The 56623-nt window shown below is 73.6% G+C and carries 51 protein-coding genes and 1 riboswitch (1 of these 52 only partly in view); of the genes, 14 read left to right on the top strand and 37 right to left on the bottom strand.

The window, feature by feature from the left end:
• Positions 1-138: 138 nt before the first annotated feature.
• Entirely contained in the window at positions 139-2274 is a 2136-nt protein-coding gene (locus QSK52_RS29545) for a hypothetical protein (protein WP_285739259.1), read from the bottom strand.
• 446 nt (positions 2275-2720) lie between these two features.
• Positions 2721-2890: riboswitch (cyclic di-AMP (ydaO/yuaA leader) on the top strand.
• Positions 2891-2895: 5 nt separating this feature from the next.
• On the opposite strand from QSK52_RS29545, the gene QSK52_RS29540 reads away from it, so the two are divergent.
• From QSK52_RS29540 to QSK52_RS29530, 3 genes are all read left to right on the top strand, one after another.
• Positions 2896-4188, top strand: coding sequence for a transglycosylase family protein (locus QSK52_RS29540; RefSeq protein ID WP_285739258.1), 1293 nt, complete (start codon positions 2896-2898; stop codon positions 4186-4188).
• 107 nt (positions 4189-4295) lie between these two features.
• The gene (locus QSK52_RS29535; RefSeq protein ID WP_285739257.1) at positions 4296-4496 is read left to right on the top strand and encodes a hypothetical protein; all 201 of its coding nucleotides are present in this window, start codon (positions 4296-4298) and stop codon (positions 4494-4496) included.
• 303 nt (positions 4497-4799) lie between these two features.
• Positions 4800-6704, top strand: a complete 1905-nt coding sequence (locus QSK52_RS29530; RefSeq protein WP_285739256.1) for an AMP-dependent synthetase/ligase — start codon at positions 4800-4802, stop codon at positions 6702-6704.
• Positions 6705-6773: 69 nt separating this feature from the next.
• On the opposite strand, the gene QSK52_RS29525 is transcribed toward QSK52_RS29530, so the two are convergent.
• The 7 genes from QSK52_RS29525 to QSK52_RS29495 form a co-directional block, all read right to left on the bottom strand.
• Entirely contained in the window at positions 6774-7799 is a 1026-nt protein-coding gene (locus QSK52_RS29525) for a LacI family DNA-binding transcriptional regulator (protein ID WP_285739255.1), read from the bottom strand.
• Between the two features lie 25 nt (positions 7800-7824).
• Positions 7825-9543 (bottom strand): glycoside hydrolase family 13 protein, encoded by a 1719-nt coding sequence (locus QSK52_RS29520; protein ID WP_285739254.1) that lies wholly within the window; start codon positions 9541-9543, stop codon positions 7825-7827.
• A gap of 41 nt (positions 9544-9584) precedes the next feature.
• The gene (locus QSK52_RS29515; RefSeq protein ID WP_285739275.1) at positions 9585-10484 is read right to left on the bottom strand and encodes a sugar ABC transporter permease; all 900 of its coding nucleotides are present in this window, start codon (positions 10482-10484) and stop codon (positions 9585-9587) included.
• 50 nt (positions 10485-10534) lie between these two features.
• The gene (locus QSK52_RS29510) at positions 10535-11485 is read right to left on the bottom strand and encodes a carbohydrate ABC transporter permease (protein ID WP_285739253.1); all 951 of its coding nucleotides are present in this window, start codon (positions 11483-11485) and stop codon (positions 10535-10537) included.
• Positions 11486-11615: 130 nt separating this feature from the next.
• Positions 11616-12899 (bottom strand): extracellular solute-binding protein, encoded by a 1284-nt coding sequence (locus QSK52_RS29505; RefSeq protein ID WP_285739252.1) that lies wholly within the window; start codon positions 12897-12899, stop codon positions 11616-11618.
• A gap of 301 nt (positions 12900-13200) precedes the next feature.
• On the bottom strand, positions 13201-14271 hold the full coding sequence (locus QSK52_RS29500; RefSeq protein ID WP_285739251.1) for an aldose epimerase family protein: 1071 nt from the start codon (positions 14269-14271) through the stop codon (positions 13201-13203).
• Positions 14272-14374: 103 nt separating this feature from the next.
• Positions 14375-17314 (bottom strand): ATP-binding protein, encoded by a 2940-nt coding sequence (locus tag QSK52_RS29495; RefSeq protein WP_285739250.1) that lies wholly within the window; start codon positions 17312-17314, stop codon positions 14375-14377.
• Positions 17315-17589: 275 nt separating this feature from the next.
• Here QSK52_RS29495 and QSK52_RS29490 point away from each other — a divergent pair, with 275 nt between their 5' ends.
• Entirely contained in the window at positions 17590-18633 is a 1044-nt protein-coding gene (locus QSK52_RS29490; RefSeq protein ID WP_285739249.1) for a terpene synthase family protein, read from the top strand.
• 52 nt (positions 18634-18685) lie between these two features.
• Here QSK52_RS29490 and QSK52_RS29485 read toward each other — a convergent pair whose 3' ends face one another.
• Genes QSK52_RS29485 through QSK52_RS29475 form a run of 3 tightly spaced genes read right to left on the bottom strand, consistent with a single transcriptional unit; the run spans position 18686 to position 19408 of the window.
• Positions 18686-19072, bottom strand: a complete 387-nt coding sequence (locus tag QSK52_RS29485; protein WP_285739248.1) for a hypothetical protein — start codon at positions 19070-19072, stop codon at positions 18686-18688.
• 7 nt (positions 19073-19079) lie between these two features.
• Positions 19080-19226 carry a hypothetical protein gene (locus QSK52_RS29480; RefSeq protein WP_285739247.1) on the bottom strand — a complete coding sequence of 49 codons (147 nt, stop codon included), beginning with the start codon at positions 19224-19226 and terminating at the stop codon, positions 19080-19082.
• A 2-nt stretch (positions 19227-19228) separates the two neighbouring features.
• Entirely contained in the window at positions 19229-19408 is a 180-nt protein-coding gene (locus QSK52_RS29475; protein WP_285739246.1) for a hypothetical protein, read from the bottom strand.
• 224 nt (positions 19409-19632) lie between these two features.
• Between QSK52_RS29475 and QSK52_RS29470 the strand changes: the two genes are divergently transcribed.
• The gene (locus tag QSK52_RS29470; RefSeq protein ID WP_285739245.1) at positions 19633-19959 is read left to right on the top strand and encodes a nuclear transport factor 2 family protein; all 327 of its coding nucleotides are present in this window, start codon (positions 19633-19635) and stop codon (positions 19957-19959) included.
• A 19-nt stretch (positions 19960-19978) separates the two neighbouring features.
• On the opposite strand, the gene QSK52_RS29465 is transcribed toward QSK52_RS29470, so the two are convergent.
• Both QSK52_RS29465 and QSK52_RS29460 read right to left on the bottom strand, forming a co-directional pair.
• Complete coding sequence (locus QSK52_RS29465) at positions 19979-21202, bottom strand: serine hydrolase domain-containing protein (protein ID WP_285739274.1); 1224 nt, start codon at positions 21200-21202, stop codon at positions 19979-19981.
• A 32-nt stretch (positions 21203-21234) separates the two neighbouring features.
• Entirely contained in the window at positions 21235-21576 is a 342-nt protein-coding gene (locus tag QSK52_RS29460; RefSeq protein ID WP_285739244.1) for a hypothetical protein, read from the bottom strand.
• Between the two features lie 123 nt (positions 21577-21699).
• Here QSK52_RS29460 and QSK52_RS29455 point away from each other — a divergent pair, with 123 nt between their 5' ends.
• The 3 genes from QSK52_RS29455 to QSK52_RS29445 all read left to right on the top strand — a co-directional run bounded on the left by QSK52_RS29455 (position 21700) and on the right by QSK52_RS29445 (position 25327).
• On the top strand, positions 21700-22278 hold the full coding sequence (locus tag QSK52_RS29455; protein ID WP_285739243.1) for an NUDIX hydrolase: 579 nt from the start codon (positions 21700-21702) through the stop codon (positions 22276-22278).
• Positions 22279-22344: 66 nt separating this feature from the next.
• A complete protein-coding gene (locus tag QSK52_RS29450; protein WP_285739242.1) occupies positions 22345-23139 on the top strand; it encodes a TetR/AcrR family transcriptional regulator in 795 nt (264 codons plus the stop codon).
• 148 nt (positions 23140-23287) lie between these two features.
• Entirely contained in the window at positions 23288-25327 is a 2040-nt protein-coding gene (locus QSK52_RS29445; RefSeq protein ID WP_285739241.1) for a hypothetical protein, read from the top strand.
• A 299-nt stretch (positions 25328-25626) separates the two neighbouring features.
• Here the strand turns inward: QSK52_RS29445 and QSK52_RS29440 are convergent, their stop codons facing one another.
• From QSK52_RS29440 to QSK52_RS29405, 8 genes are all read right to left on the bottom strand, one after another.
• Positions 25627-26619, bottom strand: a complete 993-nt coding sequence (locus tag QSK52_RS29440) for an SDR family NAD(P)-dependent oxidoreductase (RefSeq protein ID WP_285739240.1) — start codon at positions 26617-26619, stop codon at positions 25627-25629.
• A gap of 118 nt (positions 26620-26737) precedes the next feature.
• Complete coding sequence (locus tag QSK52_RS29435) at positions 26738-27070, bottom strand: hypothetical protein (protein WP_285739239.1); 333 nt, start codon at positions 27068-27070, stop codon at positions 26738-26740.
• A 262-nt stretch (positions 27071-27332) separates the two neighbouring features.
• Positions 27333-28067, bottom strand: coding sequence for a spermidine synthase (locus QSK52_RS29430; protein WP_285739238.1), 735 nt, complete (start codon positions 28065-28067; stop codon positions 27333-27335).
• A 73-nt stretch (positions 28068-28140) separates the two neighbouring features.
• A complete protein-coding gene (locus QSK52_RS29425) occupies positions 28141-28998 on the bottom strand; it encodes an amino acid ABC transporter permease (RefSeq protein ID WP_285739237.1) in 858 nt (285 codons plus the stop codon).
• Positions 28995-29639, bottom strand: a complete 645-nt coding sequence (locus tag QSK52_RS29420) for an amino acid ABC transporter permease (protein ID WP_285739236.1) — start codon at positions 29637-29639, stop codon at positions 28995-28997. The genes QSK52_RS29425 and QSK52_RS29420 overlap by 4 nt, the downstream gene beginning before the upstream one ends.
• A 14-nt stretch (positions 29640-29653) precedes the next feature.
• Complete coding sequence (locus QSK52_RS29415) at positions 29654-30556, bottom strand: glutamate ABC transporter substrate-binding protein (protein ID WP_285739235.1); 903 nt, start codon at positions 30554-30556, stop codon at positions 29654-29656.
• A 10-nt stretch (positions 30557-30566) separates the two neighbouring features.
• Complete coding sequence (locus QSK52_RS29410) at positions 30567-31295, bottom strand: amino acid ABC transporter ATP-binding protein (RefSeq protein WP_285739273.1); 729 nt, start codon at positions 31293-31295, stop codon at positions 30567-30569.
• Positions 31296-31372: 77 nt separating this feature from the next.
• Complete coding sequence (locus tag QSK52_RS29405) at positions 31373-31621, bottom strand: LapA family protein (protein WP_285739234.1); 249 nt, start codon at positions 31619-31621, stop codon at positions 31373-31375.
• Positions 31622-31815: 194 nt separating this feature from the next.
• On the opposite strand from QSK52_RS29405, the gene QSK52_RS29400 reads away from it, so the two are divergent.
• On the top strand, positions 31816-32442 hold the full coding sequence (locus tag QSK52_RS29400) for a YbhB/YbcL family Raf kinase inhibitor-like protein (protein WP_285739233.1): 627 nt from the start codon (positions 31816-31818) through the stop codon (positions 32440-32442).
• 70 nt (positions 32443-32512) lie between these two features.
• On the opposite strand, the gene QSK52_RS29395 is transcribed toward QSK52_RS29400, so the two are convergent.
• Both QSK52_RS29395 and QSK52_RS29390 read right to left on the bottom strand, forming a co-directional pair.
• Positions 32513-34282, bottom strand: a complete 1770-nt coding sequence (locus tag QSK52_RS29395) for an ABC transporter ATP-binding protein (RefSeq protein WP_285739232.1) — start codon at positions 34280-34282, stop codon at positions 32513-32515.
• Positions 34283-34406: 124 nt separating this feature from the next.
• Entirely contained in the window at positions 34407-36284 is a 1878-nt protein-coding gene (locus tag QSK52_RS29390; RefSeq protein WP_285739231.1) for an ABC transporter transmembrane domain-containing protein, read from the bottom strand.
• Between the two features lie 377 nt (positions 36285-36661).
• On the opposite strand from QSK52_RS29390, the gene QSK52_RS29385 reads away from it, so the two are divergent.
• Positions 36662-37537: an aldo/keto reductase gene (locus QSK52_RS29385; protein WP_285739230.1), complete on the top strand. Its 876-nt coding sequence runs from the start codon at positions 36662-36664 to the stop codon at positions 37535-37537.
• A 192-nt stretch (positions 37538-37729) separates the two neighbouring features.
• On the opposite strand, the gene QSK52_RS29380 is transcribed toward QSK52_RS29385, so the two are convergent.
• Positions 37730-38530 carry a MarR family winged helix-turn-helix transcriptional regulator gene (locus QSK52_RS29380; RefSeq protein ID WP_285739229.1) on the bottom strand — a complete coding sequence of 267 codons (801 nt, stop codon included), beginning with the start codon at positions 38528-38530 and terminating at the stop codon, positions 37730-37732.
• Positions 38531-39037: 507 nt separating this feature from the next.
• Between QSK52_RS29380 and fabG the strand changes: the two genes are divergently transcribed.
• The 4 genes from fabG (at position 39038) to QSK52_RS29355 (ending at position 41923) form a co-directional block, all read left to right on the top strand.
• Positions 39038-39823, top strand: a complete 786-nt coding sequence (gene fabG, locus QSK52_RS29375; RefSeq protein ID WP_285739228.1) for a 3-oxoacyl-ACP reductase FabG — start codon at positions 39038-39040, stop codon at positions 39821-39823.
• Positions 39824-39986: 163 nt separating this feature from the next.
• Positions 39987-40178, top strand: a complete 192-nt coding sequence (locus QSK52_RS29370; RefSeq protein WP_285739227.1) for a hypothetical protein — start codon at positions 39987-39989, stop codon at positions 40176-40178.
• Between the two features lie 454 nt (positions 40179-40632).
• Positions 40633-41553 carry a phosphatase PAP2 family protein gene (locus tag QSK52_RS39720; protein ID WP_435053402.1) on the top strand — a complete coding sequence of 307 codons (921 nt, stop codon included), beginning with the start codon at positions 40633-40635 and terminating at the stop codon, positions 41551-41553.
• Between the two features lie 94 nt (positions 41554-41647).
• Positions 41648-41923 (top strand): DUF6343 family protein, encoded by a 276-nt coding sequence (locus QSK52_RS29355; RefSeq protein ID WP_033221198.1) that lies wholly within the window; start codon positions 41648-41650, stop codon positions 41921-41923.
• 8 nt (positions 41924-41931) lie between these two features.
• Here QSK52_RS29355 and QSK52_RS29350 read toward each other — a convergent pair whose 3' ends face one another.
• From QSK52_RS29350 to QSK52_RS29290, 13 genes are all read right to left on the bottom strand, one after another.
• Entirely contained in the window at positions 41932-43323 is a 1392-nt protein-coding gene (locus QSK52_RS29350; RefSeq protein ID WP_285739225.1) for an aspartate aminotransferase family protein, read from the bottom strand.
• Positions 43324-43345: 22 nt separating this feature from the next.
• Positions 43346-45271 carry a 1-deoxy-D-xylulose-5-phosphate synthase gene (gene dxs / locus QSK52_RS29345; protein WP_285739224.1) on the bottom strand — a complete coding sequence of 642 codons (1926 nt, stop codon included), beginning with the start codon at positions 45269-45271 and terminating at the stop codon, positions 43346-43348.
• Positions 45272-45378: 107 nt separating this feature from the next.
• Positions 45379-46404: an adenosyl-hopene transferase HpnH gene (gene hpnH / locus QSK52_RS29340; RefSeq protein WP_285739223.1), complete on the bottom strand. Its 1026-nt coding sequence runs from the start codon at positions 46402-46404 to the stop codon at positions 45379-45381.
• Positions 46405-46407: 3 nt separating this feature from the next.
• Complete coding sequence (locus QSK52_RS29335) at positions 46408-47076, bottom strand: 1-hydroxy-2-methyl-2-butenyl 4-diphosphate reductase (protein ID WP_285739222.1); 669 nt, start codon at positions 47074-47076, stop codon at positions 46408-46410.
• Entirely contained in the window at positions 47073-49031 is a 1959-nt protein-coding gene (gene shc / locus QSK52_RS29330) for a squalene--hopene cyclase (protein WP_285739221.1), read from the bottom strand. Before shc ends, QSK52_RS29335 begins: the two co-directional genes overlap by 4 nt.
• 7 nt (positions 49032-49038) lie before the next feature.
• A complete protein-coding gene (locus QSK52_RS29325; RefSeq protein WP_435053401.1) occupies positions 49039-50202 on the bottom strand; it encodes a polyprenyl synthetase family protein in 1164 nt (387 codons plus the stop codon).
• Positions 50199-51596, bottom strand: coding sequence for a hydroxysqualene dehydroxylase HpnE (gene hpnE, locus QSK52_RS29320; RefSeq protein WP_285739219.1), 1398 nt, complete (start codon positions 51594-51596; stop codon positions 50199-50201). The genes QSK52_RS29325 and hpnE overlap by 4 nt, the downstream gene beginning before the upstream one ends.
• 94 nt (positions 51597-51690) lie before the next feature.
• A complete protein-coding gene (gene hpnD / locus QSK52_RS29315; protein ID WP_285739272.1) occupies positions 51691-52548 on the bottom strand; it encodes a presqualene diphosphate synthase HpnD in 858 nt (285 codons plus the stop codon).
• A gap of 41 nt (positions 52549-52589) precedes the next feature.
• Positions 52590-53516 carry a squalene synthase HpnC gene (gene hpnC, locus QSK52_RS29310; RefSeq protein WP_285739218.1) on the bottom strand — a complete coding sequence of 309 codons (927 nt, stop codon included), beginning with the start codon at positions 53514-53516 and terminating at the stop codon, positions 52590-52592.
• 186 nt (positions 53517-53702) lie between these two features.
• Positions 53703-54515 (bottom strand): ABC transporter ATP-binding protein, encoded by an 813-nt coding sequence (locus QSK52_RS29305; RefSeq protein WP_285739217.1) that lies wholly within the window; start codon positions 54513-54515, stop codon positions 53703-53705.
• On the bottom strand, positions 54508-55479 hold the full coding sequence (locus QSK52_RS29300) for an ABC transporter permease (RefSeq protein WP_285739216.1): 972 nt from the start codon (positions 55477-55479) through the stop codon (positions 54508-54510). Before QSK52_RS29300 ends, QSK52_RS29305 begins: the two co-directional genes overlap by 8 nt.
• Positions 55480-55595: 116 nt before the next feature.
• A complete protein-coding gene (locus QSK52_RS29295; protein WP_285739215.1) occupies positions 55596-56480 on the bottom strand; it encodes a glycosyltransferase family 2 protein in 885 nt (294 codons plus the stop codon).
• A protein-coding gene (locus tag QSK52_RS29290; protein ID WP_285739214.1) for a CDP-alcohol phosphatidyltransferase family protein crosses the window boundary here: on the bottom strand, positions 56477-56623 show its 3' end. 684 nt of this gene lie beyond the right edge of the window; the window shows 147 of its 831 coding nt (coding positions 685-831); its start codon lies beyond the right edge, outside the window; the stop codon is at positions 56477-56479. The genes QSK52_RS29295 and QSK52_RS29290 overlap by 4 nt, the downstream gene beginning before the upstream one ends.

Raw genomic sequence — 56623 nt, 5'->3', positions numbered from 1 at the left:
GACGGGCAGGAGCAGCGAATCGGCGCGCTCCCGCCCGTCGCGCTTTTCCCCGACGGCCCGACCCCCGATGGCCCGACCCACGGCGGCCCGCGCCGCGCCCACCGCCCCGGCCCTCAGCCCGCGGTGACGCCCCGGCCCTCAGCCCGCGGTGACCCGCCCCGTCCGCGGCCCGCTGTCGGTGAAGGCGAGCACGGGCAGCGCCACCGCCCGCGGCGGAACGGGCGCCTCGGCGGGGGCGGTGGCCGCGTTCCACGGCGTGCCGGCCAGGCCCTGGCCCCCGCCCTTGGTGAGCGAGACGGTCTGCGCCTGCCCGGCCGGGCGGAACAGGATCTGCTTCGGGGCGGGCGCCTCCGGGTCGAGCCACAGTTCGCTGCCCTTGGCGCCGCCGAACTCGCAGTCCAGCACGGCGATGTCGTCGGGCCGGCCGTCGTCGGTGGCCCGGAACGCGACCCCGGCCTTGCGGTAGCCGGTCAGTCGGCTGCGGCTGAGGGTGACGGGCTCTCCGGCGAGCTGGTGCTTGAGGGTGGCGACCGCGTAGTCGGACTGCCCGGCGGCGTCGATCAGCAGCCCGTCGAAGACGGTGCCCTTGTCGCGGCCGAGCGCGTGCACGGCGATGCCGCCCGCGGCGTTGCCGTACAGCACGGAGGCGGTGTAGTCGAAGTCGTTCAGGTAGGCGCCGTGCTCGATGCCCCAGCCGCCGTTGTGGTAGGCCGCGTACTGGGTGACGGTGTGGTGGTGCTCGGCGTTGAGCCAGACGAAGACGCCGTTCTCCAGGTTGTTGTGCGCCAGGCAGCGTTCGAAGGTCCAGACGCCCTCGCTGGTCTCCGGCCACTCGTAGCCGGAGGCGCCGGTGGCGCCCTGGACGCCGACGGCCACGCAGTCCCGGGCCGAGGAGCCCGTCCCGGCACCGAGGCTGAACCCGGTGAGCCGGTAGCCGCGCGGGTTGGGCTCGTAGACGGTGAGGGAGGCGACGCAGCCCTCGTAGGCGATGTCGTCGGAGGGGCCCTGCGGGGTGCGGGTGTCGATCGGGCCGTCCCACCAGTACGCGTCCTCCCAGGTGTGGTGGGAGATGCAGCCGCGGAAGGTGATGCCGTGGCTGGCGTGCGGCACGAAGGCGTGGCTGCCGGTGTCGCGGACGACCACGCCCTCGACCACGGTGCCGCGCGAGGCGTCCAGCAGCATGTGGAAGTGCAGCCCGTACCGGCCGAGCACCGGTTCGGTGACGGGCTTCCCGTTCCAGCTCTCCTTGCCGTCCGCCCGCGGTCCGAGCCAGCGCAGCGCGGCGTGCCGGACGTCGGCCGGGCGGCTGGAGGTGAGGTGGACGTGCGCCCGCCCGTTCTCGGTGCCCTCGACCCGGACGTTGCGGCTGAGGTTGAGCACCTCGGCGCCGAAGGCCGCCCCGCCGCCGACCGCGACCCGCGGGTGGGCGTGCTGCAGCGGGCCGGTCAGCGTGACGGTGGCGCCGTCCACCTGCTTGACGGTCACCAGGTCGTACGAGGTGGAGAAGCCGTCGGTGTCGGGCGGCGCGGTGGGGGTGACGGCCAGTTCGTCGCCGGGCTGCCAGCCCGCGGGGGCGGCGGCCAGCCTGATCGCGGTGTCGCCGGGCCCCAGGGCGGTGGCGGCGCGCACCCAGGCGGTGCGGGGGGCGCCGTCCAGGCGCAGGTAGCCCTGGCCGGTGACCCACAGGCCGGTGTCGGTGTCGACGACCGTCATGCCGCCCCCGGCGAAGCGGCGCTCGTCGACCTCCGGGAAGCGCAGGGTGTGGGTGTGCGCGCCGTCGGGGGCGAGCGCCAGGACGCCGCGCACCTCGACGTTCCCGGTGCTGGACAGGGTCAGCGACCGGTCTGCGGCGAACACCAGCGAGCCGTTCTTCTCCACCAGCAGCGAGCCGACCTGCGCGTCGGTGTCCAGCACCACCTTGTCGGTGATCCGCACCGCGCTGCCGGGGCCGGGCACCTTGCCGCCCCAGCCCTTGGCGTCCGACCACTTGCGGCCGCCCTGGTCGACCGGCGGGGGCGGCCCGGCGGGCTGCCGCGGGCTCCCGGAGGCGGACGGCGGGGCGCCGGTGCCGTGCTGGTGGCCCGCGGGGGTGCCGCCGCCCGGTGCGGGTCGGGCGGCGGGCTCGTCGGCCCCGGCCAGGGACTGCCGCAGGACCACTCCCCCGCCGAGCGCCGCCACCGTTCCGGCCGCCAGCCAGGTCAGCACCCTGCGCCGCCCGACCGGCGGTCGCCGGTGCCGCGTCGGCGGCTGTTCGCCCTCGCGCTGCTGTTCCACCTCGGCCGCCCTTCCGGGGCCCGGGGCCCCGAGTCGTCGGGGGCAGCATAGGCGGAAAGTCCACCGGAAAGCGGCATCTTCCCTTTCGCTTAAGCATCCTGACGTACCGTCAGTCACCTGTTCGACCACCATGACCGGACCGGACGAAACGGGAACAAGCCGCAAACCCCCCGCCCCGATCCGCCACATATGCCGAATATCGACCCACCGTTCCGCATAACACATCAAAAGGGGCGCAAGATCACCCATTGCCTGACGCGCGGCCAGACTCCGCCGCGGTCCGGGAAGTTCGCCGAATTTCCCTTGATCACCCATTCCGAACGGAGTGACGGCGATCACAGGCATTTGCGAATTCCGCTTGAGTCCGCTTAATCTCCTGCCCACGTTCGTGGACACACGGACCCAGCCCACCCGGAACGCCGAGTCCTGCCGCCGGGCGGGTCGGCTCATGCACAACGCACCACGGCAGGGGCGGGGGAACCAGGTAAGTCGCCCCGGGCGGCCGAGAGGCCGTACGGGGCTTGGGGTGAAGCCGGGCGCACCACGCGGTGCGCGCGGCCGGGCAACTCCAGCCCGAATCCGACAGCTCACCTCGCAGGCGTGGGAGAGGAACGCTTCTTCATGCTGCCCATCAGCGCCAAGCGAGCCCGCCGCCTGATCGCCACCACCGGCGTCGTCGGCATCGGTCTCACCATCCCCTGCCTGACCACCGGCACCGCCTCCGCCGCCACCGTCGCCACCTGGGACAAGGTCGCCCAGTGCGAGTCCAGCGGCAACTGGTCCATCAACACCGGCAACGGCTTCTACGGTGGCCTGCAGTTCACCTCCTCCACCTGGGCCGAGTTCGGCGGCACCGCGTACGCCCCGCGCGCCGACCTCGCCACCAAGGACCAGCAGATCGCCATCGCCGAGAAGGTGCTGGCCTCCCAGGGCCCCGGCGCCTGGCCCGTCTGCTCCGTCCAGGCCGGTCTGACCAAGGGCGGCGCCGCCCCCCAGGTCGACACCTCCACCTCCACCTCGGGCAGCGGCTCCACCCAGTCGCAGTCCCAGGCCCAGCCCCAGGCCCAGACCCAGCCCCGGACCCAGTCGCAGACCGGCAGCAGCAAGAGCTGGTCCCAGCACTCCTGGTCGCAGGACTCGTCGCAGGCCCGGACCCAGGCCCAGCCGCAGGCCGAGCAGAGCACCCAGCAGTCCGCTGGCACCTACACCGTCGTCGCGGGCGACTGGCTGTCCGCGATCGCGGACAGCCAGCACGTGGACGGCGGCTGGCAGAAGCTGTACGACCTGAACCGCTCGGTCCTCACCGAGGGCCCGGACATGATCTACCCGGGTCAGCAGCTCTCGCTGGGCGGCGGCAGCAGCACCGCGCAGCAGTCCGCCCCGGCCGCCAAGTCCTCGTCCTCCTCGTCCTCGTCCTCGTACAAGGGCTCGTCCTGGAAGAGCGGCCGCTCCGCCGCCAAGTCCTCGACCGGCACCGCGAGCACCGCGACCACCGGCACCGCGAAGGCCGCGACCACCACCACCGCCACCGCGACCGCCGCCACCAAGGCGACCGGTTCCAAGGCCGCGGCGATCGACTTCGCGCTGTCCAAGGTCGGCCAGGCGTACGTCTACGGCGGCACCGGCAACGGCGGCTGGGACTGCTCGGGCCTGACCCAGGCCGCCTTCCGCCAGGCCGGCATCAGCCTGCCGCGCGTCGCCGCCGACCAGGCGGACTACTCGACCCGCGTCTCGCTGGACAGCCTGCAGCCGGGCGACCTGCTGTTCTGGTCCAACAACGGCGCCAATTCGGGCGTCTACCACGTCGCGCTGTACGTGGGCGACGGCAAGTACGTCGAGGCCGCCAACCCGCGCTCCGGTGTCCGCACCGAGACCATCGCGAACTGGGCCCCCGACTTCGCGGGCCGCGTCTGATCGCGAGCACGACCGCCGCTGCCCCCGGGGACCCTGGTCGGCCCCGGGGGCAGCGGCCTATCCTCGGCCCGAGAAGGCTCGACGCTCGACGACCGGGGAGCAGCACCATGGCGAAGGTGACGATCACGCTGGACGCGGACCTGGCCCTGGAGGTGATGATGCGCCTCGGCGTCACCAGCCCCCAGGACGCGGTGGAACTGGTCGTCCGCGACTACCTCGCCACCGACCGCCGCACCGTCGCCCGCACCGGCGGCACCCGCGACGGCGAACGCTTCCTCCCCAAGCCCCCCACCGCCGAAGAGGGCTGACGCCCCACCAGGGAGCCCCACCAGGGAGCCCCGTCAGAGAGCCCCGCCAGGGGCTCGGGGAACGGCGGGTCCGAGCTGCTGCCGGCCGGAGCCCATCGGAGTGTCCGTGCTGCTTCGGGCGGTAGGAACGGAACCCGGAGCAACGGCGCGCATCGGCAGTGAACCGTGAGCAGCCACGGCCCCGCCGTTCCCCGGGCCCCTGATGTCCCACTTCCCGCCGCTGTCAAGCAACTTACCGTCTAGTAAGTTTACCGGCGAGTACCTACCCTGGGCGAACCCCCACCCCACCCAAGGGAGTTCGCCATGGCACACCCCCTCACCCGTGCCGCCCGCGCCCCCCGCCCGCCCGTCGAGGTGCTCCGCGTCGGCGGCCGGGTCGTCGAGGCCCGCTCCGCGCCCCTGGTGCCGCCGCCCGAGGAGGGCAGCCTGGGCGACCTCCCGTTCCGCAACGCGGAGGCCGCACCGGAGGCCGTGGTGCTGACGCGCCGCCAACCGGACGGCTCCTGGCGGGACGTGACGGCCCGGGAGTTCGCCGAGCAGGTCGCCGCGGTGGCCCGCGGCCTGGTCGCGGTCGGGGTCGGTCCCGGCGCGCGGATCGTGCTGATGTCGCGGACCAGGTACGAGTGGACGCTGCTGGACTTCGCCGCCTGGGCGGCCGGCGCGTGCGTGGTGCCGGTGTACCCGACCTCCTCGGTCGAGCAGGCCGAGTGGATCCTCCGGGACTCGGGGGCGGTGCTGGCGCTCGCGGAGGACGCCGGGACGGCCGAGGTGCTGACGGTGGCGGTCGCCCGCACCGGCGGGACGGTCCCGCTGTGGCGGCTGGACGAGGACGCCGTCGGCGAACTGACCGCCCTCGGCCGCCCCGTCCCGGCCGAGGAGTTGACCCGCCGCCGCCGGGCCCTGCGCCCGGCGGACGAGGCGACGCTGATCTACACCTCGGGCACCACCGGCCGCCCGAAGGGCTGCCTGCTCACCCACGCCAACTTCCTCACCGAGGCGGCGAACTGCCACGCCCTGCTGGAGCCGGTGTTCGAGGAGGCGACCGGCCGGGCGCCGTGCACCCTGCTGTTCCTGCCGCTGGCGCACGTGCTGGGCCGGATGATCCAGGTGACCTGCGTGTACGGGCGGATCCGGATCGGCCACAGCCCGTCCCTGAAACCGGCCGACCTGCGGCCGGACCTGGCCTCCTTCGGCGCGACCTTCCTGGTGGGCGTGCCCTACCTGTTCGAGAAGGTCCACCAGTTGGGCCGGGCCGAGGCGCAGGCGAAGGGCGCGCTGAAGGTGTTCGACCGGGCGGCCGCGGTGGCGGTGCGCCACGCCCGGGCCGAGTTGGAGGCGCTGGCGGGCGGCCGGCCGGTGCCGCTCGCGCTGCGGCTGGCGCACGGCCTGTACGACGCGCTGGTGTACCGGCGGGTGCGGGCGGCCATGGGCGGCCGGGTGCGGTACGCGATCAGCGGCGGCTCCTCGATCGACCCGGAGCTGCTGCTGTTCTTCGCGGGCGCGGGCGTGCTGGTGCACGAGGGCTACGGGCTGACCGAGAGCAGCGGCCCGTCCACGGTGAACCCGCCGCTGCGGCCGCGTCCGGGCACGGTGGGGCAGCCGGTGCCGGGCAGCGCGGTGCGGATCGCCGAGGACGGCGAGGTGCTGCTGTCCGGCAGTCAGCTCTTCGACGGTTACTACGAGTTGGGGGCACCGCGGCCGCGCAGGCCGCACTGGTTCGCCACCGGCGACCTGGGGCGGCTGGACGAGGACGGCTACCTGACCATCACCGGCCGCAAGAAGGAGGTCCTGGTGACCTCCGGCGGCAAGAACGTCTCCCCCGGCCCGCTGGAGGACCGGCTGCGCGGCCACCCGCTGATCAGCCAGGCCCTGGTGGTCGGCAACGGCCGCCCGTACGTGGGCGCGCTGCTCACCCTGGACGCCGAGGCGGTGGAGCGCTTCCTCGCCACGGACCCGCCCGCCGCACCCGCCCCGGACGGGGTGGAGGTCGCCGCTGCCGTCCCGGTGCACCCCGCGGTGCTGGCGGCGCTCGCCGAGGCGGTGCGGGGCGTCAACTCGACGGTCTCGCGCGCCGAGTCGATCCGCCGGGCCCGGGTGGTGGCGGGCGACTTCACCGAGGAGCGCGGCCTGCTGACCCCCTCGCTGAAGGTGCGCCGCCAGGCCGTCACCACCGCCTACCGCCGCGACGTCGAGCAGCTCTACGCGTGACGGAACGGCCCCCGGGAGGAACACCTCCCGGGGGCCGCCCCGCAGCCGTCGTACGGGCGGGCCCGCACCTCAGCCGTTGCGCGGGCCCGCTCCCGTGGAGCCGCGCATCACCAGTTCGGGCTGGAACATGAACTCCGAGCGCTGCGCCGGGTTGCCGCCGACCTCCTCCAGCAGGGCGTCGACGGCGGCGGTGGCCATCGCCTCGACCGGCTGGCGGACGGTGGTCAGCGGCGGTTCGGTGAACGCTATCAACGGCGAGTCGTCGAAGCCGACCACCGAGACGTCCTGCGGCACCGTCAGCCCGCGCTGGCGCACCGCCCGGATCGCGCCGAGCGCCATCATGTCGGAGCCGCAGACGATCGCCGTGCACCCCTTGTCGAGCAGCGCCTGGGCGGCGGCGTGCCCGCCCTCGACGCTGAACAGGGTGTGGTGGACGAGCTCCTCGGCCTGTTCGGCGGTGCGCCCGGTGAGCTGCCGCAGGGCCGCGGTGAAGCCCTCGATCTTGCGCAGCACCGGCACGTACCGCTTCTGGCCGACCGCGAGGCCGATCTTCTCGTGGCCGAGCTCGACCAGGTGCTGGACGGCCATCTGCATGGCCGCCCGGTCGTCCGGGGAGATGAACGGCGCGGCGATCTTCTCGCTGTAGCCGTTGATCAGCACGAACGGCACCTGCCGACCGCTGAGCTTGGCGTACCGGTCGTGGTCGGCGGTGGTGTCGGCGTGCAGTCCGGAGACGAACACGATGCCGGCCACGCCGCGTTCGACCAGCATCTCCACCAGTTCGTCCTCGGTGGAGCCGCCGGGGGTCTGGGTGCACAGCACCGGCGTGTAGCCGTGCCGGCTGAGCACCTGTTCGATGACCTGGGCCAGGGCGGGGAAGATCGGGTTGCTGAGCTCCGGGGTGATCAGGCCGATCAGCCCGGCGCTGCGCTGGCGCAGCCGGGTCGGCCGTTCGTAGCCGAGCACGTCGAGCGCGGCCAGTACGGTCTGCCTGGTCGTCGCGGAGACGCCCGCCTTGCCGTTGAGGACGCGGCTGACGGTGGCTTCGCTGACCCCCGCCTGCGCCGCGATGTCGGAGAGTCGCGCCGTAGTCACGATCCCAGAGCCTATTGCAACCACGTCAGACCGCCCACCATGCGGTGCTGTCGGCCGGGAGTTCGACGCCGTCCTCCGTCTCGACAGCCTCGGCGGAGGAGAGCAGCATACGGCCGGGGACGGGGATCCGAACAGGCTCGCCGGTGGTGTTCACCGTGCACACGAACGACCCTTCGGGCGCGTCGCGCCGGAAGACCAGCACGCCCGCGGGGGCGGGCAGCCACTCGACGTCGGTGCCGGCGCCGAGCGCGGGCTGCGCGCGGCGGACGGCGAGCGCGGAGCGGTAGAGCTCCAGCGTGGAGGTCGGGTCGCCGGTCTGGACCTCCACCGACAGCTGGGCCCACTCGGCGGGCTGCGGCAGCCAGCTGGGGCCGCCGACGTTCGGCCCGAAGCCGTACGGGGCCTCGGTGCCGGACCACGGGATCGGGACGCGGCAGCCGTCGCGGTAGCCGTCCTGGCCGGCCTGCCGGAAGAAGGACGGGTCCTGGCGGACCTCGTCGGGCAGGTCGGTGACGTCGGGCAGGCCGAGCTCCTCGCCCTGGTAGATGTACGCGGAGCCGGGCAGCGCGAGCATCAGCAGGGTGGCGGCGCGGGCCCGGCGCAGGCCGAGGGCGCGGTCGCCGGGGGTGCGGATCTGGGTGCCCAGGCCGGGCGGGTTGGCGAACCGGGTGGCGTGCCGGGTGACGTCGTGGTTGGAGAGCACCCAGGTGGTGGGGGCGTCCACCGGACGCATCGAGTCGAGCGAGACGTCGATCACCTCGCGCAGCGCGTCGGCGTCCCAACCGGTGCCCAGGTACTGGAAGTTGAACGCCTGGTGCAGCTCGTCGGGGCGGACGTAGTTCGCGGTCCGCTGGACGGTCGGGGTCCAGGCCTCGGCGACGCCGATCCGGGCGCCCGGGTACTCGTCGAGGATCTGCCGCCAGCTGCGGTAGATGGCGTGCACGCCGTCCTGGTCGAAGAACGGCATGACGTCGTTGCCGAGCAGCTTGAGCTGGTCGTGGCTGCCGAGGTCGGGCAGGCCGGGGGCCTTGACCAGGCCGTGGGCGACGTCGATCCGGAAGCCGTCGACGCCCATGTCGAGCCAGAACCGCAGGATGGAGCGGAACTCGTCGGCGACGGCCGGGTTGTCCCAGTTGAAGTCGGGCTGCTCGGGGGCGAACAGGTGCAGGTACCAGTCGCCGGGGGTGCCGTCCGGGTCGGTGGTGCGGGTCCAGGCCGGGCCGCCGAAGATGGACTCCCAGTCGTTGGGCGGCAGTTCGCCGTTCTCCCCCTTGCCGGGGCGGAAGTGGTAGCGCTCGCGCAGCGGGGAGCCGGGGCCCTCGCGCAGCGCGCGCTGGAACCACTCGTGCTGGTCGGAGGAGTGGTTGGGGACGAGGTCGACGATGATCCGCAGGCCCAGGTCGTGGGCGTCGCGGATCAGCGCGTCGGCGTCCAGCAGGGTGCCGAACATCGGGTCGACGGCCCGGTAGTCGGCCACGTCGTACCCGGCGTCGGCCTGCGGGGAGGCGTAGAACGGCGAGAGCCACACCGCGTCCACGCCCAGGTCGCGCAGGTAGGGCAGCCGGCTGCGGATGCCGGGCAGGTCGCCCATGCCGTCGCCGTTGCCGTCGGCGAAGCTGCGCGGGTACACCTGGTAGATGACCGCGTCCCGCCACCAGCCGCCTCTGGAGGCCCCGGTGTTCGCAGCAGTCCGAGCGGCGGGAACGGCGGCGGGCCGGGAGGCGTCGGCCAGGTTCTGGGTCATTGGACAGTCATCCCTTGAAGGCTGTGGAAGTGACGGGACGTTCAGGACTTCGCGGCGCCGGCCGTCAGACCGGTGACCAGGTGGCGCTGCACGAGGTAGAAGACGACCGCGGCGGGGAGCGCGATGAGCACCGAGGTGGCGGCCATCAGCTGCCACTGGTGGTCGTGCTCGCTGACGAACGAGGACAGGCCGACCGCCAGCGTGTACTTGTCGGACGAGAGCATGAAGGTCGAGGCGTAGGCGACCTCGCCCCAGGCGGTGAGGAAGGAGTAGAACGCGGCCACCGCCAGGCCCGGGCGGGCCAGCGGCAGGATCAGCCGCCAGAAGGTGCCGATCGGGGAGAGCCCGTCGACCCGGCCCGCCTCGTCGATCTCCATCGGGATGGTGTCGAAGTAGCCCTTGAGCAGCCAGGCGCAGTACGGCACGGTGGTGGACGAGTAGACCAGGATCAGGCCGGTGTAGCTGTCCAGCATCCCGAGGTTCGACAGGATGTAGTACATCGGGACGATCAGCACCGCGATCGGGAACATCTGGGTGACCAGCAGGGTCCACATCAGCTGGCGGTAACCGGGGAAGCGCATCCGGGAGACCGCGTAGCCGGTGGAGGCGGCGATCAGCACGCCGATCACGGTGGTGCCGCCGGCCACGATCGCCGAGTTGCCGAACCAGGTGAAGAACCCGGTGTCGTTCATGACCTTGGTGTAGTTGGCGAAGGTCATCTTGTCGAAGATCTTCGCCGGGTGCAGGTAGTCGTTGTCGTCCGGCCCGAGCGAGATGTACGCGATGTACAGCACCGGGAACAGCGCGACCAGGCTGGCGACGATCAGCGTGCCGTGCGAGAGCACGGTGGCCAGCGGCGAGGACTGCCCGCGGCGGCGGATCTTGGCGGGGCGCTCGGTGGTGGCCGCTCCGGCGGCGGGGCGGTCGGCGGTGAGTGTCATGGGGCTGCCTGCCTGGTCGGGTTCCTCGGTCTGGTGGGCGGTCTGGGTGCTCATCCGTTGGCCTTCTCGTTCCGGGCCAGCCAGCGGCGGTAGAAGGTGGTGAAGACGATCAGGATCGACAGCAGCAGGATTCCGTAGGTCGCGGACTGCGCGTAGTCGGAGGGCTGCTGGCCGAAGCCGAGGCGGTAGGCCCAGGTGACCAGGATCTGCGCGTCGGGGGCGCCGGAGCCGAACAGCAGGAAGATGACCGCGAACTGGTTGAAGGTCCAGATCACGCCGAGCAGCACGACGGTCGAGGAGACGGTGCGCAGGCCGGGCAGGGTGACGTGGCGGAAGCGCTGCCAGGGGCTGGCGCCGTCCATCTCGGCGGCCTCGTACAGCTCCTGCGGGATCGACTGGAGCCCGCCGAGCAGCGAGATCATCATGAACGGCACGCCGACCCAGGTGTTGACCAGGATCGCGGCGGCCTTCTGCGCCAGCGGGTCGGAGAGCCAGGCGGGTTCGGGCAGGTGCAGGAAGGAGAGCAGCCCGTTGACGGCGCCGCCGTCGGCGAGCATCAGCCGCCAGGAGAAGACGGTGACGAAGGTCGGCACCGCCCACGGCAGGATCAGCACCAGCCGGTACAGGCCGCGGCCGCGCATCTTGCGGTTGAGCAGCAGCGCCAGGCCCAGGCCGATGCCGTAGTGCAGGACCACGCAGATCGCGGTCCAGGCGACGGTCCAGATGAAGTGCGACCAGAAGCGGTCGTACGCGGTCGGCCCCCACAGCACGTCCGCGTAGTTGTCCAGCCCGATGAAGTCGAAGCTGTCGGGGATGTGGTTGACGCCGATCTGCCGACCGACGTTGAGGCTGGTGGCGTTGGTCAGGGTCAGGTAGATGCCGCGGACCAACGGGTAGCCGACCAGCACCCCGAGGACGATCACGACCGGCGCGATCATCGCGTACGCGTACCAGTACTTCGAGTACGACAGCCTGATGCGCTGTGCGACCGCAACTGCCATGGGTTGACACCTTCTCCGGGAGGTCCGCCGCCTGCCTCGGCGACTGCTGGGGGTCTGACGGGGGGCCTGCTGCGGGCCCCACGGGGTCCGCCCGGCCCACCGTCAGGTGTGGGCCGGGCGGCCGATCCGATTACTTGCTGAAGTCCGGGAGGAGCTTCGCGTAGTCGGTCGCGGTGGCGTCCAGACCGGCCTTGATGTCGGACTGGTCCTGGACGATCTTGCCGAGGTTGGTGCCGAAGGAGCCGAACAGCGAGGCGTACTCGGGCAGTTCGGGGCGCGGCTGGGCGGAGGTCAGGATCGCCTGGAAGTCGGCGATGCCCGGGTTGGCCTTGACCTCGGCGGTGTAGGCGTCGCTGCGGGTGGGCAGGGTGCCGTTCTTCAGCGCGAGGAAGGTCTGGCTCTCGGCGGAGGTCAGGAAGGCGGCGAGCTTCTCGGCGGCCTCCTTGTGGGCCTTGTCCGAGCCGGCGTAGACGGAGACGTTGTGGCCGCCGGTGGGGGCGCCGCCCTTGCCGGAGGAGCCGTTCGGGACGGCGGCGATGCCGAGGTTCTTCTTGTCGGCGAACGCGGCGCCCTTGTAGACGTTGGTGACCTCCCAGGGACCCTGGATGATCGCCGCGACCTTGCCGTTGTTGAAGGCGTCCATCATGTGCGCGTAGGCGTCGGTGGTGACGTCGGCCTTCGCGGTGCCGGGCGAGGTGAACATCGACTTGTAGGTCTCGACGGCCTTGACGGCCTCGGCCGAGTTGATGGTGATCTTCTTGCCCGCGGCGTCCACCATGTTGGTGCCCTCGCCGTACAGGAACGGCATCGCGTAGTAGCCGTCACCGGCCTTCAGCCAAAAGCCGTCGACGCCGGCCTTCTCCTTCAGCTGCGCGGCGTCGGCCTTGAGCTCGTCCCAGGTGGTGGGGGCGGCGGTGATGCCGGCCTTGGCGAAGAGCTCCTTGTTGTACATCAGGGCGAGGGTGTCGGTGACCAGCGGGACGCCGTAGGTCTTGCCCGAGTACTTGGCCTGCTGGATCAGCGAGGGCTGGAAGACGGAGGCGTCGGTCAGCGCGGGGGTGCCGTCCAGCGGCTCCAGGTAGCCGGCCTTGGCGAAGGCGGAGGTCCAGCCGACCTCGGCGCGGAAGACGTCCGGCGCGCCCTTGGCGCCCATCGCGGTCTGCAGCTTGTTCTGCGCCGTGTCGAACGGCACGTTGACGAAGTTGACCTTGACGTTCGGGTTCGCGGCCTCGAACTTCTTGACCAGCTCCTGGTAGTTCGGGGCCTCGTTGGTCGCGTTCGAGGTGTCCCAGTAGGTGATGGTGACCGGTCCGCCGTCGCCCTTGGCGTCCGAGCCGGAGCCGCTGCTGCTGCAAGCCGCCATGGAGACCGCCAGAGCCGCAACGAGAGCGGAGGCCGCGATGCCACGCCGCATGGAAACTCCTAGAAAGGTGGGGGTGCCCGAGATGGAGGAGGACGGCGCATAATGGCTGTCCGAAGCCGACTGCGCCGTTGCGGCCGCCGGGCTTGAGCAGGAACGTAACAGCGCGGCAAGCATTGCTGAAAGCCCTTGCAGCAAGTTTCTGAAAGATGACGGGGATCGTTACGTCCACGTGTCCTTAGAGTTGCCGCCGCGCGTCTTGACCGTCCGTCGCCTTGCGGAAACCCCTTGCAGTCGGCGGGCACGGAAAGGCCCCCGGGAGCAGCGCTCCCGGGGGCCTCCGGTCGGCGGCGGGTCAGCCCGCGGTGCCCAGCCGCAGCACGGTGGTGGACCGGAACTCCTGCCCCGGCCGCAGCTCGGTCGACGGGTAGGACGGCTGGTGCGGCGAGTCCGGGTGGTGCTGGGTCTCCAGCGCCACCCCGGCGTGCGGGCCGTACGGCACCCCGGACGGGCCGGTGACCGCGCCGTCGAAGCCGTTCGCGGTGTACACCTGGATGCCCGGCTCGGTGGTCAGCACCTCCAGCGTCCGCCCGCTGCCCGGGTCCGCCAGCAGCGCCGCCCGCACCGGCGGCCCGTCCGCGGGCCGCTCGCGCAGCACCCAGTTGTGGTCGTAACCGCGTGAAAGTTTCAGCTGCGGGTGCCCGTCGTGGATCTGCTCGCCGATCGGCCGGGCGGTGGTGAAGTCGAACGGGGTGCCCGCCACCGGCTCGTACGGGCCGTACGGGATCTGCCGCTCGTCGACCGGGGTGTACGCGTCCGCGTCGACGGTCAGCAGGTGGCCGAGCACGTCGCCGCTGCCCTCCCCGGCCAGGTTGAAGTAGGCGTGGTTGGTCAGGTTGAGCACCGTCGGCTTGGTGGTCACCGCCCGGTAGGAGATGACCAGGTCGGAGCCGGCGAGGGTGAAGTCGACCCAGACGTCCAGCGCGCCCGGGAAGCCCTGGTCGCCGTCCGGCGAGTGCAGGTGCATCCGCACCCCGCCGGGGATCTCCTCGGCGTCCCACACCCGGTGCGAGAAGGAGTCCGGGCCGCCGTGCAGGGTGACGCCGTTGCCGGTGGGCAGCAGCGGGTGCTCCTCGCCGTCGACGGTGATCCGGCTGCCCCCGATCCGGTTGGCGTACCGCCCGACGGTGACCCCGTAGTGCTTGGCCGGGCCGAGCAGGGCGGCCACGTCCTCGCTGGTGAGCAGCAGTTGGGCGGGGGTGCCGGAGCGGTCCGGGGCGGTCAGGGTGTGCAGCGCGGCCCCCAGGGTGATCACCGTCGCCTCGATCGGCCCGGCCCGCAGCGTCCAGCGCTCCAGTCCCATTCCGGCGCCGGAGTGGTCGTAGGGTGCCCGGTGCACCTCGGTGGGCTCGGCCGGCGCGGTCATGGGGCTGCTCCTCGGTTCGTGATCTTCCTGCCGGGTCAGCGTAGCCCGACCCGGCGCGCGGACCGGAGACCCGCCCCGCGCGCCGACCGGATCGGCCTGGCCGTCAGTCAGCCTGCCCGGGGCCGTCGACGGGCAATCCGAGCGCGTCCGCGAGGCCCTCGGGCCCGGCGCCGAGCTTGCGGTGGACGGCCGCCAGGCGCTGCTTGACCAGACCCAGCGGGAGCCTCAGCTCCTCGGCGATCCGCTGCGGCGGCAGCGAGCGGGCGGCGAGCCGGGCGACCGCGAGCTCGTTCTGGTTCAGGCTGTCCTTGGCGGGGAGCGCCGGGCGGTTGGGCTGCAGCCCGGCCGAGGAGAGCACCTCGCGGGCCCGCGCCTCCAGCCCGTCGGCACCGCAGTGCTTGGCCAGGTCCATGCCCTGGTACAGGTGCTCCGCGGCCTCCAGGCTGCGGCCGACCTCCACCAGCGCGGCGCCCAGGTCGACCAGGGCGTGCGCGTGCTCGTAGCTCGCCGGGGAGCGGCCCAGCAGGCCGACCGCCTCCTGGAGGAGCTCGACGGCGTGCCCGCCCTCCCAGACCTCGGCCGCCAGCCGCAGCGCGGTGCCGATCGCCGACGGCGAGCCGGACTCCTTGGCCCGCGCCACCGCGTCCTCGCCGATCTTGCGGGCGGCCGTCAGGTCCTGGTGCGCCATCGCGACCGCCAGGTGTCCGGCCCACGGGGCGTGCACGGTGGAGCGCCAGCCGCGCCGGTCCAGCCGGTGGCCGGTCTCCACCAGCACCTCGACGGCCCTCGCGTGCTCGCCGCGCGAGATCAACAGCTTGCCGTAGATGGTGGCCACGTCGGGCAGCAGCAGCGCCGTCTGGTGGTAGGGCGGCTGGAAGCGGTACTTGGCCGCGGTCTCCCAGGCTTCGTGGTCGCGGCCGCGGGCCAGCAGGGTGTCGATCAGCGCGCCGACCAGGTTCCAGGTCAGCGGCAGGCCGGCGCCCATCCGGTCGGCGATCCGCAGGCCGCGGCGCAGGAAGTCCTCGGCCTCCGGCAGGAAGCCGCGGCGCAGCCGGGCGTAGCCCATCAGGAAGTAGGCGAAGCCGCGGTGGGCGCCGCTCCACCCGGCGATCTCGAACTCCAGGATGGCGGAGCTGAACAGCTTCTCGGCGCGGGCGAGTTCGTCGTTGTAGGCGAAGCACAGGCCGAGCAGCGCGGGCAGTTCGAAGTTCCAGGTGGTGTTGGTCCAGCCGAGGCTGGCGGGCAGCTTGCCGTCCACCAGGGCGCTCTCGGCCGTCCGCAGCGCCTCCGCGGTGCTGCCGCCCTGGAGGGTGAGGTCCCAGGCGTGCAGGGCGCGGACGGGTCGGGCGGCCTCGCTGTCCGGGTCGACCTCCTCGACGAGCCGGCGGACGCGTTCGGCGCGCTCGGGCCCGTTCTCCTCGTCGCGCTGCAGGGCGGTGTAGAGCAGGTGGGCGACCAGCAGCCGGAGCCGGCCCGGGCCGTCGGGGGCGCGTTCCGACTCGTCCAGGCAGAGCGCGGCGGCACCGTCCAGGTCGCCGCCGTGGGCGATCACCTCGGAGAGCCGGAACACCGCCTCGACCCGCAGGTCGGGGCTGAGGCCGTCCTCCGTGTCGATGGCGCGGCGCAGCTGGTTGGCGGTGGCCTCGGGGTCGGTGAGCAGGCTGGCGCAGGCGAGTTCGTACAGCACCTCGGCGTAGTCGTCCTCGTCCGGCGGCTCGTTCAGGGCGCGCTCCAGACAGCGGCGGGCGGCTTCGGGCGCGCCGATCGCGTGGTTCTCGGCGGCGGCGCGGCGCAGTTTGCGCACCATGGCGTCGTCGCCCTCGCCGGGGTGGGTCTCCAGCAGGTGGCGGGCGGCCTCGATCAGCGAGCCGCCGGTGTTCTCGATCACGGTGGCGGCCTGGCCGTGCATGCCGGTGCGGGCCGCGGGCGGGATCGACTGGTAGATCGAGGTGGCGATCAGCGGGTGGACGAACTCCAGCCTGCCGTCGGGCTGGCTGGTGAGGACCCGCTTGCGGCGCAGCACCTGGACGGACTCGGCGGCCTGCGCGGGGCCCTGGCCGGAGATCGCGGCGGCCACGTCCTCCTTGATCTCGGTGCCGAGCAGGGCCGCGGCCCAGGCGAACCGCAGGACGTTGGTGCCGAGCTTGTCGAGCCAGTAGTCGCGCCCCTCGCCGCGGGCGGCGGCCGCCAGGTCGCGCAGCCGGGGCGAGTTCTCCTCGACCGGTTCGAGGTTCTGGTCGCGGACCTCGCGCAGCAGCGCGACGGTGTCGTAGGGGCGCCCGGCGGTGACCGCCCAGACCTGGCGGCAGAAGCCGTCGTCGGCCTCGGCGAACTCGCCCTGCACGATGGCGGCCACCGACACCGGGTTGAGCGGCATCAACTCGTGGACGCGGGCGGCCCGTTCCTGGATCTGCGCGGCGAACGGGCGGCCCTCGTCCTCGAACTCGTCGCGGTAGGCGAAGACCAGCAGCACGGGCAGCTCGCGGGCGCGCACCGCGAAGGACGCCAGCCAGGTCAGCGACTCCTGGTCGACGGCGTGCAGGTCGTCGACGATCACCACCAAGGGGGCCCGCCGGGGCGCGAGTTGGGTGATGACGAAGTCCAGGCCGTCGCGGACGCTCTGCGGGTCCGGGCGCTCGACCTCGTCGGACGGCGGGGCCAGGCCGACGGCCGGGGCGACGATGTTCTGCCAGCTGCCGAACACCGCCTCGCGCTCGGCCTCGTTCAGGCTGCCGAGCACCGGGAGCAGCAGTTGCCGCAGCACCCGGAACGGCTCCTTGCGCTGCCGCTCGCTGCCCCGGGCGAACAGCACGGTGGAGTCCTGGCGGGCTCCGGCGATCCGGCGGACCTGCTCCAGGACGGAGGTCTTGCCGATGCCGGGGGCGCCGTGGAAGACCAGCAGTTCGCCGATCTTCAGGCCGCCCGCGGCGTAGTCGCGGCAGAGTTTGTCCACCGCCTGGTGCGCGGAGCGCAGTTCCTGCTCGCGCTCCCACAGCCCTTCCCCGACCGCCCGATCCTGCGGCCCGTTCTGCTCCTCGGCCACGCCCGTCCCTCCGACTCGCCGTCCGGCACTCCGTTCCCGACCTTAGCGCCGCCGCGGGCCCCGCGGGCGACGTTCGCGCAGGCAGGGACGCTTGACGCGGTGTCAGACACTGTTGCCCGGGGCAAATGCCTTATCAGTCATGACATCTGACGATCCGATCGGATAACTTTCCGGCCACACGGGTGTAGTCGATCTTCGCCGGGGAAGGCCATCGCCCGGATCCGCGCACCCCCGGATTCCCCGCCACACCGGCAACAGGCTGCTCTGGAGACACGTTGGCTGCAATACCCGCGCTCTTCTGCCCGATCCCGTCCAGCCTGCACCCGGACCACGAAGCCGTCGGCAAGAGCACCGAGCTCTGGCTCGACGCCATGGGTTTCACCGAGGACGCCGAACGCCGCAAGCGCCTGCTCGCCATCGGCGCGCACGAGTTCGTCTGCCGGATCGCCCGGGACGCCGAGGGCACCACGGGGTTGGAGCTGGCCTCCCAGTGGCTCTGCAGCATGCTCACCCTGGACGACGAGTGGGACACCGGCCGACTCAGCCGGGACCCCGCCCGCGTACTCACGATAGCAGCCACGCTACTGGCTGTTATCAATTCCTCGAACTCCCACCCGAACGAGACCGACCGCTACGTCGCCTCCGTCCGCGACGTGTTCGGCCGGGCCCGCGCCTGGGCCCCCGCGCTCTCCGTCAAGCGCTGGGCGGACAGCCAGCTGGAGTCCTTCATGGGCGCCGCCACCATCGTCGCCTACCGCACCGAGCGCCGGCCGATGACGCTCTCCGAGTACCTGACGATCGGCCCGCTGGACCGCGGCAGCCGCTCCTGCATCGAGCTCATCGAGGTCTGCGAGCGCACCGCCATCCCGCAGTCCCAGCTGGACTCCCCCCGGGTGCACGCCCTCACCGAGGCCGCCAAGTTCCTGGTGCTGGTCGCGGCCGACGTCTACTCCTTCCGGCGCGAGGACGACCACGGCGCCCTGGAGAGCAACATCGTGGACGCGCTCCAGCGCCACCTGGGCTGCTCCCAGGAGCAGGCGCTGCTGGAGGCCGCCGCCCTGCACGACCGCACCATGTGCCTGTTCCTCCGCCTCTCCGACCGCACCTCCCGCCGCGCCGGGGCCGAACTGCAGCGCTACATCACGCAGTTGTCCAACCTGGTGAGCGGCAACCTGGAGTGGGGCTTCACCTCCGCCCGCTACACCGAGCGCACCCCCGGCAGCGTCCCGACCGCCGAGCGCGCCGAACGGCCCGCCGACGGCCGGCTCACCCCGCCGCCCTACCCCGAGATCGCCTGGTGGTGGGACCAGCTGTGGTGACGACCGGCCCCGACGGGCCGTCCCGCTGCACCGCGACCGCTGCCGCCTCCGCTCAGGCCAGCAGCCCGGCCTGGGCGGCCGCGAACCCCTCCGGGATCAGCAGCCCCTGCTGGAGCAGCTGCGCCGGCTGCGTCAACCGGCTCGCCACGTCCGCGCCGCCCGCGGCGGGCGCGGGCGGCGGTGCGGGCTTGGGCGCGGGCGCCGGTGCGGGCGGCGGCGGGGCGTGGACCGGCTGCCGGGCGGCCCGCTGCTCGGCCTGCAGCTCTCGGCGATCGCCCGGTTCTGGTCCTGCTCGTCGGCGGCCCGGCGGCCCGGCGAACCGGCGGGCCCCGGCCCGGCCCGCGGCGTACGCGGCGCCGCCCACCAGCCCGCGGGCGAGCGGCCGCCCCACCGGGCGCACCACCCGGACCGGCCGGATCGGCCTCATCGGTCGGAACACGGCACCCTCACTCTCCGGCCGCGACGCGCGCCTCGGCCGCGCGGACGGCCTCTTCGACGTTCCGCGGCGGAGTGCGCACCCCGGAGGCGATCCGGCCGCCGGCCGCGCGCAGCGCCGCTGCCGCCTCCTCGGCCCACAGGTGCTCGATCAGCACGATCAGCGCCGGGCGCCGTCCGGCTCCAGCGGTTCGGCGGCCTCCTGGGCGTCCTCCGGCCCGATCAGCGGCAGCTCGTCCCCGTCCGGGCCCGCGACGCCCTGCAGGTGCTCCGGGTCGGCGAGCTCCGCGTAGGTGACCTCGCCCTCGGCGTCCCGGAGCACCACCAGCGAGTCGATCACCCGGACCCCGGCCGCGGCGCGCAGCCGGACCAGGGCGGCGGCCGCCTCGACGGCGGGGGTCCGCCACGCAGCGCCCCGGACGGGCTCCGAACGGGCTCCGGGTGGCCCACGGCGGCTGGCGGACCGCGCCCGCCCGTGGTCCCGTCGAAGCACCGATCCGTCCGACGCCGGCGCCCGGCACCCGCCCGGCGCCCGTCCGACCCGCACCGAGGAGTTCAACCGCCATGACCATCGCCGTCGACAAACTCTCCGACCCGGCCGTCCGCCGCCTGGTGGGCGCCGTCAACTCCGGCGACCGGGAGGCCTTCTTCGCCGCCCTGACCGAGGACGCCACGATGTCCGACGACGGCGCCGAGCGCGACCTGGCGGACTGGGTCGACCGGGAGATCTTCTCCTCGCACGGGCACATCGAGGTGCAGACCGAGAAGTCCGGCGGCCGGGCCCTGGTCGCCGACTACCGCAACGACACCTGGGGCGAGATGCGCACCGCCTGGCGCTTCACGGTCGCCCCGGACGGCCGGGTCAGCCGCTTCGAGACCGGCCAGGCCTGACGCCGCTCCGCTCCCCGGGTCAGCCGCGCGCCGCCAGGCACTGCCGGACGGCGGCGATCAGCGCCCGGGAGCGGACGTCCCCGGTGACGCCCGGCTGCATGCCGTTGGTGACGTAGCCGAAGCCGATGCCCAGCTCCGGGTCGGCGAAGCCCAGCGAGCCGCCCCGGCCCGGGTGGCCGAAGCTCGCCGGGGAGGCCATCGGCGAGGTGCCGCCGTGCCGGAAGAAGCCCTGGCCGAAGGCGGTGTTGACGATCAGCACCCGGTCCGGCCCCTGCACCGAGGGGCCGGCCGCCTCGGCCAGCGTGCCGGGCTCGAACAGCGCGGGCAGCCGCGGGCCGTTCCCGCCGGACGCCTCCACCGGACCGACCAGCGCCGCGTAGAACCGGGCCAGCGAGCGGGCGGTGCCGATCCCGCCCGCGCCGGGCACCTCGACGGCCTGCACCGCCGGGTCGTTCAGGTCGACGCTGCTGCGCACCGCGCCGAAGGACCGGGCGGTCAGCGAGCGCGGGTCCCGGTAGGCGTCCAGCACGGACTGCTTGGGGCGCATCCGCATCCCGCCCGGCCCGAGCCGGGCGGCCTCCGGCGCGGGCAGGTCGACCAGGCGGCCGACCCGTCCGGCCGCGGTGGCGGGCAGGCCGATCCACAGGTCCAGGCCGAGCGGGGCGGCGATCTCCTCCGCGAAGTACCGCCCCACGCTGCGGCCCCCGGCCCGCCGGACCACCTCGCCGACCAGCCAGCCGAAGGTCAGCGGGTGGTAGCCGTGCGCGGTGCCGGGCTCCCAGGCGGGGGCCTGGGCGGCGACGGCCGCGGCCGCGGGCTCCCAGGCCAGCACGTCCTCGATCCGCAGCGGCACGTCCAGCGCGGGCAGCCCGACCTGGTGCGAGAGCAGCCAGCGCACCGGGACGCGGCCCTTCCCGGCCTGCGCGAACTCCGGCCAGTACGAGGCCACCGGCGCGTCCAGGTCGAGCAGCCCGCGCTGCGCGAGGTGCAGGGCGGCGGAGGCGGTCAGGCCCTTGGTGACCGAGCGCAGCACCTGCGCCGTGCCCTCGGCCCAGCTGACCGCCGGGGCGGGGCGGGCCCCGACCTCCGGGCGGGCGTCGCCGCCCCACAGGTCGACCACCCGCCGCCCGTCCAGGTACAGCGCGAAGGCCGCGCCGAGCTCCCCGTACTGCCGGAAGTTGCCCGCGAACGCCTCCCGGACCGGCTCGAACCCGTCCGCCACGTACCCCTGGATCTGCTGGATCTCCACCCCGCCAGCCTAGACACCCCTGGTCGTCACTCCACCGTCCACCCGATGTGGCCGATGCCGGAGGAGTAGATGGCGCAGTGGCCGGAGGACTCCTGGGTCTGGCCCGGCCAGGCCGTCACCGAGTTCCCCGTGACGTCCGGCGCCCAGCCGCAGACGATGTCGGCGTGGAAGGTGATCGGGCCGCCGGTGTTGTTGGTGCAGTCGACGCCTCCGTACAGCGGGTCGTTGTTGTGGATCCAGGTGGTGCAGTCCAGGCCCGAGCGGACGGCCCTGGCGGCGGGGGCGGGCGCGGCCGCGGCGGGCAGCGCGGTGGCGAGCGCGGCCAGGACGGCGGCGGCGACGGGGAGGACGGCGGTGCGGTGCTTCAACTCTGCTCCTCGGGAGGGTTCCTGACGGTTCGTCCGGGTCATTCCCGGACCGATCCCTACGTATACCAACTCTTTCGGGTGACACCGGGCCGACGCCGCCGCGGTGCGCCGCCGCACGCCACAATGGCCGACATGGAGAACCCCGCGACCCCCGAGACCCCAACGACCCCCGCGACCCCCGCGACCCCCGCGGCCGACCTCGACGAGATCCTCGACGTGGTCGACGAGCAGGACCGGGTGCTGCGCACCGCCCCCCGCTCCGAGGTCTACCGCGACGGCCTGATCCACCGCTGCGTCTTCGTCCTGGTCCGCGACCCGCGGGGCCGGATCTTCACCCACCGCCGCACCGACACCAAGGCGTTCGCCCCCGGCGCCCACGACTGCTTCGTCGGCGGCGTGGTCGGCGCCGGCGAGGGCTACCCCGAGGCCGCCGTCCGGGAGGCCGAGGAGGAGCTGGGCGTCACCGGCATCCGCACCCGCCCGCTGTTCCGCTTCCTCTACACCGACGGCGACCGCTACAGCTGGTGGTCCGACGTCCACGAGGCCGAGTGGGACGGACCGGTGCACCCGCAGGAGTCCGAGGTCGCCTGGTACGACTGGCTCACCGAGGAGCAGCTCGCCGAACGCCTCGACAGCTGGGAGTTCGTCCCCGACGGCCGCGAGGCCTACCGCCGCTACCTGGAACTGCGCGCCGCCGGCTGACCACCGCCCCGCGGGCCGACCACCGCCCCGCGCCGGCGTCCGGCACCCGGTACTAGGGTGGGCCGCATGGCTTCCCGCACGCCGTCCGCGGCCCCCCGCGCCGAGGAACGGCCCCCCGCCGCCGCCCGCTCGCCCCGGCGGCGGCTGAGCGTCGACGAGCGCCGCGAACAGCTCATCGCGGTGGCGCTCCAACTGTTCTCGGACCGCGCCCCCGAGGACGTCTCGATCGACGACATCGCCGCCGCCGCGGGCGCCTCCCGCCCGCTGGTCTACCACTACTTCCCCGGCAAGCAGGCCCTGTACGAGGAGGCCCTGCGCCGGGCCGGACGCGAACTCGCCGGGCGCTTCGAGGAACCCGGCGAGGGCCCGCTCTCCGAACGCCTGCACCGGGTCATGGGCCGCTACCTCGACTTCGTGCAGTCCCACGCGGCGGGCTTCACCGCCCTGCTGCGCGGCGGCTCGGTCGCCGCCAGCCCCGACGCGGACGCCGTCATCGACCAGGTCCGGCGGGCCGCGCAGGAGCAGATCCTGCTCCACCTCGGCGTCCCCGACCCCAGCCCGACCCTGCGCCGCACCGTCCGCGCCTGGATCGCCAACGCCGAGATCAGCTCGCTGGACTGGCTCGCCGACAAGCCCGTCCCGGTCGAGACCCTGCAGCTCCACCTCGTCCAGGAGCTCGTCGCCGCCCTCACCGTCGCCGCCGCCCGCGACCCCGAACTCGCCTCCCTGCTCGCCGGGTTCTTCGCCGACGAACGCCCCGACGGCCCGACCGCCCTCCTCCTGCGCGACCTCACCGCCGCCCTCGCCACCCCCGGCCTCACCGCCTCCCTCCTCCACCTCGCCGCTCCCCCCACCCCCTGACCCCCACCGGTCGCACCCCACCCCGCGCGGCACCTGTCGCCCTTCGCCCCGCCCCACCGCCCCGGGCCCCGACCCCCCGACCCCCGCCGGTCGGGTCTGATAAAAAGTGGCTGAACTGTCCACACCCGAGAACGAGGGGGCTCGGCGAATGACGCAGGACGGCTTCGCCGCCGCAGACCGGATCACGGCCACGCTGGACGCGGCGTGCGCCGCACTTCTCGGCAGCCGCGCCACCCACTACCAGGCCGACGCGCTCACCGCCTTCCGCCGCTCCGAACACCCCGCCGCCAAGGCCCTGTTCGGCCTGCGGATCAGCCAGATCGGCCCCGGTCTGCTGGCCGTGCCGAAGCTCGGCACCGTCGTCGAGGTGTCCAGCCTCCGCCGCCCGAACGCCGCCGCCGGCCGCGAGGCCGTCCCGGTGCTGACGCACCGTTTCGGCGCCTCGGCGCTCGGCCTGACCGATCTGCCGTCGGCCTCCGCACTGCGCCTGTCCGTCGAGCCGACCGGCCTGGACGACGAGGGCGTGGCCGGGTTCACCCCGGCGCTCGCCGCGCTCGCGCAGCCGCGCAGCACCGTCGCCCCCGACGAGTTGTCGACCGGCTCGGGGGTGGAGGCGCGGCTGGTCGTGCCGCCCGCCTTCCACACCCTGACGGTCCGCGGCTCGGGCAACGCGCTGTCCGCGCACCTGGCGGAGACCGCCGAGGAGGTGTTCTCCGGCGCCTCCCCCGCCGAGCGCAACGACTTCGCGGTGGTGGCGGCCCTGCTGGCCGAGCAGTTCGCGGCAGCGGACGTCGCCTACGCGGGCGTCGGCGCCCTGCTGGTGAACGGCCGGCGCTCCCGGGTGTCGCTGGTGGTGTCGACCGTCCGCTGCTCCCAGCCGATCCAGGACCTGGCGGTCGACCTCTCCACCGAGCGCCCGTACGCCGAGGTGTGGACGGTGCTGCTGCCGGCCGGCCCGGCCGCGCTGCTGGTGGAGACCCGGGCCGTCCCGACCCTGAAGGAACTGCGGGACGAGAGCCCGAGCGGCCGGGTCGTGAGCACCGTGGCCGAGGCGTTCCTGCCGATGCCGGACGGGGCCACCGTGCTGACCGTCCAGCTCTCCACCTCGGACGCCGAGGACTGGGACGCGTACACCGAGGTGTTCGCGGACCTGCTCTGCACCGTCCAACTCGCCTGGGACGGCGTGTCGGTGGCCCCGGCGCCGGTGCCGGTCGGCCGGGCCGTCCCGGCCCAGCAGGCCGCCGCGGCGGTGCCCGCCCAGGCCCCGGCCGCTCCCCCGACCGCACCGCCCGCCCCGCCGGTGCAGGCGCCGGTCGTGGTGCCCGAGCCGCCCGAGAGCCCGTCCGGGACGGCGGTGCGGGTTCCGCCCTCCGACTTCAACCCCTTCGCCACCCCGGCCCCCGGCGACCTGCCCGCGCAGGCGACCGGCTCCCCGACGCTGGCCTCCGCCGACGCGTTCGCCGCGCCCGTGCCCGCTCCTGCGCCCGCACCCGCACCTGCGCCGGAGCCCGTACGGGCGGCCCAGGACGAGGAGCCCAAGGGCCGCCTGGTGAAGGTCCCGCCGCCGGACTTCAACCCCTTCGCACCCCCGGCCCCCAGCGCCGCACCCGCCGCGCCCACCGCCGCCGAGGAAACCGAAGAGGCCGACCCCACCAAGGGCCGCCTCGTCAAGGTCCCACCGCCGGACTTCAACCCCTTCGCCCAGACCACCTCCCCCGCCCCCGCCCAGCCCCAGGCCGCACCCGTCGCTCCGGCGCCCACTCCGGCCGCGGCCCCGCGCCCGGCCGCCGCGGACCCGTTCGGCACGACCCTCTCCTCCGAGCCGTCCGACCCGTTCGGCACCGTGACCAGCCCGTCCGCGAGCGCCCCGGCCCCGAGCCCGGCCATCCCGCCCCGGCCGAGCGCCCCGCCGATCGTCCCCGCGGCGGAGCCGGAGGAGGCCGACCCGACCAAGGGCCGCCTGGTGAAGGTCCCGCCGCCGGACTTCAACCCCTTCGCACCCCCGGCCCCCAGCGCCGCACCCGCCGCGTCCACCGCCGCCGAGGAAGCCGAGGAGGCCGACCCCACCAAGGGCCGCCTGGTCAAGGTCCCACCGCCGGACTTCAACCCCTTCGCCCAGACCACCTCCCCCGCCCCGGCGCAGCCCCAGGCCCCGCCGCCCCCGCCGGCCGCCAGCCCCTTCGGCTGAGCCGCAGCCCCGCCCCGTTCCCCGGGCCCCGCAACCAAGGGGCCCGGGGAACGGTCGTTTCCCGCCGCACCGGTCGCCGCCCGCTGCTCGAACTGCGGCCGCTCGCGGTCCGGGCGGTCCGGGCGGCCCGCCGGGTCCTCGGCCCCGACCCCGACCTGACCGGGGGTGGTTCCGCTACGCCGACTTCCTGACCCGGCCAGTCGGCCCGGAGCGGCTGCACGCCGTCCTCCGCGGGCCCGGGCCCCGACCACCCGGCCAGGAGACCCCGTTCCGACCCGGACGTACCGACGGCCCCGTGCTCACCGGAGCTTCCGCCGCGGACCGGCCGCGACCGGGGTGGCCCCGGTCGCGGCGACGGAGAGCTCCCAGAGCCGGGCGGCCGCTTCGGGGTCGACGGCGTGCGCGCGGACGCCTCCGTCGTCCATCGGGGTGTCGGGGGCGGCGGCGCGGGCCACGTCGCAGTCCTCCAGGTAGAGCCCGCCGCGGCCGTCGAGGAGCGGGGAGGTGGCGGCCCACAGGCCGGTGGCGGCGCCCTGGGAGGGGGACTTGAAACCGGCGCCGACCACGTTGCCGTGCTCGTCGACCCAGCCGCGGTCGATCTGTTCCCGGAGGGTCATCTCGCGCTGGAGGCCGGTGATGATCTTTCCCGGGTGGAGCGCGAACGCGCGGACCCCGTCCTCCCGCCCGAGCGCGTCCAGGTGCACGGCGAACAGGGCGTTGGCGGTCTTCGACTGCCCGTAGGCCAGCCACTTGTCGTAGCCGGTGCGGAAGTGCGGGTCGTGCCAGCGGATCCCGGTCAGGGCGTGCCCGGCGGAGCTGCTGACGACGACGCGCGCACCGCCCGCGGCGGCCAGCAGCGGGTAGAGCTCGCAGGCGAGCGCGAAGTGCCCGAAGTGGTTGGCGGCGAGCTGCCCCTCCCAGCCGGGCCCCACCAGCCGCTCCGGGGTGGCCATCACCCCGGCGACGGCCAGCAGCAGGTCGAGCCGGCCGAACCGGTCGGCGACCTGCGCGGCGGCCGAGCGGACGCTGTCGAGGTCGGCCAGGTCCATCGGGACGACCTCGCAGCCCGCCGCTCCCCGGAGCGCGGCCCGTGCCACGTCGGGTCGGCGGGCGGGGACGACGACCCGGGCTCCGGCCGCCGTCAGGGCGCGGGTGGTCTCCAGGCCGAGCCCGGAGTAGCCCCCGGTCACGACGGCGGTCCGGCCGGAGAGATCGTGACCGGCCACGGCCTGTTCTGCGGTGGTCGCGGCGGAGAAGGGCGAACCGAGCGGCTGCTGATCGGTGAAGGTCATGCCGTCGACGCTACGACCTGGAGCGAGCTCCAGATCAAGCCCGGCACGGCAGTTGCGCGGTGCGGGCGGCCACCGGGGGGCGCCGCCGGACCCGGCCGCGGCCGGGTCCGGGGAGGGCCTAGCCGGGCCGGACCACCGCCGCCCGCCGGTCGTCGACCTCCTCCGCGAGGACGGCCATCCGGTAGAGCGTGACGAAGTAGCCGGTGGCGTACGTGTCCGCGGCGACGGCGGGGAGCAGGTCGGCGAGGAGGGCGCGGCGGTGGCGCAGGTGTTCGCGGTGGCGGGTGTCGAGCGGGCCGTCGAGGGTCGCGGCGGTGCAGCCCGCGAGGGTGGTGGCCAGGGTGACGAGGGATTCGCCGCCGGGTTCCCGGTCGTACCAGTCCGGGGGGAACCGCAGGGCACCGAACTCCTCCAGGAGTTGACCCAACAGTTCGATCTCACGTTCGAGCATGGGAGTGATCATGCCGCACCGCAAGGCGGTTGGAAACGCGTGTTGCGCACATCACCCCCACCTCTCCCCCGCGATCCGGCGCCCGCGGGCGCCACCCGACGGACCGTCACCGACCCGCCACGGGGCGCCCCGCCACCGCTGGAGCTGCCCGTTCCCCTCCCGTTCCGGCGACTTCCCCGCGGTCCGGGCCCATTGCCCTCCCATGACCCGGCCCCGCCCTCCGACGTCACCGGGCCCCGGGAGCCCGGAGCGGCGGACGGGTTCAGGCGCGGCGTGCCAGGTGGACCACGTCGGGCGCGCCGCGCTCGACCGGGATCTCCTCGGTGCGCACGTCGGTGAACCCGGCCGCGCGCAGCGCCCGTTCGAAGGCGGCGGACGGCTGGGCGCTCCACACCGCCAGCACCCCACCGGAGTTGAGCCGGGCGGCGGCGCGGGCCAGCCCGGTCGGCCCGTACAGCCGGTCGTTCTCCGCGTCGACCGTCCAGTCCGGGCCGTTGTCGATGTCGAGGCAGAGCGCGTCGTACCGCTCGCCGTCCTGCGCGAGGTGCGCGACCAGGTCGGTGTGCAGCACCTCCACCCGCGGATCGTCCAGCGCCCCGGCGGAGAACGCGCCCAGCGGGCCGGTGCGGTGCCAGTCGATGATCGCGGCCTCCCGCTCGACCACCGCGATCCGCGCCCAGCGCGGTTCGGCGGCGGCGTGCGCCAGCGAGAAGCCGACGCCCAGCCCGCCGATCAGCACGCTGGGCCGCTCCACCGCCGCGAGCCCGTCCAGCGCGGCCTGCACCAGCAGCCGTTCGGAGCGGCCGTCGACGGTGTCCATCAGGAAGCAGCCGTTCACGATGACCTCGCAGTGCTCCCCGCGCCGCCGCAGCACCACCTCGCCGCTCGCGCTCTCCCTGCGGTCGAGCACCTCGGCCCCGGCCAGGCCCTGACGGCTGGGCAGCGCGGCCCCTGCGGGCTCCACGGGCAGCACGACCCCTGCTGACTCCACGGACATGCGGCAACTCCTGGGAAGGTCGACACCGGTCGTTGACCCACTGACCCTAACCGACCCGGACGGTCACCGTCGGCTACCCCTGCGGATCGGGCGTCAGCCCGGCCGGGGCGACCGGCGCCCCGCCCTTCACCTTCGGGTCGCGCCGCCCGCGCCGCTCGAGCCACTTGGCGAACCAGGACAGCAGCAGACACATGCCGATGTAGACCGGGGCGATCACCATCACCACCGGGATGAACGGCAGGTCGTAGTCGAGGTTGGTGGCGATCAGCTTCCCCGCGTGCAGGAACTCCTCGTAGGTGATCAGGAACCCCAGCGAGGTGTCCTTCAGCGCCACCACCAGCTGGCTGACGATGGTCGGCAGCATCGCCCGGTTCGCCTGCGGCACCAGCACGTACGCCATCACCTGGGTCTTGCGCAGCCCCAGCGCGTACGCCGCCTCCTTCTGCCCCTTGGGCACCGCGAGCACCCCGGCCCGGAACACCTCGGCCAGCACCGAACCGTTGTACAGCGTCAGCCCGGCGACCAGCGCCCACATCGGCGGGGCCTTGAGCGCCACGAAGATGAAGAAGATCATCACCAGCAGCGGCATCGCCCGGAAGAACTCCACCACCAGCGTGCACACCCAGCGCACCGCCCGGTGGTCGGAGAGCCGCCCGGCGGCGAACAGCGCGCCGAAGGGGAGCGCGAACAGGACCGTCCAGCCGAAGGCCTTCAGGGTGTTGCCCAGGCCGCGCAGCAGCAGCTCCTGGACGCCCTTGTACTGGAAGGGCGTCCACTTCTGGTACGTGAACTGCTGGGTGTGGAACAGCATGTAGACCACCCAGCCGACCACCGCGGCGATCACCAGCAGCGCCAGCCAGCCGTACAGCCGGTGCCGGGCCAGCGCCTTCGGGCCCGGCACGTCGTACAGCGCGGAGGACTCCACCGTCATCGGGACACCGCCACCCGTCGCTCCAGCAGGTTGAACAGGGCGCTGATCGCCAGCGTCAGGACCAGGTAGCCCACCGCGATCCAGACGAAGGTCCAGACGATGCCGTAACCCAGCTCGTTGAGGGTGCGGTAGGTGCCGAGCAGTTCGACCACGCTGAACGAGCCCGCGATCGCGGTGTTCTTCGCCAGTGCGATCATCACGCTGCCCAGCGGGGCCACCACCGCCCGGTAGGCCTGCGGCAGGACCACCAGGCCCAGCGTCTGGGTGAACGTCAGCCCCAGGCTGCGGGCCGCCTCGCCCTGCCCGACCGGCACCGTGTTCACCCCGGAGCGCAGCGTCTCGCAGACGAAGGCCGAGGTGTAGCAGCCCAGCGCCAGCACCGCGAAGGTGAAGAACGGCAGCGTGATGTCGAACCGGGGCAGCCCCAGCACCACGATGAAGAACAGCAGCGTCAGCGGCGTGTTCCGCAGCACCGTCACCCACCCGGTCCCGAACGCCCGCAAGGGCTTCACCGGCGACACCCGGAACCCCGCGACCACCACCCCGAGCACCAGCGCCAGCGCCGCGCTCACCAGGGTCAGCCACAGCGTGCCGAGGAACCCGTGCCAGTACGCGGACCAATTGTCGGTCAGGACGTGCACCGTCCTCCTCCCTCCTACTGGTACCGGTCGATGGCCGGTGGCTCGGGCGCGGGCACCCCGGACAGGCCGAGCGTCGCCTCGTACGCCTTCTTCCAGTCGCCGTTCTGCTCGTGCCGCTGCAGCGCGTCGTCCAGCGCCAGCCGCAGCACGGTGTCGCCCCTCGGCACGCCGATGCCGTACGGCTCGGTGGAGAACGGCTGCCCGGCGATCCTCAACTCCTCGGGCACCTTCGCCGCGTAGCCCTGCAGGATCGCGTTGTCGGTGGTCACCGCGTCGACCTGGCCGGTGATCAGGTTGTCCACGCAGGCCGAGTAGGTGTCGTAGCCGATCAACTTCGCCTGCGGGTAGTCCTTCTGGATCCGCTGGTAGGGGGTCGACCCGGCCGCCGAGCAGACCTTCCGCCCGGCCAGGTCCTGCGGGCCGTCGATCTTCGTCTCGTTCTTGCGCACCAGCAGGGACTGCCCGGCGATGAAGTACGGCCCGGCGAAGCCGACCAGCTTCTTGCGGTTGTCGTTGATGGTGTAGGTGCCCACGTAGTAGTCGACCTGCCCGTTCTGCAGCGCCGTCTCGCGGTTGGCGGAGGCGATGGTGCGGAACTCGATCTGCTCGGGGGCGAAGCCCAGGTCGGCGCCGACCATCCGGGCGATCTCGATGTCGAAGCCGGCGTACTCGCCGGTGGCCGGGTTCTTCTGCCCCAGGTACGGCTGGTCCTCCTTGGCGCCGACCACCAGGTGGCCGCGCGAGCGGGCCGCGTCCAGGGTCGGCGAGCCGGTGACGGTGTCGCTGCTGCGCACCTGGTAGCTCGGCAGCGCGCTCGCCTGCGGGCCCTTCGGCGGCGGGGTGCCCTCCTTGCCGCAGCCGGCCGGGCCGGCCAGCACGGCGAGCACCGCCAGCAGGGACGCGACGTGTCTCCTCACCCGGGCCGCCTCAGTGCTTCAGGATCTTGGAGAGGAAGTCCCGGGCGCGCTCGCTGCGCGGGTCCGCGAAGAACTCCTCGGGGGCACGGTCCTCGACGATCCGCCCGTCCGCCATGAACACCACGCGGTTGGCGGCCGAGCGGGCGAAGCCCATCTCGTGGGTGACCACCACCATGGTCATGCCCTCGGCGGCCAGCGTGCGCATGACCTCCAGCACCTCGTTGATCATCTCGGGGTCGAGCGCGGAGGTCGGCTCGTCGAACAGCAGCGCCTTCGGGTCCATCGCCAGCGCCCGGGCGATCGCCACCCGCTGCTGCTGACCGCCGGACAGCTGCGCCGGGTACTTGTCCGCGTGCGCCGCCAGCCCGACCCGCTCCAGCAGTTGGCGGCCCTTGGCCTCGGCCTCGGCCTTCCCCCGCTTGCGGACCTTGACCTGCGCGAGCGTGACGTTCTGCAGCACCGTCCTGTGCGCGAACAGGTTGAAGGACTGGAACACCATCCCCACCTCGGCGCGCAGCTTCGCCAGCCCCTTGCCCTCCGCGGGCAGCGGCTGTCCCTCGATCAGGACGGTGCCGCTCTCCACCGTCTCCAGCCGGTTGATCGCCCGGCACAGCGTGGACTTGCCCGACCCGGACGGGCCGATCACCACCACGACCTCGCCGCGGCCCACCGTGAGGTCGATGTCCTGCAGCACGTGCAACTGACCGAAGTGCTTGTTCACCCCGCGCAGTTCGATCAGCGGCTCCCCGACCGGCGCCCCCGCGGCCGCCCCGGAGCCCGTCCCCGTGCCTTCCCCCGCGCCTTCCCCCGGGGCCGTCACCTGGTGCGCCGTCCCTTCAGCAGCCAGCCCAGCGCCGTCCCGGCGAGCAGCGTCGCCAGCAGGGCGATCCACAGCGGGCAGGTCACGGTGAACACCCAGAACTGGATCTTCACCTTGTCCAGGTTCGCGAACAGGAACCAGATCGCCAGCACCACGATGACGCCGATGCCGATGTACCGGGTCGGAACGCCCGCGATCTCGTTGCGCTGGTTCCCCGACGGGGAGCCACCTGATGTCTTGGTCACCCCCGCAGTCTGCGCCCGCCCCGTCCACCGGTCGGCTCGCCACCCCGCCGCCGACGCCCATTCACCCGTCCGCGTCACGCCCGGCGGACCGTCACCCCGCCCCCTGCGCCCCCTTGACCGCCCGCCGGAACACCGCTTGGCTGTCGTCCGCCGCCACCGTGGCGGTACGTCAACTCAATTGCACGGGGGACAAGTTGATTGCAGCACACCGACCCAGGCGCCACGTCGCCGCCCTCGCCGCCGCACTGGCCGTCAGCTGCACGCTGATCGGCGCGGCCGCCCCGACCGCCACCGCGGACGCCGCCGGGGCCTCCCGCCCCACGCCCTTCACCCTCACCAGCCCGGACTTCCGCGACGGCGGCAAACTGCCGCAGTGGACGGAGTTCGGCGGCCCCGGCTCCGAGGGCGCCCCCTGCCAGGGCAGGAACCTGGCCCCGCAGCTGAACTGGCGCAACGCCCCCGCCGGAACGCTCGGCTACGCCCTGCTGGTGAACGACCCGGACGCCCCGCTCGCGGGCGGCTGGCACCACTGGGTGCTCTACGACATCCCCGGCAGCGCGACCCGGGTCGACGGCCACGGCACCCTCCAGTACACCCAGGGCGCCAACAGCTTCGACACCAACGGCATGCCGGTGGTCGGCTGGGGCGGCCCCTGCCCGCCCGCCACCGGCCAGGTCCACCACTACGTCTTCACCCTGTACGCGCTCTCCACCCCCACCCTCCCGTCCGCGGGACTGACCTACGAGCAGGTCACCGACGCCATCCGGCCGTACGTCCTCGGGGCCACCACCATCGTCGGCACCTTCAAGCTGCCCGCCTGACGCCGCCCGGCGCCGCCCCGGCCGCGTGCGGTCGGCCGGGGCGGCGGGCCCCCGCGGAGCCCCGCGGGGGCTACCCCTCGTCCCGCCAGGAGCGCCAGAGCGCCGCGTACGGACCGCCGGAGGACACCAGCTCCGGGTGCGACCCGTACTCGGTGATCCGGCCCTGCTCGACCACCGCGATCACGTCGGCGTCGTGCGCGGTGTGCAGCCGGTGCGCGATCGCCACCACGGTGCGGCCGGCCAGCACCCGGGAGAGCGAGCGCTCCAGGTGCCGGGCCGCCCGCGGGTCGAGCAGCGAGGTGGCCTCGTCCAGCACCAGGGTGTGCGGGTCGGCCAGCACCAGCCGGGCCAGCGCCAACTGCTGGGCCTGGGCGGGCGTCAGCGCGGTGCCGCCGGAGCCGACCTCGGTGTCCAGACCGTCGGGCAGCGCGTCCACCCACTCCGTGGCGTCGACCGCGGCGAGCGCGGCGCGCAGCTCGGTGTCGTCGGCCTCCGCCCGGGCCAGGTGCAGGTTGTCCCGCAGGGTGCCGACGAAGACGTGGTGCTCCTGGTTGACCAGCGCGACCTCGGTGCGCACCCGCTCGGCCGGCATCCGCGACAGCTGCGCCCCGCCGAGCGTGACCCGGCCCCGGCCCGGCGCGTAGATGCCCGCCAGCAGCCGCCCCAGCGTCGACTTGCCCGCCCCCGACGGCCCGACCAGGGCGACCCGGCTGCCCGGCTCGACGTCCAGCGTGATGTCGCGCAGCACGTCCGCCCCTTCGCGGTAGCCGAAGCTGACCTGCCGGGCCTCGACCCGGCGGCCGTCCGGGCGCAGCGCCGCGTCGGTCTCCGGTGCGGCGACCTCGCGGACGCCGACCAGCCGGGCCAGCGAGGTCTGCCCGATCTGCAGTTCGTCGTACCAGCGCAGGATCCGGGTGACCGGGTGCACCAGGGCCTGGGCGTACAGCACGCCGGTGGTCAGCCGGCCCGGGCTGATCCAGCCGTGCAGGGCGAACAGGCCGCCCAGCACCAGGGTGCCGAGCACGGCCAGCGCGTAGGTGCCGTCCACGGTGGGGAACCAGACGCTGCGCAGCCACAGGGTGTACCGCTCCCAGGAGATCCACTCGCGGATCTTCCGGTCCGTCAGTTCCACCCGCCGGTCGCCGAGCCGCAGCGCCTCGACCGTCCGCCCGGCGTCGACCGTCTCGGCGAGCACGGTGTTGACCGCCGCGTACCCGGCCGACTCGTTGCGGTAGGACTGCGGGGCCCGCCGGAAGTACCACCGGGAGGTGAGGAGCAGCAACGGCAGGCCGAGGACGGCGGTGGCCGCCAGCAGCGGGGAGGTCACCACCAGGGCGCCGAGCACCAGGACCACCGAGACCACGGCGACCACCAGTTCGGGCACCGCGTCGCGCACCGAGCGGGCCAGCCGGTCGATGTCGGTGGTGCCCCGGGAGACCAGGTCGCCCGTCCCGGCGCGCTCCAGCACGCCGAGCGGCAGCGCCACCGAGCGGACCAGGAAGTCCTCCCGCAGGTCGGCCAGCACCTCCTCGCCGAGCACGCTGCCGCGCAGCAGCGACAGCCCGGTGAACACCGACTGCACCACCAGCGCGGCCAGGTACCACCCGATCGCGGCGGCGATCCGCCCGCCGCCCTCGGTGGCCAGCGACTCCACCAGCGACCCGAGCACCGCGGGCCCGACCAGCCCCGCCACCGTCGCCGTCCCGTGCAGGACCACCATCCCCGCCAGTCCGCCGCGGTGTCGCCGCAGCAGCATCTGCCCGTAGGCCCGCACGGCCGCGGTGGAGCCGACCGGCAGCGTGGTGACCGGCCCCTGCTCGTGGATCTTCGGGGGCTTCACAGCGCACTCCTTCGACGACTGGGACGACGACCAGGACGACTACGACGACAGCGACGACTTCGGCCACGGCTCGGGCCCGGACCCGGACCCGGTTCGGCGCCCCGGCGGGTGGGCGGGCGCCCGGTCACTCGGCACCCCCCGCCAGCCCCGAACCCACCGGGTCCGCGGCCGGGCGGACCACCGAACCGGCCTCCGCCACCGACTCGTTCTCGTCCCGGGTGACGACGGCCCGGTAGCGCGGCTCGCCGGTCATCAGCTCGCGGTGGGTGCCGCTCGCGGCGACCCGGCCCTGCTGGAGCAGCAGGACGGTGTCGGCCTGGTCGAGCAGCAGCGGGCTGGTGGCGAAGACCACCGTGGTGCGCCCGGAGCGCAGTTCGCGCAGGCCGGCGGCGATCCGCGACTCGGTGTGGGCGTCGACCGCGCTGGTCGGCTCGTCCAGCACCAGCACCGGTGGGTCGGCCACCAACGACCGGGCCAGGGCCAGGCGTTGGCGCTGACCGCCGGAGAGCGAGCGGCCGCGTTCGGTGATCCGGGCCGCCATCGGGTCTCCCGCGCACTCGGGCGAGCCGTCGACGAGCGCCTCCAGCGCGTCCTGCGCGCGGGCGGCGGCCAGCGCCTCGGCGGGGTCGACCCGGCCGGAGCGGGGGACGTCGAGCAGTTCGGCGAGGGTGCCGGAGAGCAGCACCGGCTCCTTGTCGTGGACCAGCACCGCGGCCCGGGCGGTGGCCAGCGGCACCCCGTCCAGGGCGACCCCGCCGAGCCGGGCGGAGGGTTTGGCCGCCTCCCCCTCGGCGAGCACCGGCCACCCGCCGAGCCGGGCCGCCAACTCGCCCGCCGCGTCCGGGTCCCCGCAGACCACGGCGGTCAGCCGACCGGCCCGGGCGGTCAGCCCGCTGACCGGGTCGTGCAGGTCCGACCGGGAGGCCCGGCGCACCAGCTCCGCCCCGTCGGCAGCAGCGCCCTCCCCCTGCAGGCCCTCCACCCGAACGCCCTCCGCCGGGAGGTCGTCCCTGGTCAGCGAGAGCACCTTGACGGCCCGCCCGGCGGAGACCCGGGCGACGCTCCAGGCGTGCGCGGCCTCGCCGATGACCCGCAGCGGGGCGGCGAGGAAGGCGGTGGCGCCGTAGACGGCGATCAGTTCGCCGACGCCGATCGCCCCGTCGAGGGCGAGCCGGGCGCCGTACCAGGTGACGCCGATGACGAACAGGCCCGGCAGCAGCACCTCCTGGGCCTGCATCACCGCCCAGGTGCGGGCGGTGCGGACGGCCGCGGCGCGGACCCGCTGGGAGGCGGCCCGGTACCGGCGCAGGAACAGTTCCTCGCCGCCGATGCCGCGCAGCACCCGCAACCCGGCCACCGTGTCGGCCGCCAGCTCGGAAGCCTTGCCGCCGAGCGCCCGCTGCTCGGTGTACCGCCGTTCGAACGGCCCGAGCAGCGGCCACACCGCGGCGGCCAGCACCGGCACGCCGAGCAGCACGGCCAGGCCGAGGCCGGGCTGCCGCCACAGCACCACGGTGCTGACGCCGAGCCAGGCCAGCACCGCGCCGTACAGCCGGGCGGTGAGCTCGACGTACCAACCGATCTTCTCGACGTCACCGCTGGAGACCGCGACGATCTCGCCGGTGGCGATCCGCCGGCTCAGCCCGCCGCCCAGCGCGGAGGCCTGACGGGCCACCAACTGGCGGACCTGGGAGGCCGCCTGGATCCAGTTCCACACCACCTGACGGTGCACCAGCACCGTCATCGTGGTCTGCACGGCGGCCAGCAGCAGGGCGAACAGCCCGGCCGTCAGCAGGCCGCGGGTGTCGTGGTCGACGACGGCCTGGACGCCGCGGCCGATCGCGACGGGGAGCGCGGCCATCGAGGCGAGCTCCAGCGTGCTCCACAGCGTGGCGAGCACCTGGCCGCGGCGCTGGGCGCGGCCCAGCCAGCGCAGGAAGCCGAGCGGGGAGCTGAGGTCGGGGCTGCCGGGGTCGGGCAGCGGCAGGGGGACGAGCGGCATGGTCGCTCCGTTGCAGGATGGGACGGGGCAGGGGGGACGGTGGGACGGCCCCGGTCCGCCGGACGCGGCGGAGCACGGCGGGGCGCGTCGGCCGGGCCCGGTGGGGCCCGGCGCGTCGGAGGTGCGCGGCGCGGGTGCGGTCGGCTCGTCACATGCGGCGAGCCTGACCGCCGCGGTGTGACGCACGCAACAGGTTTTCCGGCGGATCGGCCCGATCCGGCCGCCGCCCCCACCCGCTTTCATTCGTTCCGGGGAACTTCCCCGCCGCGGGAATAAGTTGGTGTTCCCCACCGTTGCCACCGCTCCGGAAGCACCAGAGCCATCAGAACCACCAGAACCACCGGCAGCAGAAGCGCAAACGAAGGGCACCCCTTCCCGTGACCAGCACCCCCGCAGCACCCCCGGTCCCCACGATCACGCTGAACAACGGCGTGCGGATCCCGCAGCTCGGCTTCGGCGTCTGGCAGGTGCCGGACGCGGAGGCCGTCCCCGCGGTGCGCACGGCCCTGGAGGCCGGCTACCGCTCGGTCGACACCGCCGAGATCTACGAGAACGAGAAGGGCACCGGCCAGGCGATCGCCGAGTCCGGCGTGGCCCGCGACGAGCTGTTCGTGACCACCAAGCTGTGGAACTCGGGCACCGTCGACTGGTCCGGCGAGCAGGGCCGCGACCGGGTGCTGCGCACCTTCGACGAGTCGCTCGGCCGCCTCGGCCTGGACGTGCTGGACCTGTACCTGATCCACTGGCCGCGCCCGATGCACGGCAACGCCTTCCTGAACATCTGGCGCGCCTTCGAGCAGCTGCACGCCGAGGGCCGGGTCCGGGCGATCGGCGTCTCCAACTTCCGCGTGCCGGACCTGCAGCTGCTGCTGGCGGAGGCCGAGGTGAAGCCGGTCCTCAACCAGATCGAGCTGCACCCGTACTTCCCGCAGGAGGAGCTGCGCGCCCTGCACGCCGAGCACGGCATCGCCACCGAGGCGTGGAGCCCGCTGGGCCAGGGCAAGGACCTGCTGGCCGAGCCCGCCCTGCTGGCCGTCGCCGCCAAGCACGGCCGCACGGCGGCCCAGGTGGTGCTGCGCTGGCACCTGCAGTCCGGCGTGATCGCCATCCCGAAGTCGGTCACCCCCGCCCGGATCCGGGAGAACCTGGACATCACGGGCTTCGAGCTGGACGCCGAGGACCTGGCGGCCGTCGCGGGCATCGCCACCGGCCGGCGGATCGGCCCGGACCCGGCCGACTTCGACTGGAACTGACCTCCGCGCCCGCCGGGCCCGTCCGGCACAGGGGAGTTGACGCTCCGTCAGCACCCCGGCCGGGCTCCGGAAGCAGAACGGGAAGGGGCCGACACCCGCGTGGGTGTCGGCCCCTTCCCGTGCGTCCGCCGGCGCCGCTGACCGGCCGGAGCGCGTTCGCCGCCCGGGCACGGGCGACGCTTTGCAGAATCGTTACAGCCGGGCCGCCTTGGCGAGCAGCGCCAGCGCCTGCACGTGCTCGTGCGGCTCCAGCGGAGCGAGCAGCGCCTCCTGGACCTCGCGGACCCCGGCGGTGGAGCGGTGCAGCAGCTCCTGGCCGGTCGGGGAGAGCGAGAGCAGGTTGCGGCGCCCGTCCGAGGGGTCGCGGCGGCGCAGCACCAGGCCGCGCCGGACCAGCCGGCTGACCATCTCGGCCATCGTCGCCTTGTCGAGCGAGGCGAGCTCGCCGACCGTCCGCTGGTCGGCGCCCGGTTCGGTCTCCAGCGCGTCCAGCACCGCGTACTGAGGAGCCGTCAGCTCGGTGCCGACCTTCTCCGACCAGAGCTTGGTGTGCACCTGCTGGGCGACCCGGATCAGGTAGCCGATGGCGCGCTGGGCGTCCAGCGTGGGCCGGGCGTCCGCCATCACGGCGACGGCTCCCGGCTCCAGCCGGGCTATCCGCGCCATGATCCGGACGATCTCCAGCTGCTCGTCCGGGCTCAGCGGCTCGAACAGGGTCCGCTGGACCCGGACCACGCCGCCGGTCGCCTCGCGGACGGCCTGAGCACCGTTCTGCGAGAGCGCCAGCAGCTTGCGCCGACCGTCGGCCGGGTCCCTGCGGCGGAGCACCAGACCCCGTCGGACCAGCCGGGCGACCATCTCGGCCATCGTCGCCTTGTCGAGCGAGGCCCGTTCGCCGACCGTGCGCTGGTCGGCTCCGGGCTCCAGGGCCAGTACCAGCAGCACCGCGAACTGCGGAGCCGTCAGCTCGGTACCGACGTATTCGGACCACAAGCGGGTGTGCACCTGCTGGGCCACGCGAATGAGGTGTCCGGGCGACTGCTGCAGTCGGCCGGGCACGCGGGTTGTCGGGATCTCCCCCAGCACCATGAAATCCGTCCCGGTGTCACGCCCGGGTGTGTGTGGGACACCCGAGCGGGGCAGTAACGGCGAGTGAGCATCCCGCTGTGAGAGAGGACGCGTCGGCCGTGCAGCCGGTGGCTGCTGGCGCACACTATACAAACGGTCGGCCTGGACCGGCAGGTAGGGGCGCAGAGTAGTCGCAGGATCGTCGAAGTTGGCATATTTCCCCCGTATGTCGGGACCACGCCCAACCTGGTTCACCCGCCCGGCCGCTTTTCGCCCTCACCCTCTGTCACCTGCGGCGCTACCTCTGGCCGGAAATCCTACTCATCGGTAAGGTTGCCGCGCTGCGCCCTGCGCAACTCATTTATTTCTCACCAACGGGTCACCGGCCCGCGCCGGTCCCGTCGTCCGACTTCGAGAGAGACGAGTACGAAGATGACCGAGCAGAGCACGTCCGTGACCGCCCCCGCTCCGGCCCGGGTGGCCGTGGTGACGGGTGCGGCCCGCGGGATCGGTGCGGCCACCGCGCTCCGGCTGGCCGCGGACGGTTACGCCGTCGCCGTGGTCGACCTGGAGGAGTCCACCGCCAAGGGCACCGCCGAGGCGATCGAGGCCGCGGGCGGCCGCGCGCTGGCCGTCGGCGCGGACGTGTCGGACGCGGAGCAGGTGGAGGCCGCGGTGGAGCGGATCGCCGCCGAGCTCGGCGCCCCGGTGGTGCTGGTGAACAACGCGGGCGTGCTGCGCGACAACCTGCTCTTCAAGATGTCCGAGTCGGACTGGGACACCGTGATGGCCGTCCACCTCAAGGGCGCTTTCCTGATGACCCGCGCGGTGCAGAAGCACATGGTGGCGGCCGGTTTCGGACGGATCGTCAACCTGTCCTCGTCCTCGGCCCAGGGCAACCGCGGCCAGGCCAACTACTCCGCCGCCAAGGCCGGCCTGCAGGGCTTCACCAAGACCCTGGCCATCGAGCTCGGCAAGTTCGGCGTCACCGCCAACGCGGTCGCCCCTGGCTTCATCGCCACCGACATGACCGCGGCCACCGCGGCCCGGGTCGGCATGGAGTTCGAGGCGTTCAAGCAGGCCGCCGCCTCCGCCATCCCGGTCCAGCGGGTCGGCGTGCCGGAGGACATCGCGCACACCATCTCCTTCCTGGCCTCCGAGGGCGCGGGCTTCGTCTCCGGCCAGGTCATCTACGTCGCGGGCGGCCCGCTCGACTGACCGCCGCCGCGGCCGCGACACGCCGCCGCCGCGTTCGTGGTGCGCAGCCCCGGACCCGGGTCCAGACTCGATGGCAGACCTCCCGCCGCCGGCCCGGCGGCGGGCGCGCCCCGCCGGAGGGGCCGGACCGGGCACTCCGGCGCTCCACCCACGGAGGACCTTGATGACCGATCCCACGGACAGCGAGTCCAAGCCGACCCCGGACAGCCTGCTGCACACCGGGGCGGAGAACCCCGTCGACCCCGAGGACCTGGTGATGGCCTCGGGGCGCACCCCCACCCCGGAGCTGGTCGAGAAGGCCAGGAAGGACCTGGAGGAACAGGGCGCGGCAGCCGTCGAACGCCTGCTGCCCTGACCGAGGGGCCGGGCCGACAGGGGCCCGGCCGGCGGGCTGCCGCCACGGCCGCACGAGGCCGCGGACGAGGCGGCCGATTTCCCCGGAGCGACCCGGAAGTGACCCGGGTCACGGGAAATCGGCCGCCTCATTCGTCCCCGCACTACCCTCGGGGCAATTGGAGAAGCCGCCGGAATGCGGCTCGCCGGGGCGCTCCGGGGCGTGATTTCCCCCACTCCCCGCCCCCTTCCCCGCGGCACCGTTCCCGCCCTGAACTGCCCCTATGGAGAAACCGGGGACGACACGTCACCGGCGGGTGACAGATCCGCGGAATAGCCCGGGCGTCCCGGGGTGGACCGGTAATGTCGAAGCCGTGCCAGCCAAGCCCGAATCTTCCGAGCAGCAGATATCGACCGAACCGTGCACGGTTCCGGTCCGTTCCGGTCACGATTCCCGCACCGGAACGACCGATTCCGTGCTCCCCTCGATCAGTCGGCGGCACGCCCTGCTCTTCGGCCTGGTCGGACTGCTCTACCTGGCGGTGGTGCTGGCCATCCTGTACGACTCCCCGCTGGTCGACCTGGACTGGTCGCTGCAGCAGTTGCGCCCGTACCGGCAGTGGCCCGGTGCGCTGCCGTACCTGGACATCTGGGTGATCGCGGGGCAGCGCGGCCCGACCGCGATCGCGGCCTGCCTCTGGCTGGGCTGGCGCTGCTACCGCGCGCACTCGGCGCGGCCGCTGCTGGTGATGGGCATGGCACTGCTGCTGCTGAACGTCACGGTCGGCGGGGTGAAGATCCTGACCGGTCGGCTGGGGCCGCACTACGCGCACTACGTGGGCTCGCCCGAGCTGTTCTCCGGCGGCAGCATCTTCCCCTCCGGGCACACCGCGAACGCCGTGGTCACCTGGGGCGTGCTGGCGTACCTGGCGACCCGCTGGCGGCGCACCGGTGCCGCGCTGGCCGCGCTCACCGCGGCCTCGATCGGGCTGACCACCGTCTACCTGGGCACCCACTGGATCTCGGACGTGTTCGCGGGCTGGGCGGCGGGCGCGCTGGTGCTGCTCTCGCTGCCGCTGGCCGAACCGGCCGTCGCCGCACTGGACCGGCGGGTGCTGGCGGCCTGGCACCGGGAGGGCCGCTTCGCCCGCCCGACCGCCGCCGCACCCCGGCCGCGCCCGGCGGCGGCGCCCCGCCCGCAGTGGCCCGCGCGCCCGCTGCCGGCCCGCCCTCAGCCCGCCCAGGCCCGTTCCACCACGCCGTCCCGCACCGTCAGGTTGAGCCGGTCGGAGCGGTACTCCATGGTCAGCAGCGCCTCCGGTTCCAGCACCCGCACGGTGCGCCAGCCCCGCTCGGCGGCCAGCGCCCGGGCCGGCTCCACCGGCAGCCCCGGGTAGTCGTCCAACCGGTCCCCGTGCAGTTCGTCCATCGCCCGCCTCCCCGCGCCCGAACAGTCCTAGGCTGGAAAGGGTACGAGGGAGGCGGTTGCGTATGCGGCGCGCCAGGACGCCGAAGGTGTGGCTGAGCGGGACGGAGCCGGCCACCGCGCGCAGTGACCTGAAGCTGCGGTTCCTGCTGTCGGTGCTGTTCCTGCCGTTCTTCGCGCTGTGCACGGCGGGCTTCGCGGTGTGGGCCGCGCTGGCCCCCGCGGACGGCGCGCCGAGCAGCGGGACGCTGGTGGTGTTCGCGGTGGGCTGCGGGGTGCTGACCCTGGTGGCGGCGGCGGACCTGTGGGTGGTGGTGCGCCGCCGCCGCACCGAGCTGTGAGCGGCTGACTACCGCGAACCGACCGCCTGCTTGACCAGGGTGCGGCCGAAGTCCCACATCAGGCCGCTGCCGCGGTGGGCGTCGTCCATCACCTCGGTGAAGGCGTCCACGAAGCGGTCGACCTCCTTCTCGGTGACGATCAGCGGCGGGATCAGCTTGATCACCTCCAGGTGGTCGCCGGAGACCTGGGTGAGGATCCGGTGCCGCTGCAGCAGCGGGACGACCACCATCTGCGCGAACAGGCCCTTGCGGGCGGCCTGCAGCGCCGTCCAGCCGGTGCGCAGCTTGAGCGACTTGGGACGGCCGAACTCGATGCCGATCATCAGCCCGCGCCCGCGCACCTCGGCGAGCAGCTCGTACCGCTCGGTCAGCGCCGCCAGCCGGGTCCGGAACAGCTCGCCGACCTTCGCGGCGTTCTCCACCACGCCCTCCTGCCGCATCACGTGCAGGGTGGCCAGGCCCGCGGCCATCGCCTGGGCGTTGGAGCCGAAGCTGGCGGAGTGCACCAGGACGCGGTCCATCGAGGAGTACACCTTCTCGAAGATCCACGACTTGCCGAGCGTCGCCCCGATCGGCACGTACCCGCCGGAGAGCGCCTTGGCCGCGCACACCAGGTCGGGGTGGACGCCCTCCTCGGCCTGGTAGGCGAAGAAGGTGCCGGTGCGGCCGACGCCGGTCTGCACCTCGTCGCAGATCAGCAGCGCCTTGTGGGCGTGCAGCAGCTCCTGGGCGGCGGCCAGCCAGCCGGGCGGCGGGGCGAGCACGCCCTTGCCCTGGATCGGCTCGACGATCAGCGCCGCCACGTCGCCCTTCTTCAGCTCCTTGCGCAGCGCGTCCAGGTCGCCGAGCGGGATCGCGGTGTCGGGCAGCAGCGGGTCGAAGCCCTTGCGGAAGCCGCTCTCGCCGTTGACCGAGAGCGAGCCCGCGGTGAGGCCGTGGAAGGCGTGGTCGCAGTACAGGACGCGGCGCCTGCCGGTGGCGTAGCGGGCGAACTTCAGCGCCGTCTCGACCGCCTCGGTGCCGCTGTTGCCGAAGAACACCCGGTCCAGGCCGGGGGCGTGGGCGATCAGCTGCTCGGCGAGCAGGCCGGGCAGCGGGGAGCAGTCGAAGCGGGTCAGGTCGGCCGTCCCCAGCTCCATCACCTGCTCGATCGCGGCCCGGACGGCGGGGTGGTGGCGGCCGAGCGCGAAGATGCCGAACCCGGCGAGCATGTCGAGGTACTCGTTGCCCTCGGCGTCGTAGAAGTACGGGCCCTCGGCCCGTTCGTAGTACCGGTCGAAGCCGATGGTGTGCAGCATCCGGGGCAGCTGCGGGTTGAGGTAGCGGGCGTGCAGCTCGTAGCGCTCGCCGCCCCGGGCGGCGAGCAGGGCGGCGAGGTCGAGCGGTTCGGCCTGGGTCACGCTGGTTCGCTCCAATCGGTGACTACTTGCGCGGCACCCTGGGCCGGTACTCCTGGGCGCCGCTCCGCGTGCCGGGCAGCAGGCGGCGGGCGTAGGCGGCGGTCTGGGCGGCGACGCCGGTGCCGGTGAGGCCGACCTCCTCGAGGATCTCACCGCGCGAGGCGTGCGCCAGGAACTCCTGCGGGACGCCCAGGTCGCGCAGCGGGGTGTCGACCTCGGCGTCCCGCAGGGCCTGGGCGATCGCCGAGCCGACCCCGCCGGCCCGCCCGTTGTCCTCGACGGTGACCACCATCCGGTGCGCGGCGGCCAGCCCGACCAGCGCGGGGTCGACCGGCTTGACCCAGCGCGGGTCGACGACGGTGGCGGTGATGCCGTCGGCGGCGAGCAGCGCGGCGGCGTCCAGGCAGGCGGGCGCCATCGCGCCGACGGCCACCAGCAGCACGTCGGGGCTGGGCCCGGTGCGGGCCAGCACGTCGACGCCGCCGATCCGTTCGACCGCCGGGACGTCGGGGCCGAGCTCGCCCTTGGGGAAGCGCACCACGGTGGGGGCGTCCTCGACGGCGACGGCCTCCCGGAGCTGCTCGCGCAGCCGGTCGGCGTCGCGCGGGGCGGCCAGCCGCAACCCGGGGACGACCTGCAGGATCGACATGTCCCACATGCCGTTGTGCGAGGCCCCGTCGTTGCCGGTGACCCCGGCCCGGTCGAGCACGAAGGTGACGCCGAGCCGGTGCAGCGCCACGTCCATCAGGACCTGGTCGAAGGCCCGGTTCAGGAAGGTCGCGTACACCGCGACGACCGGGTGCAGCCCCCCGGTGGCCAGGCCCGCGGCGGAGGCGACGGCGTGCTGCTCGGCGATCCCGACGTCGAAGGTCCGCCCGGGGTGGGCCGCCGCGAACGGGCCGAGCCCGACGGGGTGCAGCATCGCGGCGGTCACGGCGACCAGGTCGGGGCGCTCGGCGCCGAGGGCGAGCATCTCCTGGCTGAACACGGACGTCCAGGAGGCGCCCGCGGACGGCGAGACCGGCAGGCAGGTGTACGGGTCGATCGGGCCCACCGCGTGGAAGCGGTCGGCCTCGTCCTGCTCGGCGGGCCGGTAGCCGCGGCCCTTGACGGTCAGGCAGTGCACGATGACCGGCCCGCCGAAGTGCCGGGCCTGGCGCAGCGCCTGCTCGACGGCGGCGATGTCGTGGCCGTCGATCGGGCCGAGGTACTTCAGGCCGAGGTCCTCGAACATGCCCTGCGGGGCGAAGGCGTCCTTGAAGCCCTTCTTGGCGCCGTGCAGCGCGTCGAACAGCGGCGGGCCGACCACGGGGGTGCGCTGCAGGGCGTCCTTGCCCCAGGCGAGGAAGCGCTCGTAGCCGCGGGTGGTGCGCAGGGTGGCGAGGTGGTGGGCGAGGCCGCCGATGGTCGGCGCGTAGGAGCGCTCGTTGTCGTTGACGACGATGACCAGCGGACGGTCCTCGGCCTCGGCGATGTTGTTGAGCGCCTCCCAGGCCATGCCGCCGGTGAGCGCGCCGTCGCCGATCACGGCGACGGTGCAGCGGTCCACGCCGAGCAGTTGGTTGGCCTTGGCGATGCCGTCGGCGTAGCCGAGCGCGGTGGAGGCGTGCGAGTTCTCGATCAGGTCGTGCTCGGACTCGGCGCGCGAGGGGTAGCCGGAGAGCCCGTCCTTGGCCCGCAGCCGGCTGAAGTCCTGCCGACCGGTGAGCAGCTTGTGCACGTAGGCCTGGTGGCCGGTGTCCCACAGGACGCGGTCGTGCGGGGAGTCGAAGACCCGGTGCAGGGCGATGCTGAGTTCGACCACGCCGAGGTTGGGGCCGAGGTGGCCGCCGGTGCGGGTGACGGCGTCGATCAGGAAGTCGCGGATCTCGTCGGCGAGCAGCGGCAACTGCTCGGGGTGCAGTCGTCTGAGGTCGGCGGGCCCGGTGATCTGGCTCAGCAGTGGCATGGCGTACCCCTCACGGCCGGTTCGATGTGCGTAGGTGTCCAGCCTGCGGCCCGGCGGGCGCGGTCGCCTGTCGGCGTGGGCCGCCCGCGCCGGGCCCTGACGTGCGGTCAGACCGCCTTGGGCGAGGCGAGGGTCTCGCGGGCGGCGCGGATCGACTCCTTGAGCGAGCCCATGGTGGCGAGCACCGCCGTCGGTTCGTACCCGCAGTGGGCCATGCAGTTGTCGCAGCGCGGGTCACGGCCGCGGCCGTACTTGTCCCAGTCGGTCTTCTCGATCAGCTCGCGGTAGGTGGGGACGTAGCCGTCGGACATCAGGTAGCAGGGGCGCTGCCAGCCGAACAGCGAGTAGTTGGGGATGCCCCAGGCGGTGCACTCGAAGTCGACCTTGCCCTCCAGGAAGTCCAGGAAGAGCGGGCTGTGGTTGAGCCGCCAGCGCCGCCGGTTGCCGCCGGCGAAGGCCTTGCGGAACAGCTCGCGGGTCTGCTCGACGCCGAGGAAGTGCTCCTGGTCGGGAGCCTTCTCGTACGCGTAGGCCGGGGAGATCATCATCTCGTCGACCTTGAGGTCGTCGTTGAGGAAGTCCAGCACCTCGACCACGGTCTGCGCGGTGTCGGTGTTGAAGAAGGTCGAGTTGGTGGTGACCCGGAAGCCCCGCCGCTTGGCCTCCTTGATCGCCTCGACGGCCTCCGCGAACGTCCCCTCCTTGGCCACCGAGGCGTCGTGCCGCTCCTCCAGGCCGTCGATGTGGACGGCGAAGGTGAAGTACGGCGAAGGGGTGAACTTGTCGAGCTTCTTGCGCAGCAGCAGGGCGTTGGTGCACAGGAAGACGTACTTGCGGCGCTCCACCAGCTGGCGGACGATCTCGTCGATCTGGGGGTGCATCAGCGGCTCGCCCCCGGCGATGGAGACCATCGGGGCGCCGCACTCCAGGACCGCGCCGACCGCCTGGGCGACCGGCATCCGCTGCTTGAGGACGCCCGCGGGGTGCTGGATCTTCCCGCAGCCCTCGCACTTGAGGTTGCAGGCGAACAGCGGCTCCAGCTCGACGATGAGCGGGAACTTCTTCCGCCCCCTGATCTTCTGCTGCATGAGGTAGGTGGACACGCGGATCGTCTGACGCAGCGGCATGGCCATGGCTTAGCTCGCCTCCTGGGGGAGCGTCGAGGGCTGTGGGGTCGTCAGCTGGGCGGGCGTGGCGGAGACCTGCCGGTGCCACGCGGTGAGGGCGGGGACGGCGGCACGCAGGGCCCGCCAGGCGCGCACCCCGGCCGGCAGGGTGCCGGGGCGGATCAGTTCCCGTTCGGGGGTGTCGACCACCACCCGCAGCACGGCCGCGGGCAGGTCGGGCGCGTGCGCGGCGCGGGCGGCGAGGACGGCGGCGGCCTCCATGTCGACGGCGAGCGCGCCCTCGCGGTGCAGCCGGGCCCGTTCGGGGCCGCGCACCACGTGGTCGGCGGTGCGGTGGGTGCCCAGGTGGGCCCGCAGGCCCGCCTCCTCCAGGGCGGTGGCCAGCGCGGCCGCGGAGGGCAGCGGGTGGTCGCCGCCCTCGGCGTCGGTGACCCGGTCGGCGACGATCACCTCGCCGGGCCGCACGCCGGGCCCGAGCGCGGCGCCGAACCCGGCGACCAGGAGGGCGCCGTAGCCGCCCGCGTCGAGCAGCGCGGCGGCCTTCTGCCCGGCGGCCCGGCGGCCCATCCCGGTGCGGGCCAGCACCGGCGGTCCGCCCGCCGCGCCGGACCAGTCGCCGCCGCGCAGCGCCCAGGCCTCCGGCCCGAGCGCGCACAGCACCAGCAGCGGCCCGTTCACTGCTCGCCTCCCCGGCCGAGCGGGGCGTCGTGCACGTAGCGGCCGAGCGCGGTGACCGGGAAGACCAGGCGGTACAGGTGGTAGTTGATGGAGAAGTCCCAGGGGAAGCCGGTGCCGGTGAACTGCGGTTCGTCCCACGTCCCGTCGGGGCGCTGGGTGGCGGTGAGCCAGCCGACGCCGCGCTCGACCGCCGCGGAGTCGCGCTCCCCGGCGGCGAGCAGCGCCATCAGCGCCCAGGCGGTCTGCGAGGCGGTGGACTCGCCGCGTCCGGCCCAGGTGGCCGGGTCCTCGTAGGAGCGCATGTCCTCGCCCCAGCCGCCGTCCGGGTTCTGCCGGTCGGTCAGCCAGGCGACGGCCCGGCGGATCGAGGAGTGGTTCCGGCTGACCCCGGCGGCGATCAGCGCGGGCACCACCGAACCGGTGCCGTAGATGTAGTTGGTGCCCCAGCGGCCGAACCAGGAGCCGTCGGCCTCCTGGTGGCGCAGCAGCCAGACGACGCCGCGCCGGGTGCGCAGGTCCCCGAGGCGGCCGGTCCCGGCGAGCATCTCCACCACGTGCGCGGTGACGTCGGCCGAGGGCGGGTCGATGACCTCGCCGAAGTCGCAGAACGGCAGCTTGTTGGGGAGCTTGCTGGTGTTGTCGGCGTCGAACGCGCCCCAGGCGCCGTCCTTGGACTGCATGCCGAGGTTCCACCGGACGGCCCGCTCGACCGCCCCCTCCAGCCGCTCGCGGTCGGGGTGGTCGATCCGGCGCAGCGCGAGGACCACCTCGGCGGTGTCGTCGACGTCCGGGTAGGTGTCGTTCTCGAACTCGAAGGCCCAGCCGCCGGGGGCCAGCCGGGGGCGCTTGACGGCCCAGTCGCCGCGGGTGGTGACCTCCTCGCCGAGCATCCAGTCGGCGGCCCGGACCAGGGCCGGGTGGTCGCCGGGCAGTCCGGCGTCGCGCAGCGCGATGGCGGCCAGGCAGGTGTCCCAGACCGGGGACTGGCAGGCCTCCAGCCAGCGCTTGCCGTCCTCGGTGTGGACGGTGAAGGAGTCGAAGGCGGCGAGTCCGGCCTTCATCACGGGGTGGTCGAGCCGGTAGCCGAGCAACCGCAGCGCGATCAGCGAGTAGACGGCGGGCGGCTGGATGCCGCCCCAGCAGCCGTCGGCCTCCTGCCGTTCGACGATCCAGGCGGCGGCCTGCCGCAGGGCCAGACGGCGCAGCGGCTTGATGGCGTGCCGGTGGTAGCGGTGCATCAGCTGGTCGAGCCGCTGGAACAGGCCGTCCCAGGTGTGCGGCGGGGCGAGCGGCCGCCGCGGGTACGGGTTCGCCGGGTCGGTGTGCAGTTCGGCGAGGCCGAACGGGGCGGGGCGGACCGGGCGGTGCGCGGAGACCACGGTGAGCGGGACGATGGTCTGCCGGGCCCACTGGCCGAAGGAGTAGATGTTCAGCGGCGCCCAGGTGGGCAGGAACAGCACCTCGGGCGGCAGCTCGGGGAGCTGCTCCCAGGGCCACCAGCCGAACAGGGCGAGCCAGATCCGGGTGAACACCCGGCTCGCGGCGATGCCGCCGCGCTCGCGGACGAACGCGGCGGCGGCCCGCATGTGCGGGGCGTCCGCGGTGTCCCCGGCGAGCCGGAGGGCCACGTACGCCTCGACGGTGGTGGAGAGCTCGGGCGGGCCGCCGTGGAAGGTGGCCCAGGTGCCGTCCTCCCGCTGCCGGGAGCGGATCCAGGCCGCGGTGGCCCGGGTCTGCTCCTCGGTGCGGATGCCCAGGAACTCCCTGAGCAGCAGGTCTTCGGCGTCCATGGTGACGTTGGTCTCCAGGTCGCCCTTCCACCAGCCGTCGGCGTGCTGGAGTGACAGCAGGTGTGCGGTGGCGCGGCTGAGCGCCGCCGCTGGTGAGGAATCGTCAGATCGTGCTACTGCAACTGAGGTTTGGGGTCCGAGCCTTCCACCCGCGGTTGCTGTCACTCTTACGTCACCTCTCTCTGACCACCACGAATTCGGCGAGTGCGACGAAGTGCTCGCGCACCTCGTCGGCCATGGGCACCTCGCCGAGGGCGGCGAGGGCGGTGTCGTACTGGCGGCGGGCCTCTTCCTGCGTCCAGGCCCGGCCGCCGGCCTGCTCGATCAGCGCGGCGCGGGCGGCGAGCACCTGCTCGCTCTCCTCGCCGCGGCCGGTCGGGTCGGCCAGCTGTGCGGCCAGCTCGCGGGAGGCGGCGCCCCCCTCGGCCAGCGCGGCGCACACCGGCAGCGACTTCTTCCGCGACTGGAGGTCGCTCCAGTGCGGCTTTCCGGTCACTTCGGTGGCGCCCCAGATGCCCAGCAGGTCGTCCACCGCCTGGAACGCGAGGCCCAGGTGGTAGCCGTACCGCTGGAGCGCGTCGGACACCCGGTCGTCGGCGCCGGCCAGCACTGCGCCGATCGCCGCCGAGGCCGCCAGCAGGGCGCCGGTCTTGCCGCCCTCCATGGCCAGGCACTCCTCGACCGTCACCGCGTCGCGCTGCTCGAAGGAGACGTCCAGTGCCTGGCCGTCGATCAGCCGCCGGGTGGCGGTGGTGATCAGACGGACGGCGCGGGCGGCGTCCGCCGGGTCGGCCCCGCCGGTCACCGCGGCGTCCAGCAGGACCTCGGTGCCGAGGGTGGCCAGCGCGTCGCCGACCAGCACGGCCTGCGCCGGTCCGAAGACCGTCCAGGCGGTGGCCCGGTGCCTGCGCGTCTCGTCACCGTCCATCAGGTCATCATGGAGGAGGGAGAAATTGTGCACCAGCTCGACCGACACGCCGCCGGGTACGCCCGCCTGCGCGTCCGCGCCCACCGCTTCGGCCGACAGCAGGGCCAGCGCCGGGCGCACGGCCTTGCCGCCGTCGCCCGCGGCGGGCTTGCCGTCCCGGTCGATCCAGCCGAAGTGGTAGGCGGCGACGGTGTCCATCGGTGCCGCCAAACGGGCGACGGCCGCACGCATCGGCGGCGTGCAGAGCGTGCGTCCGCGCGCCAGCAGGTCGAGGACGGTCGGGGTGTCCTCGACCGTCGAGCCGGTGCGTGCCTCCACGTGCGTTCCCTCTCGGTGCGTCCGTCCGGCCGCGGCGGGCGGCCGGACGGTTGTGGTGTCGGTGGTCGGGGAGTGGGGGCCCGGCGTCATCGGGGCCACCGTCCGTCCCCCCGGTCGACCGGGAGTCGGCCGTGGCCGGCCAGGGCGGCGTCAGCCGCCGCGTGACCGCTGCGCACCGCACCCTCCATGGTCGCTGGCCAGCCGGTGGCCGTCCAGGACCCGGCGAGCAGGACTCCGGGGGCTCCGGTGCGTGCGCCGGGGCGCAGGGCGGCGGTGCCGGGCGCCGGGTCGAAGGTCGCGGTGCGCTCCCGGGTGACGAAGAAGTCCAGCACCCGGGCGCCGCGGGCGGCGGGCAGCAGCCGCTCCAGCTCCGGCAGGTAGCGGGCGCGCAGCTCGGCGACCGGCAGGTCGATCTCGTCCTCGACGGCGGACTGCGAGACGGCCAGGTACTGGGCGCCGGGGACGGCCAGGCCGGAGTGCCGGGTGCGGTCGAAGACGAACTGCACCGGGGAGCCGAGCGCCGCGAAGAACGGACGGCGGATCAGCGGCCGGTCGTAGACCACGTGCACGTTGAGGATCGGGGCGGTGCCGAAGTCGGCCAGCCGGTGCTGCCCGGGGACGGCGCCGGGCGGCAGCAGGGCGGCCGCGGCGTCCTGGGCGCCGGCCAGCACCACGGTGTCGGCGGTGAGCAGCTCGCCGCCCTCCAGCCGGACGGCGTTCGGCTCGGCGGCCTTCAGCTCGACGGCCCTGGTGCGCAGCAGCACCCGCACCCCGGCCCGCTCCAGCTCGGCCGCGGCCCGGTCGTGGTGGATCCCGCCGAGCGGGACGTTGGCCATGCCGATGTCGGCGGCGCCCGCCTCGGAGAGCAGGCCGGTCTTGAAGACCATCGCGGCCAGCGCCATCGAGGTGCGGTCGGCGGTGGCGTTCAGGGTGGCCACGCCCACGAGGTCCCAGACGGCGGCCACCGTGGCGGGGGTCTGGCCGTGCCGGCGCAGCCACTCGCCGAAGGAGAGGTCGTCCAGCGCCGGGTCGACGAGGTCGAGCTTCTGCAGGGCGAGCGCGCCGCGCACCACCCGCAGCCGGTCGGCCGGGGAGAGGTGCCGGTAGGTGGCGAGGCTGCCGGCCAGGTGCAGCGGGACGGGCAGGTCGGCGCGGCGCAGCCGGCCGAGGCGGCGGGTGCCGTCGGCGGCGACGGAGAGCACCGGCACGTCCAGCCGGGGCTGCAGGTCGACCAGGCCGCCGGCGCCGAGCCGGTCGACCAGGCCGCGGTAGGCGGTGCAGCAGCGCAGGTAGACGTGCTGGCCGTTGTCCACCGTCAGTTCGCCGCGCTTGAAGGAGAAGGCCAGGCCGCCGAGCCGGGGACGGGCCTCCAGCAGGGTGGTGCGCACCCCGGCGTCGGCGAGGCGGAGGGCGGCGGTGATGCCGGCCAGGCCGCCGCCGACCACCACGGCGGTGCGCTCGCGCGGCGCGGTCGGCGTGCTCATCGGCCCTCCCGGACGGCAGTGGACGGTGGGCACAACAACGTGCGCATGCGTCGTGATTCCCCGTTGACACAGCGTGACAGAACTGGCGCGAGAATCAAGAACGCCCTCCGGCGAGCCCGGACAGCGCCACGTACGCCTTCTCCCAGCCGGGCAGCGAGACGCGGCCGCGGAGCACCGAGTGCGGGTCGGCGGCGATCCGGCCGAGCAGGCGGTGGTAGATGCCGGCCATCGCGGCGGTGGCGGCGCGGCTGCGGCGGTCGAGCATCGGCAGCAGGCGCAGGCCCTCCTCGAAGGCGGCCCGGGCGCGTTCGGCCTCGAAGGCGACCAGGCCGGTGAAGTCGGCGCCCACCGGGAGGGTGGGGAGGGCGAAGCCCTGCTGGCAGCCGAACCGGACCAGGTCCTCGGTGGGCAGGTAGGTGCGGCCGTTCAGGGCGTCCTCGCGCAGGTCGCGCAGGATGTTGGTGAGCTGCAGGGCCAGGCCCAGGGTGTCGGCGTACTCGGCGCCGCGCTCCCGGTCCTCGCAGCCGTAGACGCCCAGCGAGAGCCGTCCGATCGAGCCGGCCACGCAGCGGCAGTAGACCTTGAGCTCCTCGAAGGTGGCGTACTCGACGCCCTTGAGGTCCATCTCGACGCCGTCGATCAGCTCGTCGAAGCCGCCGAGCGGGATCGGGAAGCGGCGGGCCGCGTCCGCCAGGGCGACCTTGATCGGGTCGGTGTCGTCCTCGCCGACCGCCCCCGCGCGGACCTCGTCCAGCAGGGCGCGGGTGCGGGCCAGCGCCTCGGCCTTCTGTTCGGCGGGCAGCTCGCCGTCGCCGATGTCGTCGACCCGGCGGGCCAGCGCGTAGAGCGCCGACATCGCCAGCCGCTTGGCCTCGGGCAGCAGCCGGATGCCGTAGCTGAAGTTGCGGGCCTGCAGGGCGGTGACCGCCTCGCAGTACCGGTAGGCCGCCATGACCGGCGCGGACGCCAGTGGTGATGCCCCCACGCGGGCGCTCACCTTCCCTTCGCGAAGAGTGCCGCCGCCCGGCCGGCCAGGCGGCGCTTGTCGGGCTTCGCCCGGTGCGCGAGCACGTCGAACCCGGCCGCCTCGATGGCGTCCAGGGCCGCGTACCCGCCGGCGGTGAATCCCGCCAGCAGCAGTCGGAGCCTCCCGTGAACCGTACCCACCAGCGGTGCGCCGCGGTCGAGCAGGGTCCGGGCCCGGCTCGCCTCCCAGGCGACCAGCTGGCGCACGCCGCGGGAGGCGGTGCCGGCGGCGAGGTCGTCCTCGGTGACGCCGAAGGAGGCGAGGTCCTCCAGCGGGAGGTAGATCCGGCCGCGCTGCAGGTCCTCGGCGACGTCCTGCAGGTGCTCGACGACCTGCAGCGCGGTGCAGACGGCGTCGGAGAGCGCGATCCGGTCGGGGGTGGCGCGGCCGGCCAGGGCGAGCACCAGGCGGCCGACCGGGTCGGCGGAGAGGGTGCAGTAGTGGCGCAGGTCCGCGTAGGTCGGGTAGCGGGTGGTGGTCTGGTCCACCCGGTTGGCCTCGATCAGGCGGCGGAACGGCTCGGGGGTGACGGCGTGCCGCTCGATCAGCGGGACGAGGCGGCGCACCAGCGGGTGCCGGGGCTCGCCGGGGTCGGTGCCCAGGACGGTGCCGTGCGGGGCCGGGTCGTCGCCGAGGGCGGTGGCGAAGGCGCGGTCCAGGTCGCGCTCCAGGCCGTCCAGCAGGGCGAGCCGGAAGCCCGGGTCGTCGGGCCCGCCCGGGACGTCCAGCAGCCGGGCGACGGCGGCCGGGTCGGCGAGGTCGCCGTCGCCCGCGTCGTCGACCAGGCGGGCGTAGCCGTAGACCGCCATCAGGTCGCCGCGCCAGGCGGCGGGCAGGAAGCCGGGGGCGACCGGGAAGTTCTCCAGGTCGGCCTTGTCCAGCGTCGCCGCCATTGTCTGGTTATCCGACTTAGTTGAATCCGACACTGCCGTCACTCCCCCGTTCTACACCGGGCCGCACCGCCTCCGCGCCACGGACACGCATCCGTCGCCACCCCTTCACCCGCCGCACGGCGCAGGGCCGGTGCCCGGGGATCCGCTCCCCGCGCACCGGCCCTGCACCCCGCGACCCGCTCCCGTTCAGGGGCGGTCGCCCTTCTCGTACCGGCGGACCACCTCGTCGGTGTGCCCGTCCATGATCAGTTCGCCGTGCTCGATCCAGATCGTCCGCTCGCAGGTCTCGCGGATCGCGTTGTTGTCGTGGCTGACCAGGAAGACCGTGCCGGCCTCCTTGCGCAGCTCGTTGATCCGGGCCTTGGAGCGCTGCTGGAAGCCCTGGTCGCCGGTGGCGAGGGCCTCGTCGATCAGCAGCACGTCGTGGGTCTTCGCCGCCGCGATGGAGAACCGCAGGCGGGCGCCCATGCCGGAGGAGTACGTGCGCATCGGGAGCGAGATGAAGTCGCCCTTCTCGTTGATGCCCGAGAAGTCGACGATGCTCTGGTAGCGCTCGCGCACCTGGGCCGGGGACATGCCCATCGCCAGGCAGCCCAGCACCACGTTGCGCTCGCCGGTGAGGTCGTTCATCAGCGCCGCGTTGACGCCCAGCAGCGAGGGCTGGCCGTGCGTGTAGATGCCGCCCTTGGCGGTCGGCAGCAGGCCGGCGATGGCCGCCAGCATGGTCGACTTGCCGGAGCCGTTCGAGCCGATCAGGCCGACCGCCTCGCCCTTGTAGGCGGTGAAGCTGATGCCGCGCACCGCGTGCACCTCGCGGATCGCGGGCGACTTCTTGCGGGTGATGATCCGGCTCAGCGCCGAGGTGGCGCTGCCCTTGCCGGAACCGGCGCCGTGCACCTTGTAGACGATGTGCACGTCGTCCACCACCACGGTGGGGACCCGGGCCTGGTTGTCCACCGCGGTGGCCTCCTTGAGGGTGTCGAGAGCTGCGTCAGCCACGGCCGTACTCCTCCTCCGCCTTCCAGAAGAACACGAAGCCGATGACGAAGGCGACGACTCCCCAGGTGGCGGCCATGAACCAGATGTGGTCCGGGAGGATCAGGGCCTTCGGCAGCGCGTGGCCGGCCGCGTCGTAGCCGCCGGGGTAGAGCTTCTTGTCGAAGCTCTCGGGCATGAAGGCGTAGCGGATCAGGTCCATGTAGACCACCGCCGGGTTCCACGAGTAGAGCGTCTGCCAGATCGGCGGCCACTTCTCGATGAAGCTGGAGACGCTGTACATCACGCCCGAGACGTACATCCAGGTGCGCAGCAGGAACGGCATCAGCTGCGAGATGTCGGAGGTCTTGGAGCCGATCCGGGCCATCACCAGGGCCAGGCCGGTGTTGAACATCGACTGGAAGACCAGCGCCGGGACGATCAACAGCCAGGTCATGCCCGGGGTGATGCCGTTCAGCAGCACGATGACGACCAGCACCACCATCGAGATCAGCAGCTGCTGGAGCTGGATGATGGTGAAGGCGATCGGGAGGCTGGCGCGCGGGAAGTGCAGCGCGCGGATCAGGCCGAGGTTGTCGGAGACCGACCGGGTGCCGGCCTGGATCGCGCTCTGCGAGAACTGGAAGATGAAGACGCCGATGCACAGCCAGGCGATGTAGGCCGGGACGGTGTCCCGGTTGTTCATGATCAGACCGAAGACGAGGTAGAACACCGCGCAGTTCAGCAGCGGGGTGAGCACCTGCCAGAGCTGGCCGAGCTTCGCGGTGGTGTACTGCGCGACCAGGCGGGCGGTGGCGAAGGCGCTGATGAAGCTGCGCCGGGCCCAGAGCTGGCGGACGTACTGCGGCAGGCTCGGCCGCTTGCCGCTGATGGACAACCCGTACTTGTCCGCGAGCTGCTTCGGGGTCAGACCCGCATCGGAACCCCTTGGCGCGGAGAGGTTGACCGGGTCACTCAGTGTCGACACATTCGTCCTTCAGGGGGTCGTCATCCCCAGCCCCGGGGGGACGGGGCGGGAGACCGGGGCGTACCACGGAGCTCTGGTGCGTTCGCGGTCGGCTCGGGAGGCCGATCCGGCCGCGATCAGATGATTGGCGGTCTGCCGAGCCTGGTCAAGCGCCAGACGGTGGACCACTTCATCGGTCGGCGCGGGCCGCAGGGCTCGCTCCAGCCGGCCCGGAAACCGCCGAGCCAGGCCCGCAGCCCCTCCTTGGGGGGACGGCGGAGCACGGTCAGCAGGAACCAGGTTCCCAGGTAGAGGGGCACCAGGGGAGCCGGGAGGTTCCGCCGGGCCAGCCAGACCCGGTTGCGGGCCACGTTGTGGAAGTACGCGGCGTGCCGGGCCGGGGAGGTCGCCGGGTGGTGCAGCACCACGTCCGGGCGGTAGTCGATCGACCAGCCGGCGTCCAGCGCCCGCCAGGCCAGGTCGGTCTCCTCGTGCGCGTAGAAGAACTCCGCGGGCAGCTGTCCGGCCTGCGGGAAGACCGCGCTGCGCACCGCGCTGGCGCCGCCCAGGAAGGTGGTGACCCGGGAGCCGTGCATCGGGTCGCTGGCGCGCAGCCGGGGCACGTGGCGGCGCTGGGTGGCGCCGGTCTCCGGGTCGGCGATCCGGAACGAGACGATGCCCAGGGACGGGTCGGCGGTGAAGGCCTCGCGCAGCAGCCGCGCCGAGTCGGTGTTCGGCAGCAGGCCGTCGTCGTCCAGGAAGAGCACCGCGTCGACGTCCCGGCCGTCCGGGCCGAACAGTTCGATGCCGACGTTGCGGCCGCCCGGGATGCCGAGGTTCTCCGGCAGCTCGACGCTCCGCACGCCCTCCGGCAGGGCGGGCAGCGGGGCGCCGTTGCCGACCACGGCGAGCTCCACCGGCGGGCCCTGCTGGGCGCGCACCGACTCGATCAGGGCGTTCAGCTCGGCGGGCCGGTTGCCCATGGTGATGATCACCGCGCCGAGGCGGAAGTCGTCGCTCATCGCAGCCTGCTGGAGAGCACGATCGACAGCAGGTGCAGGACGGTCTGCAGCATCGCGATGGCGGCCAGCACCACGACCGCGAGGCGGGTGAAGAACAGGTCGCCGCGGACCGCGTCGGCGATGCCCGCGGCCAGGATGAACAG

This window comes from Kitasatospora phosalacinea (assembly GCF_030268885.1).
Lineage (GTDB): Bacteria > Actinomycetota > Actinomycetes > Streptomycetales > Streptomycetaceae > Kitasatospora > Kitasatospora phosalacinea_C.
The sequence above is the reverse complement of the archived record's forward strand: the minus strand, read 5'-3'. Positions and strand labels throughout refer to the sequence as shown.

Excerpts from the sequence above, each read along its gene's own strand:
- QSK52_RS29540 (WP_285739258.1), top strand. The coding sequence starts at position 2,896 with ATGCTGCCCATCAGCGCCAAGCGAGCCCGCCGCCTGATCGCCACCACC.
- QSK52_RS29535 (WP_285739257.1), top strand. The coding sequence starts at position 4,296 with ATGGCGAAGGTGACGATCACGCTGGACGCGGACCTGGCCCTGGAGGTG.
- QSK52_RS29530 (WP_285739256.1), top strand. The coding sequence starts at position 4,800 with ATGGCACACCCCCTCACCCGTGCCGCCCGCGCCCCCCGCCCGCCCGTC.
- QSK52_RS29520 (WP_285739254.1), bottom strand. The coding sequence starts at position 9,543 with ATGACCCAGAACCTGGCCGACGCCTCCCGGCCCGCCGCCGTTCCCGCC.
- QSK52_RS29515 (WP_285739275.1), bottom strand. The coding sequence starts at position 10,484 with ATGACACTCACCGCCGACCGCCCCGCCGCCGGAGCGGCCACCACCGAG.
- QSK52_RS29510 (WP_285739253.1), bottom strand. The coding sequence starts at position 11,485 with ATGGCAGTTGCGGTCGCACAGCGCATCAGGCTGTCGTACTCGAAGTAC.
- QSK52_RS29505 (WP_285739252.1), bottom strand. The coding sequence starts at position 12,899 with ATGCGGCGTGGCATCGCGGCCTCCGCTCTCGTTGCGGCTCTGGCGGTC.
- QSK52_RS29500 (WP_285739251.1), bottom strand. The coding sequence starts at position 14,271 with ATGACCGCGCCGGCCGAGCCCACCGAGGTGCACCGGGCACCCTACGAC.
- QSK52_RS29470 (WP_285739245.1), top strand. The coding sequence starts at position 19,633 with ATGACCATCGCCGTCGACAAACTCTCCGACCCGGCCGTCCGCCGCCTG.
- QSK52_RS29455 (WP_285739243.1), top strand. The coding sequence starts at position 21,700 with ATGGCCGACATGGAGAACCCCGCGACCCCCGAGACCCCAACGACCCCC.
- QSK52_RS29450 (WP_285739242.1), top strand. The coding sequence starts at position 22,345 with ATGGCTTCCCGCACGCCGTCCGCGGCCCCCCGCGCCGAGGAACGGCCC.
- QSK52_RS29445 (WP_285739241.1), top strand. The coding sequence starts at position 23,288 with ATGACGCAGGACGGCTTCGCCGCCGCAGACCGGATCACGGCCACGCTG.
- QSK52_RS29440 (WP_285739240.1), bottom strand. The coding sequence starts at position 26,619 with ATGACCTTCACCGATCAGCAGCCGCTCGGTTCGCCCTTCTCCGCCGCG.
- QSK52_RS29435 (WP_285739239.1), bottom strand. The coding sequence starts at position 27,070 with ATGCTCGAACGTGAGATCGAACTGTTGGGTCAACTCCTGGAGGAGTTC.
- QSK52_RS29430 (WP_285739238.1), bottom strand. The coding sequence starts at position 28,067 with ATGTCCGTGGAGTCAGCAGGGGTCGTGCTGCCCGTGGAGCCCGCAGGG.
- QSK52_RS29425 (WP_285739237.1), bottom strand. The coding sequence starts at position 28,998 with ATGACGGTGGAGTCCTCCGCGCTGTACGACGTGCCGGGCCCGAAGGCG.
- QSK52_RS29390 (WP_285739231.1), bottom strand. The coding sequence starts at position 36,284 with ATGCCGCTCGTCCCCCTGCCGCTGCCCGACCCCGGCAGCCCCGACCTC.
- fabG (WP_285739228.1), top strand. The coding sequence starts at position 39,038 with ATGACCGAGCAGAGCACGTCCGTGACCGCCCCCGCTCCGGCCCGGGTG.
- QSK52_RS29370 (WP_285739227.1), top strand. The coding sequence starts at position 39,987 with ATGACCGATCCCACGGACAGCGAGTCCAAGCCGACCCCGGACAGCCTG.
- QSK52_RS29355 (WP_033221198.1), top strand. The coding sequence starts at position 41,648 with ATGCGGCGCGCCAGGACGCCGAAGGTGTGGCTGAGCGGGACGGAGCCG.
- dxs (WP_285739224.1), bottom strand. The coding sequence starts at position 45,271 with ATGCCACTGCTGAGCCAGATCACCGGGCCCGCCGACCTCAGACGACTG.
- hpnH (WP_285739223.1), bottom strand. The coding sequence starts at position 46,404 with ATGGCCATGCCGCTGCGTCAGACGATCCGCGTGTCCACCTACCTCATG.
- QSK52_RS29325 (WP_435053401.1), bottom strand. The coding sequence starts at position 50,202 with ATGACGCCGGGCCCCCACTCCCCGACCACCGACACCACAACCGTCCGG.
- hpnE (WP_285739219.1), bottom strand. The coding sequence starts at position 51,596 with ATGAGCACGCCGACCGCGCCGCGCGAGCGCACCGCCGTGGTGGTCGGC.
- hpnD (WP_285739272.1), bottom strand. The coding sequence starts at position 52,548 with ATGGCGGCCTACCGGTACTGCGAGGCGGTCACCGCCCTGCAGGCCCGC.
- hpnC (WP_285739218.1), bottom strand. The coding sequence starts at position 53,516 with ATGGCGGCGACGCTGGACAAGGCCGACCTGGAGAACTTCCCGGTCGCC.
- QSK52_RS29295 (WP_285739215.1), bottom strand. The coding sequence starts at position 56,480 with ATGAGCGACGACTTCCGCCTCGGCGCGGTGATCATCACCATGGGCAAC.